General features: G+C 71.0%; 45 protein-coding genes, 2 tRNA genes and 1 pseudogene (2 of these 48 cut by a window edge). 26 read left to right on the top strand and 22 right to left on the bottom strand.

What is annotated here, in order from left to right; all coding sequences use genetic code 11:
* Nucleotides 1–673, bottom strand: partial view of a replicative DNA helicase gene (gene dnaB, locus OYE22_RS16155; RefSeq protein ID WP_277324159.1) — the 5' end (the start) only. The gene continues 806 nt to the left of window position 1, outside the view; the window shows 673 of its 1479 coding nt (coding positions 1–673); its start codon is at nt 671–673; the stop codon falls past the left edge of the window.
* Nucleotides 674–1138: 465 nt separating this feature from the next.
* On the opposite strand from dnaB, the gene OYE22_RS16150 reads away from it, so the two are divergent.
* A complete protein-coding gene (locus OYE22_RS16150; RefSeq protein WP_277321063.1) occupies nt 1139–2476 on the top strand; it encodes an MATE family efflux transporter in 1338 nt (445 codons plus the stop codon).
* A 358-nt stretch (nt 2477–2834) separates the two neighbouring features.
* Here the strand turns inward: OYE22_RS16150 and rplI are convergent, their stop codons facing one another.
* From rplI to rpsF, 4 genes are all read right to left on the bottom strand, one after another.
* Nucleotides 2835–3281 carry a 50S ribosomal protein L9 gene (gene rplI, locus OYE22_RS16145; protein WP_277321062.1) on the bottom strand — a complete coding sequence of 149 codons (447 nt, stop codon included), beginning with the start codon at nt 3279–3281 and terminating at the stop codon, nt 2835–2837.
* Between the two features lie 19 nt (nt 3282–3300).
* Nucleotides 3301–3537 carry a 30S ribosomal protein S18 gene (gene rpsR / locus OYE22_RS16140; protein WP_004950692.1) on the bottom strand — a complete coding sequence of 79 codons (237 nt, stop codon included), beginning with the start codon at nt 3535–3537 and terminating at the stop codon, nt 3301–3303.
* A 54-nt stretch (nt 3538–3591) separates the two neighbouring features.
* Nucleotides 3592–4188, bottom strand: a complete 597-nt coding sequence (locus tag OYE22_RS16135) for a single-stranded DNA-binding protein (protein ID WP_277321061.1) — start codon at nt 4186–4188, stop codon at nt 3592–3594.
* 82 nt (nt 4189–4270) lie between these two features.
* The gene (gene rpsF, locus OYE22_RS16130) at nt 4271–4561 is read right to left on the bottom strand and encodes a 30S ribosomal protein S6 (protein WP_006604399.1); all 291 of its coding nucleotides are present in this window, start codon (nt 4559–4561) and stop codon (nt 4271–4273) included.
* Nucleotides 4562–4810: 249 nt separating this feature from the next.
* Between rpsF and OYE22_RS16125 the strand changes: the two genes are divergently transcribed.
* The 3 genes from OYE22_RS16125 (at nt 4811) to OYE22_RS16115 (ending at nt 7684) form a co-directional block, all read left to right on the top strand.
* Nucleotides 4811–5128 (top strand): hypothetical protein, encoded by a 318-nt coding sequence (locus tag OYE22_RS16125; RefSeq protein WP_176162896.1) that lies wholly within the window; start codon nt 4811–4813, stop codon nt 5126–5128.
* Between the two features lie 275 nt (nt 5129–5403).
* Entirely contained in the window at nt 5404–6522 is a 1119-nt protein-coding gene (locus OYE22_RS16120; RefSeq protein WP_176162897.1) for a peptidoglycan bridge formation glycyltransferase FemA/FemB family protein, read from the top strand.
* A 130-nt stretch (nt 6523–6652) separates the two neighbouring features.
* The gene (locus OYE22_RS16115; RefSeq protein ID WP_277321060.1) at nt 6653–7684 is read left to right on the top strand and encodes an alanine racemase; all 1032 of its coding nucleotides are present in this window, start codon (nt 6653–6655) and stop codon (nt 7682–7684) included.
* 125 nt (nt 7685–7809) lie between these two features.
* Here the strand turns inward: OYE22_RS16115 and OYE22_RS16110 are convergent, their stop codons facing one another.
* Together OYE22_RS16110 and OYE22_RS16105 are read right to left on the bottom strand one after the other, a co-directional pair.
* Complete coding sequence (locus tag OYE22_RS16110) at nt 7810–9342, bottom strand: glycosyltransferase 87 family protein (RefSeq protein WP_277321059.1); 1533 nt, start codon at nt 9340–9342, stop codon at nt 7810–7812.
* A 279-nt stretch (nt 9343–9621) separates the two neighbouring features.
* Complete coding sequence (locus tag OYE22_RS16105; RefSeq protein WP_277321058.1) at nt 9622–12426, bottom strand: transglycosylase domain-containing protein; 2805 nt, start codon at nt 12424–12426, stop codon at nt 9622–9624.
* Nucleotides 12427–12807: 381 nt separating this feature from the next.
* Between OYE22_RS16105 and OYE22_RS16100 the strand changes: the two genes are divergently transcribed.
* The 3 genes from OYE22_RS16100 to OYE22_RS16090 all read left to right on the top strand — a co-directional run bounded on the left by OYE22_RS16100 (nt 12808) and on the right by OYE22_RS16090 (nt 16035).
* On the top strand, nt 12808–13500 hold the full coding sequence (locus OYE22_RS16100; protein WP_277321057.1) for a helix-turn-helix transcriptional regulator: 693 nt from the start codon (nt 12808–12810) through the stop codon (nt 13498–13500).
* A 53-nt stretch (nt 13501–13553) separates the two neighbouring features.
* The gene (locus OYE22_RS16095; RefSeq protein ID WP_277321056.1) at nt 13554–14636 is read left to right on the top strand and encodes an inositol-3-phosphate synthase; all 1083 of its coding nucleotides are present in this window, start codon (nt 13554–13556) and stop codon (nt 14634–14636) included.
* 82 nt (nt 14637–14718) lie between these two features.
* Nucleotides 14719–16035 carry an MFS transporter gene (locus OYE22_RS16090; protein ID WP_277321055.1) on the top strand — a complete coding sequence of 439 codons (1317 nt, stop codon included), beginning with the start codon at nt 14719–14721 and terminating at the stop codon, nt 16033–16035.
* 77 nt (nt 16036–16112) lie between these two features.
* Here OYE22_RS16090 and OYE22_RS16085 read toward each other — a convergent pair whose 3' ends face one another.
* Nucleotides 16113–17603, bottom strand: coding sequence for a CCA tRNA nucleotidyltransferase (locus tag OYE22_RS16085; protein WP_277321054.1), 1491 nt, complete (start codon nt 17601–17603; stop codon nt 16113–16115).
* 188 nt (nt 17604–17791) lie between these two features.
* Between OYE22_RS16085 and OYE22_RS16080 the strand changes: the two genes are divergently transcribed.
* The 7 genes from OYE22_RS16080 (at nt 17792) to trxA (ending at nt 28074) form a co-directional block, all read left to right on the top strand.
* Nucleotides 17792–20149, top strand: coding sequence for a DUF6049 family protein (locus OYE22_RS16080; RefSeq protein ID WP_277321053.1), 2358 nt, complete (start codon nt 17792–17794; stop codon nt 20147–20149).
* 45 nt (nt 20150–20194) lie between these two features.
* Nucleotides 20195–22969, top strand: a complete 2775-nt coding sequence (murJ, locus tag OYE22_RS16075; protein WP_277321052.1) for a murein biosynthesis integral membrane protein MurJ — start codon at nt 20195–20197, stop codon at nt 22967–22969.
* A 110-nt stretch (nt 22970–23079) separates the two neighbouring features.
* Complete coding sequence (locus OYE22_RS16070; protein WP_277324158.1) at nt 23080–24807, top strand: protein kinase family protein; 1728 nt, start codon at nt 23080–23082, stop codon at nt 24805–24807.
* Between the two features lie 37 nt (nt 24808–24844).
* Complete coding sequence (gene sigM, locus OYE22_RS16065) at nt 24845–25534, top strand: RNA polymerase sigma factor SigM (RefSeq protein ID WP_277321051.1); 690 nt, start codon at nt 24845–24847, stop codon at nt 25532–25534.
* Nucleotides 25531–26568, top strand: a complete 1038-nt coding sequence (locus OYE22_RS16060) for a zf-HC2 domain-containing protein (RefSeq protein WP_277321050.1) — start codon at nt 25531–25533, stop codon at nt 26566–26568. The genes sigM and OYE22_RS16060 overlap by 4 nt, the downstream gene beginning before the upstream one ends.
* A 169-nt stretch (nt 26569–26737) precedes the next feature.
* On the top strand, nt 26738–27697 hold the full coding sequence (gene trxB / locus OYE22_RS16055) for a thioredoxin-disulfide reductase (protein ID WP_176162910.1): 960 nt from the start codon (nt 26738–26740) through the stop codon (nt 27695–27697).
* Between the two features lie 47 nt (nt 27698–27744).
* Entirely contained in the window at nt 27745–28074 is a 330-nt protein-coding gene (gene trxA / locus OYE22_RS16050; protein ID WP_277321049.1) for a thioredoxin, read from the top strand.
* 77 nt (nt 28075–28151) lie between these two features.
* Here trxA and OYE22_RS16045 read toward each other — a convergent pair whose 3' ends face one another.
* From OYE22_RS16045 to rpmH, 9 genes are all read right to left on the bottom strand, one after another.
* Nucleotides 28152–28769 (bottom strand): GNAT family N-acetyltransferase, encoded by a 618-nt coding sequence (locus OYE22_RS16045; protein WP_277321048.1) that lies wholly within the window; start codon nt 28767–28769, stop codon nt 28152–28154.
* Nucleotides 28770–29030: 261 nt separating this feature from the next.
* Complete coding sequence (locus tag OYE22_RS16040; protein WP_277321047.1) at nt 29031–30197, bottom strand: ParB/RepB/Spo0J family partition protein; 1167 nt, start codon at nt 30195–30197, stop codon at nt 29031–29033.
* Nucleotides 30194–31345: a ParA family protein gene (locus OYE22_RS16035; RefSeq protein ID WP_277321046.1), complete on the bottom strand. Its 1152-nt coding sequence runs from the start codon at nt 31343–31345 to the stop codon at nt 30194–30196. Before OYE22_RS16035 ends, OYE22_RS16040 begins: the two co-directional genes overlap by 4 nt.
* Nucleotides 31346–31642: 297 nt before the next feature.
* Entirely contained in the window at nt 31643–32383 is a 741-nt protein-coding gene (gene rsmG / locus OYE22_RS16030; protein ID WP_277321045.1) for a 16S rRNA (guanine(527)-N(7))-methyltransferase RsmG, read from the bottom strand.
* Between the two features lie 103 nt (nt 32384–32486).
* The gene (locus tag OYE22_RS16025; RefSeq protein ID WP_176162916.1) at nt 32487–32993 is read right to left on the bottom strand and encodes a R3H domain-containing nucleic acid-binding protein; all 507 of its coding nucleotides are present in this window, start codon (nt 32991–32993) and stop codon (nt 32487–32489) included.
* Between the two features lie 14 nt (nt 32994–33007).
* On the bottom strand, nt 33008–34237 hold the full coding sequence (gene yidC / locus OYE22_RS16020) for a membrane protein insertase YidC (RefSeq protein WP_277321044.1): 1230 nt from the start codon (nt 34235–34237) through the stop codon (nt 33008–33010).
* Between the two features lie 3 nt (nt 34238–34240).
* Complete coding sequence (yidD, locus tag OYE22_RS16015; protein WP_277321043.1) at nt 34241–34558, bottom strand: membrane protein insertion efficiency factor YidD; 318 nt, start codon at nt 34556–34558, stop codon at nt 34241–34243.
* On the bottom strand, nt 34555–34977 hold the full coding sequence (gene rnpA / locus OYE22_RS16010; RefSeq protein WP_176162919.1) for a ribonuclease P protein component: 423 nt from the start codon (nt 34975–34977) through the stop codon (nt 34555–34557). The genes yidD and rnpA overlap by 4 nt, the downstream gene beginning before the upstream one ends.
* 17 nt (nt 34978–34994) lie before the next feature.
* Nucleotides 34995–35132, bottom strand: coding sequence for a 50S ribosomal protein L34 (gene rpmH / locus OYE22_RS16005; RefSeq protein ID WP_003949374.1), 138 nt, complete (start codon nt 35130–35132; stop codon nt 34995–34997).
* A gap of 420 nt (nt 35133–35552) precedes the next feature.
* Here rpmH and dnaA point away from each other — a divergent pair, with 420 nt between their 5' ends.
* From dnaA to OYE22_RS15950, 11 genes are all read left to right on the top strand, one after another.
* Nucleotides 35553–37655 (top strand): chromosomal replication initiator protein DnaA, encoded by a 2103-nt coding sequence (dnaA, locus tag OYE22_RS16000; protein WP_277321042.1) that lies wholly within the window; start codon nt 35553–35555, stop codon nt 37653–37655.
* Between the two features lie 1221 nt (nt 37656–38876).
* On the top strand, nt 38877–40007 hold the full coding sequence (gene dnaN / locus OYE22_RS15995; RefSeq protein ID WP_176162921.1) for a DNA polymerase III subunit beta: 1131 nt from the start codon (nt 38877–38879) through the stop codon (nt 40005–40007).
* Nucleotides 40008–40236: 229 nt separating this feature from the next.
* A complete protein-coding gene (gene gnd / locus OYE22_RS15990) occupies nt 40237–41121 on the top strand; it encodes a phosphogluconate dehydrogenase (NAD(+)-dependent, decarboxylating) (RefSeq protein WP_277321041.1) in 885 nt (294 codons plus the stop codon).
* Between the two features lie 70 nt (nt 41122–41191).
* Complete coding sequence (recF, locus tag OYE22_RS15985) at nt 41192–42337, top strand: DNA replication/repair protein RecF (protein ID WP_277321040.1); 1146 nt, start codon at nt 41192–41194, stop codon at nt 42335–42337.
* Nucleotides 42334–42945 carry a DciA family protein gene (locus OYE22_RS15980; RefSeq protein ID WP_277321039.1) on the top strand — a complete coding sequence of 204 codons (612 nt, stop codon included), beginning with the start codon at nt 42334–42336 and terminating at the stop codon, nt 42943–42945. Before recF ends, OYE22_RS15980 begins: the two co-directional genes overlap by 4 nt.
* Before the next feature lie 709 nt (nt 42946–43654).
* Nucleotides 43655–45715 (top strand): DNA topoisomerase (ATP-hydrolyzing) subunit B, encoded by a 2061-nt coding sequence (gyrB, locus tag OYE22_RS15975; protein WP_277324157.1) that lies wholly within the window; start codon nt 43655–43657, stop codon nt 45713–45715.
* Between the two features lie 64 nt (nt 45716–45779).
* Complete coding sequence (gene gyrA, locus OYE22_RS15970; protein WP_277321038.1) at nt 45780–48389, top strand: DNA gyrase subunit A; 2610 nt, start codon at nt 45780–45782, stop codon at nt 48387–48389.
* Nucleotides 48390–48524: 135 nt separating this feature from the next.
* A complete protein-coding gene (locus OYE22_RS15965) occupies nt 48525–49118 on the top strand; it encodes a DUF3566 domain-containing protein (protein WP_277321037.1) in 594 nt (197 codons plus the stop codon).
* 367 nt (nt 49119–49485) lie between these two features.
* Nucleotides 49486–49559: transfer RNA gene (locus OYE22_RS15960), tRNA-Ile, on the top strand.
* A gap of 157 nt (nt 49560–49716) precedes the next feature.
* Complete coding sequence (locus tag OYE22_RS15955; RefSeq protein ID WP_208809277.1) at nt 49717–49851, top strand: DLW-39 family protein; 135 nt, start codon at nt 49717–49719, stop codon at nt 49849–49851.
* Between the two features lie 220 nt (nt 49852–50071).
* On the top strand, nt 50072–51445 hold the full coding sequence (locus tag OYE22_RS15950; RefSeq protein WP_277321036.1) for a hypothetical protein: 1374 nt from the start codon (nt 50072–50074) through the stop codon (nt 51443–51445).
* A gap of 1903 nt (nt 51446–53348) precedes the next feature.
* On the opposite strand, the pseudogene OYE22_RS15945 reads toward OYE22_RS15950, so the two are convergent.
* A pseudogene (locus OYE22_RS15945) lies at nt 53349–54224 on the bottom strand (serine/threonine-protein kinase); the annotation flags it as partial.
* Between the two features lie 74 nt (nt 54225–54298).
* Nucleotides 54299–54847 (bottom strand): DNA-binding protein, encoded by a 549-nt coding sequence (locus tag OYE22_RS15940; RefSeq protein ID WP_176162927.1) that lies wholly within the window; start codon nt 54845–54847, stop codon nt 54299–54301.
* 113 nt (nt 54848–54960) lie between these two features.
* Here OYE22_RS15940 and OYE22_RS15935 point away from each other — a divergent pair.
* A tRNA-Ala gene (locus OYE22_RS15935) sits at nt 54961–55033 on the top strand.
* Nucleotides 55034–55309: 276 nt separating this feature from the next.
* On the opposite strand, the gene OYE22_RS15930 is transcribed toward OYE22_RS15935, so the two are convergent.
* From OYE22_RS15930 to OYE22_RS15920, 3 genes are all read right to left on the bottom strand, one after another.
* Entirely contained in the window at nt 55310–55858 is a 549-nt protein-coding gene (locus OYE22_RS15930; RefSeq protein ID WP_277324156.1) for a Uma2 family endonuclease, read from the bottom strand.
* Nucleotides 55859–56084: 226 nt separating this feature from the next.
* Complete coding sequence (locus tag OYE22_RS15925) at nt 56085–57179, bottom strand: HAMP domain-containing sensor histidine kinase (RefSeq protein WP_277321035.1); 1095 nt, start codon at nt 57177–57179, stop codon at nt 56085–56087.
* A protein-coding gene (locus OYE22_RS15920) for a response regulator transcription factor (RefSeq protein ID WP_277321034.1) crosses the window boundary here: on the bottom strand, nt 57172–57671 show its 3' portion. It continues 196 nt past the right edge of the window; the window shows 500 of its 696 coding nt (coding positions 197–696); its start codon lies beyond the right edge, outside the window; its stop codon occupies nt 57172–57174. Before OYE22_RS15920 ends, OYE22_RS15925 begins: the two co-directional genes overlap by 8 nt.

Here is a 57671-nt window from a genome sequence, read left to right as displayed (position 1 = left end):
AGCCGATCGCCTCGATCTCGTCGAGCGCGCCCTCCATGATGTCGCCGAGCGGGAGGTAGTCCTCACTGGTGCGCTGCTCGGTGACGGCGTAGATCTCGGCCTGGGCGTTGTTGACGATCTCGTCGACGTCGCCGTCCGCCGCGTATCCCATCTGCGTGATGCGCGTGCCCGCCTCCACCAGCCGGCGCAGCACCGCCCGCTCGTGGACGATCTCCGCGTAGTACTCCGCGTTGGCGGCGGTGGGCACCGACTGGACGAGGGTGTGCAGATACGAGGCGCCGCCGACCTTGGTGATCTCACCGCGCTTGGTGAGCTCGGCGGCCACCGTGATCGGGTCGGCGGGCTCGCCCTTGGCGTAGAGGTCGAGGATGGCCTGGTAGATGGTCTCGTGCGCGGGCCGGTAGAAGTCCTGCCCCTTGAGGACCTCCACCACGTCGGCGATGGCGTCCTTGGAGAGCAACATGCCGCCGAGCACGGACTGCTCCGCGTCCAGGTCCTGCGGCGGTACGCGCTCGAAGCCCGAGCCGTCCCAGCCACCGCCCTCGCGCCCCCGGTCGTGCTGGTCGTCGCGGCGGCCCTGGCCACGGCCTTCGCCCCGGCGGGGGCGCGGCGTCGTGGGCAGTCGATCACCGGGGCCAGCGTCGGGCCAGGGGTCGTCCATGGGCTCGGGCATGCTCACCCCGCCACCTCCTCCCGTCCGCGACGCGGACCCTCGCCGTGCTCTTCTTTCTTACGGCACGGCTCTGACAAACAGGACGCTCGACTCCGCTTACGGCGCGTCGAGTTCGACGCTCCTCACGCCAGAAAAAGGGTGCGCGCGCCGGACCACGGTAGGCCCGCGAAAGCCGTCCGCCAATCTGGTTATCCACAGGCCATGTGGATGATCGAAGCCATCCTGTGGAGAACCCCGGAAAAGCTGTGTACGGGGCGGGGGACGGCGCTGTGGACAAGCTGCGCTCCGCCCTTCACTCACCCTTGTGAGCTGGGCTTTTCTTATCCCAGGGCTGTGCAGAAGAAAAACTTGCCCAGTCGGCCGAAGATCGCGACAAACGGCACAGAGAGCACCACGGAGAGCGACCCCAAGTAAGGACTCCTCAACGATTGCATCTCTTACCTGTGGACGATTACATTGGGCCGCATGATCCAGGCTCCCGCGAAGGACCGGCGTGCGCGCGGCCGGCACGATCGAGAGATCATTGCGCTCGCCGTTCCCGCCTTCGGCGCCCTCATCGCGGAGCCCCTCTTCGTGATGGTCGACAGTGCCATCGTCGGTCATCTGGGTACGCCCCAACTCGCCGGGCTCGGCATCGCGGCGGCCCTGCTGCTCACCGGCGTCAACATCTTCGTCTTCCTCGCCTACGCCACCACGGCCGCCGTCGCCCGCCGGGTCGGCGCGGGCGATCTGCCCGGCGCCATCCGGCAGGGGATGGACGGCATCTGGCTCGCCCTGCTCATCGGCGCCGCCGTGGTCGCGGTGGTGCTACCCACGGCGCCCGGCCTGGTCGACCTCTTCGGCGCCTCCAGCACCGCCGCGCCCCACGCCATCACCTACCTCCGCATCAGCGCCCTCGGCATCCCCGCCATGCTCGTCGTCCTCGCCGCCACCGGCGTGCTCCGCGGCCTCCAGGACACCCGCACCCCGCTCTACGTCGCCATCGGAGGCTTCGCCGCCAACGCCGCGCTCAACGCCGCACTCGTCTACGGCGCCGGCCTCGGCATCGCCGGCTCCGCCTGGGGAACCGTCATCGCGCAGTGGGCCATGGCCGCCGCCTACCTCACCGTGGTCGTACGCGGCGCCCGTCGACACGGCGCATCGCTACGCCCGGACGCGGCCGGCATACGCGCCTGCGCCCAGGCCGGGGTGCCGCTCCTGGTGCGCACCCTCTCGCTGCGTACGGTCACCCTGATCGCCACCGGCGTCGCGGCCAACCTCGGCGACACCGAGGTAGCGGCACACCAGATCATCCTCACCCTGTGGAGCCTGCTGGCCTTCGCGCTGGACGCCATCGCCATAGCGGGCCAGGCGATTATCGGCCGCTACCTCGGAGCCGGCGACAAGGAGGGGGCCCGCGCCGCCTGCCGCCGCATGGTCGAGTGGGGGATAGCCTCCGGCGTGGTGCTCGGCGTGCTCGTCATCCTCGCCCGTCCGCTGTTCATCCCGCTGTTCACGTCCGACCAGGTCGTACAGGACGCGCTGCTCCCCGCGCTGCTGGTCGTCGCCGTCTCCCAGCCCATCTCCGGTGTGGTGTACATCCTCGATGGCGTACTGATGGGCGCGGGCGACGGGCCCTACCTCGCCGTGGCGATGATCATCACCCTGGCCGTCTTCGCCCCGGTCGCCCTCCTCGTCCCCACCCTCGGAGGCGGACTCACCGCCCTGTGGTGGACGATGGTGCTCATGATGACCATGCGGATGCTGACCCTGTGGGTACGCACCCGCTCGGGCCGCTGGCTGGTCACGGGCGCGACCCGCTAGCCCCGCGCCACCGCCCGGCTCCGGCTCCCGGCTCCGGCTTCCGGCTTCCGGCCCACCGAGCCGCCGGGGCCACCGCCGTTTCACGTGAAACAGCCCGCACCGACCACGTTTCACGTGAAACCGTCGCGCCCAACGACCGCCGGCACCACGTACCGCCACACCGCTCCCCGCCGGACGAGGACCCACACGTTTCACGTGAAACAGCGGCGACGAGCGAACACGGAAGCCTCCATAGCGCGTCAGCCTCCATAGCGCGTCGCCCACGCCCACGCAGACAACGCGAAGGGGCCGCACCCCCACGGGTGCGGCCCCTTCCACCGTCGTGCTGTGCGAACACAGCTCATCGGCGTGCGTACGGTCAGGCCGCGACGACCTCGACGCCGACCTTGGCCGAGACCTCGGGGTGCAGGCGCACGGACACCTGGTGCGCGCCCAGGGTCTTGACCGGCGTACCGAGCTCGATGCGGCGCTTGTCCACGTCCGGGCCACCGGCGGACTTGATCGCCGAGGCGATGTCAGCCGGGGTCACCGAGCCGAAGAGGCGGCCGGCCTCGCCGGCACGGGTCGCGAGCTGGACCCGCAGGCCCTCGAGCTTGGCCTTGATCTCGTTGGCCTGCTCGATCGTGGCGATCTCACGGATGCGACGACCGCGACGGATCTGCTCGACGTCCTTCTCGCCACCCTTGGTCCAGCGGATCGCGAGACCGCGCGGGACCAGGTAGTTGCGAGCGTAGCCGTCCTTGACGTCGACGACGTCGCCCGCGGTGCCGAGGCCGGTGACCTCGTGGGTGAGGATGATCTTCATCTGTCAGTCACCCTTCCCTTTATCGCGCGGACGAGGTGTAGGGCAGCAGCGCCATCTCACGGCTGTTCTTCACAGCCGTGGCGACGTCACGCTGGTGCTGCGTGCAGTTGCCGGTCACGCGGCGGGCACGGATCTTGCCACGGTCGGAAATGAACTTCCGCAGCATGTTCGTGTCCTTGTAGTCCACGTACGCGGTCTTGTCCTTGCAGAACGCGCAGACCTTCTTCTTCGGCTTGCGCGGAGGCGGCTTCGCCATGGTGTTTCTCCTGTGTGATCAAGAAGGGTGTGATCGCCCCTCAGAGCTCGCGCTCTAGAAGGGCGGCTCGTCCGAGTAGCCGCCGCCCTGCTGGCCGCCGCCGGAGCCGCCGCCCCAGCCGCCGCCACCTTGCTGGCCGCCGCCGGCCGGCGCGCTGGTCGCCCAGGGGTCGTCGGCGGGAGCGCCGCCGCCCTGCTGGCCGCCGGAGCCGCCGCCCCAGCCGCCGCCACCCTGGCCGCCGCCCTGGCCACCGCCAAAGCCGCCGCCACCGCCCTGACCGCCGCGACCGGAGGTCTTGGTGACCTTGGCCGTGGCGTTCCGCAGGCTGGCGCCGACCTCGTCGACGTCCAGCTCGTAGACCGTGCGCTTGACGCCCTCGCGGTCCTCGTAGGACCGCTGCTTCAGCCGGCCCTGCACGATGACGCGCATGCCGCGCTGGAGCGACTCGGCGACGTTCTCCGCTGCCTGGCGCCAGACCGAGCAGGTCAGGAAGAGGCTTTCGCCGTCCTTCCACTCGTTGGTCTGACGATCGAAGGTGCGGGGAGTGGACGCGACACGGAACTTCGCGACCGCCGCGCCGGACGGGGTGAAGCGCAGCTCGGGGTCGTCGACAAGATTGCCGACGACCGTGATGACGGTCTCGCCTGCCATTGGATGAACCTCTCGGCGGGTGTGCTGCTGGCTGCTGTGCTACTCAGGACGCGTCCCGAGCACCGCTGAACCGCTTACGCGGTCAGTGGGTCTCGGGGCGCAGGACCTTGGTCCGGAGGACCGACTCGTTCAGGTTCATCTGGCGGTCGAGCTCCTTCACGACCGCAGGCTCGGCCTGCAGGTCGATGACCGAGTAGATGCCCTCGGGCTTCTTCTTGATCTCGTACGAGAGACGCCGACGGCCCCAGGTGTCGACCTTTTCCACCTTGCCGTTGCCCTCACGGACGACGGAGAGGAAGTTCTCGATCAGGGGAGAGACTGCGCGCTCCTCCAGATCGGGGTCGAGGATGACCATCACCTCGTAGTGACGCATGTGGAACCCACCTCCTTTGGACTCAGCGGCCACGGTCGTTCCGTGGCAGGAGGGTCGTGATGCGTAGCGCCTGGTGCGGACCGGGTACCCCTGGGGGCTCTGGGCAGACACCGGCGCAGACCGTACACACTACCCGGGACGGTGCTTCCGGTTGAAATCCCGCCGCGTCTGCCCGCAACCTTGAGGCATCGAGTGTGAGCGGCGTTACTCCTCGCCGCCCCGCGTCCCTCGCAGGACCCGGAGGTTCCCATGGCCCAGGCAGCGCGTTCCCAGCACGGTCTTCTCTCCTTCCTCGACACCGACGGCAAGCCGCATCCGGTGGAGAACACCTTCGCCGCGGCGACCATCGTGCTCGGCGTGGTGGCTTTCGTCACAGCGATGTTCCACGACCTGCACCTGATCAGCTCCTGGACGGGGCTGGTCGGCATCGTGACCGGTGCCTGGGGGCAGTTCATCTCGGCGACCACGGCCGAGCGGTTCGTCTTGATCATCGGTTTGGGCGCCGCCGCCATGGGCTTCTTCCTCGGCATGGCGCACGGCGGCCTCTTCGGCGGTGTGCTGGGCTGACGCCCGCCGCGCGCCACGTGCCCCGAACGGCCCCCCGGCCCGCACCGCGCCGTCGCCGTCCCCGGCGCTCCCCGCCCCGTCGTACCGCCCGCCCCCGACCCGTTCCGCGCGGGCCGGGGGCGGGCGGCGCCCTGCCCGCGCTCCCCGCCGCCACGGGAAACCGCACCACGCTCTTCGCCGTAGGCCCGGCCGGTGACGTGCCCTCCCACAGTAGGCTTCGCCGCGAGAGCCGGAGCCCCGACACTGGGGACACACCTGCCGAGGAGCGCCCCGCAATGAGCCTGACCCTGAGGACCATCAGCCGCGAGCAACATCTGGCGTACATCCAGAGTCTGCCGGCGGCGAGCCACATGCAGGTTCCGGCGTGGGCGGACGTCAAGACCGAGTGGCGCTCGGAGAGCCTGGGCTGGTTCGACAGCACGGGCCAGGTCGTCGGCGCCGGCCTGGTGCTCTACCGGCAGCTCCCCAAGATCAAGCGGTACCTGGCCTACCTACCCGAGGGCCCGGTGCTGAACTGGTACGCGCCGAACCTGGAGGACTGGCTGCGGCCGATGCTCGCGCACCTCAAACGGCAGGGCGCGTTCTCGGTGAAGATGGGTCCGCCCGTGATCATCCGGCGCTGGGACGCCGCCGCGATCAAGGCCGGCATCCAGAACCCGGACGTCAAGCGGTTGCGCGACGTGGAGGCCACGCACATCGAGCCGCGCGCCTTCGAGGTCGCCGAGCGGCTGCGGAAGATGGGCTGGCAGCAGGGCGAGGACGGCGGCGCCGGCTTCGGTGACGTCCAGCCGCGCTACGTCTTCCAGGTGCCGCTGGAGAACCGCTCGCTGGAATCCGTCCACAAGGGCTTCAACCAGTTGTGGCGACGCAACATCAAGAAGGCCGAGAAGGCGGGCGTCGAGGTCGTCCAGGGCGGCTACGAGCACCTGGGCGAATGGCAGCGGCTGTACGAGATCACCGCCGAGCGCGACCACTTCCGCCCGCGTCCGCTCAGCTACTTCCAGCGCATGTGGACGGCGCTCAACAGCGAAGACCCCAACCGGATGCGGCTCTACTTCGCCATGCACGAGGGCGAGGCGGTGGCCGCCGCCACGATGCTGATCGTGGGCGGGCACGTCTGGTACTCCTACGGCGCCTCCGCCAACCACAAGCGCGAGGTGCGCCCGTCGAACGCGATGCAGTGGCGCATGCTGCGCGACGCGTACGCGCTCGGCGCCAGCGTCTACGACCTGCGCGGCATCAGCGACTCGCTCGACGAGACCGACCACCTCTTCGGCCTGATCCAGTTCAAGGTCGGCACCGGGGGGCAGGCGGCCGAGTACCTGGGCGAGTGGGACTTCCCGCTGAACAAGCTGCTCCACAAGGCGCTCGACATGTATATGTCGCGCCGCTAGGGCCCGCGGCGGGACCTCGTACGAACGAGCGCCCACCGCCCGCTCGCCCGACCACGCCGGGAGCGACCGGCACCCGCACCGACCACGATGAACCCCCGAGCCGACTGACGAGAAAGGTCTCCCACCAGCCATGGCGCTCACCCTGTACGTCGACACCGCGCGGTGGCGGGCCCACCAGCAGAGCGTCCTCCAGCAGTTCCCTGGCATGGTCCCGGTCTGCAAGGGCAACGGCTACGGCTTCGGCCACGAGCGGCTGGCCGAGGAGACCACCCGTATCGGCTCCGACATCCTGGCGGTCGGCACCACCTACGAGGCCGCGCGCATGAAGGACACCTTCAGCGGCGACCTGCTCGTGCTCACGCCCTTCCGCCGCGGCGAGGAGCCGGTGCCGCTGCCCGACCGGGTCATCCGCTCGGTCTCCTCGGTCGACGGCGTGTACGGCCTGGTCAACGCCCGCGTCATGATCGAGGTCATGAGCAGCATGAAGCGGCACGGGGTGACCGAGGAGGACCTGCCGAAGCTGCACGCGGCGATCGAGAACGTGCGGCTCGAGGGCTTCGCCATACACCTCCCGCTGGACCGCACCGACGGCTCCGACGCGGTGGAGGAGGTCATCGGCTGGATGGACCGGCTGCGCGCGGCGCGGCTGCCGCTGCACACCATGTTCGTCAGTCACCTCAAGGCCGAGGAACTGGCCCGGCTCCAGCAGCAGTTCCCGCAGACCCGCTTCCGCGCCCGGATCGGCACCCGGCTGTGGTTGGGGGACCACGACGCGACCGAGTACCGCGGCTCGGTGCTCGACGTCACCCGGGTCTCCAAGGGCGACCGCTTCGGCTACCGGCAGCAGAAGACCGCGGGGGACGGCTACCTCGTCGTCGTCGCCGGCGGCACCTCGCACGGCGTGGGCCTGGAGGCCCCCAAGGCTCTGCACGGCATGATGCCGCGCGCCAAGGGCGTGGCCCGGGCGGGACTCGCGACCGTGAACCGCAACCTGTCGCCGTTCACCTGGGCCGGAAAGCAGCGCTGGTTCGCCGAGCCGCCGCACATGCAGGTCTCCATCCTCTTCGTCCCGGGCGACGTACCGGCCCCCCAGGTCGGCGACGAACTGGTGGCCAGCCTGCGCCACACCACCACCCAGTACGACCGGATACTGGACCGCTGACCCGGCGCCGGAACCTCGGGGCTCCCGCCCCCAGCGCCTCCGACGGGCCCCGCGCTCACGTGCGGGGCCCGCGGCGTCTCCGGCGCCCCACCGCCCCGGGCGGGCGGGCACGCCGGGCCCGTGCGCTACTCCAGGTACGTGCCGCCGTGCGAGCCACGGCCGGCCCGGCCCCCGTGCGGGTACGCGTCGTCCAGGTCGAGCTTGCCCGCCGGCCGGCGCAGCGTGAACGCGTCCGGAGCCCCGTCGAACACGCCCCCCGACGGATCGTCGGAGCCGTCCCGGCGCACGGGGTCGTACTCGGGCAGCAGCACGTCCCGGACGACCACCGCGCACAGGTAGAGCGTGCCGAGCAGGTGCAGCACGATGGCCAGTTGGTAGCCCTCGGTGGGCAGCCCGTGGTGCTTGTCGCCGCTGTTGGTGTACGCCAGGTACATCCACACGCCGAGGAAGTACAGCAGTTCGCCGGCCTGCCAGATGAGGAAGTCGCGCCAGCGGGGCCGGGCCAGCACCGCCAGCGGGACCAGCCACAGAACGTACTGCGGCGAGTAGACCTTGTTGGTCACGACGAAGGCGGCGACCACCAGGAAGGCGAGCTGCGCCAGGCGCGGGCGGCGGGGGGCGAACAGCGCGAGGGCCCCGATGCCGATGCAGGCCAGCAGCATCAGGAGGGTGGCGTAGGTGTTGACATCGTCCATCGGGTTGCCGGAGCGCTGGGAGATGATCAGCCAGACGGAGCCGAAGTCGACGGGCCGCTCCTGGCTGAAGGTGTAGAACTTCGTCCAGCCCTCCCTGATCGTCAGGTCGCCCTGCTGGTCCTGGGTGAGCATGACGGGCAGGTTGACCACGAGCCAGGCCGCCGCGGCGCCCGCGATGGCCGACCACCAGGCGCGCCAGCGCCGCGCGCGCAGGCACAGCAGCAGCAGCGGGCCGAGCAGCAGCACGGGGTAGAGCTTGGCGGCGGTGGCGAGCCCGAGGAGCACGCCGGCGGCCAGCGGGCGACTGCGGGACCACATGAGCAGGGCACCGGAGGTGAGCGCGACCGCGAACAGGTCCCAGTTGACGGTGGCGGTCAGCGCGAAGGCCGGGGCCAGCGCCACCAGCAGCCCGTCCCAGGGCCGCCGCCGGTGGGTGCGGGAGACGCAGACGGCGATGGCCACGGCGCACACCATCAGCATCCCGGAGTTCACCAGCCAGTAGATCTGGGCCCGGTGCTGGTCGCTGCCGTCGTGCGGCGTGAGCCAGGAGGCGACCTCCATGAACAGCCCGGTCAGAACGGGGTATTCGAGGTACTCCATGCCGCCGGCGACGTCCTGCGGGATGCGGTCGAAGTACGGGACGAGGTCGATGGAGAAGCCACGGCCGGCGTACAGGTGGGGGATGTCCGAGTAGCAGGCGCGCGTGTACTGGGTGGTGGTGCCGAAGAACCAGCCGCCGTCGTAGCAGGGCACCTTCTGCGCCATGCCGAGGGCGAACATGCCGATCGCGACGAGCGCGATGATCCGCACCGGCGTCCACCAGCTCACGCCGGACAGCGCCCGGCGCCCGACGGGCCCGCCGATCAGCTCACTGCCGGCGGCCGCCACCTCGTCCTCGGCGGTGGGCCGTACGGGGTTCCGGGCGGCGGTGGCACGCGGGTGGGGGCCGTGGACGCTCGTCATGCGCACATCCTGCCGTACGAGGGCCACGGGGGCGGTGTGGCCCGTCGCCGGGGCCCGCGACACGGGCACCTACTCGGCACGCGACGGACACACGGCCACCGCAACCGCCCGCCGCACACGACCAGCACCCGGCCACCGCCCCCCGGGGGGCGCGGGATCGGCCCGCCGGCACCGGCAACGCCACAGGGCGGGCCCGCGAACGGGCCCGCCCTGTGGGTCTTCCCTCACCTCGTGTTCCGCGACCCCCGGCCGTGGCCGGGGGCCGGCGGGCGAGAACGGCTAGAGCCAGCCGTGCTCGTTGTCGTCCTCCGTGGGCGTCGTGCTGGGTGAACCACCACCCGGCCCGCCCGGACCGCCCGGGCCACCGGGGTCACCACCGCCCGGCCCGCCCGGATCGCCACCACCCGGTCCGCCGTCGTCACCGCAGGTCGGGTCGAGGGGACCGCAGGTGTCGGTCGGCGTCGTCGGCGGCGTCGTCGGCGGCGTCGTGGTGGGCGTCTCGGTCGGGGTCGTCGGCGGCGTCGTGGTGGGCGTCTCCGTCGGCTCCTCGGTCGGCGGCGCCGTCGTCGGCGGCGGCGCCTGCGTGGGCGGCGGGCTGGCGCCGTCCCCGTAGATCTTGTCGCCGATCGGGGAGGGCTTGGGGAAGGTCAGCTTCTTCTCGTTCTTGAGCGCTTCCTTCATGTATCCGGCCCAGATCTTGGCCGGGTACGAGGCACCGTGGATGCTCTCGGAACCGGTGTCGGAGCCCACGCCGTACATCGGCAGGAACTTCTGGTTCTTGGCCTGGTCGTCGACCCTCCACATGCCGATCGCGGTGGAGAGCTGCGGGGTGTACCCGGCGAACCAGGCCGACTTGTTGTCGTCGGTGGTACCGGTCTTGCCCGCGGCCTCGCGCCCGATCTGCGCGGAGGTGCCGGTGCCGTCCTCGACCACGGTCTTGAGCACGTCGGTGACGTTGTCCGCCACGTTCGGCTCAAACGCCTGCTCGATCTTCTCCTCGTGCACGTACTCCTCGGCCCCGTCCCGCTCGACCTTGGTCACGGAGTACGGGTCGGCCTGCTTGCCGCTGGCCGCGAACGTGGCGTACGAGCCGGCGAGCCGGATCGCGCTCGGCGACGACGTGCCGAGCGAGAACGTCGGTGTGATGGAGGCGAGTTGGTTCTTGCTGAGCCCGGCGGCGAGCGCCGCGTCGCGCACCTTGTCGGTGCCGACGTCCATGCCGAGCTGGATGAACGGCGTGTTCACCGAGTACTGCATGGCGGTGCGCAGGTCGATCTTGCCTCTGCTCTCGTCACCGTCGTTGCGCTGGTGCCACTCCTTGCCGTCCTTGTCCAGCCACACATCGCCCTTGTAGTCCCGCAACTTCACCTTGTTGTCGCCGTTGTAGATGCTCTTGGGCGAGACCAGGGTGCGTTGCTCTCTGGACTGTTCGGGGGGCAGGTTGGGATCGCGCTTGCCGTCCGTCATGGCCGCCGCCAGCACGAACGGCTTGAACGTGGAGCCGACCTGGACACCGGTGTCGTCCGCGTTGTTGGTGTAGTGCTCCAGCGCGTTCTTGCCGCCGTAGATGGCGACGATCTTGCCGGTCCCCGGCTCCACGGACGCCCCGCCGAACTGGACGTGTTTGTCCTGGGGGCGCTTGTCGGGCCTGATGTTCTCCTTGGAGACCTTGTTGACCGTCTTCTCCAGCGCCTTCATCTTCTCGCGGTCGAAGGTGGTGTGGATCTGGTAGCCACCGCGGTCCAACTCGGCCTTCGAGATGTCGGAGTTGGCGATGATGTAGTTGTCGGCGAGGTCGGTCAGGTAGCCGATCTGACCGGCCTTGTTCGTCGCCAACTTGGGCTTCTGCGGCTCGGGGAACTTGGTGATCTTCTCCCGCTCCGCGCTGTCGAGCCGGCCCACCTTGACCTCACGGTCCAGCGTCCACGCCCAACGCTCCTCGGCCCGCTTGCGGTTCTTCTCCTTGGTCGCCGCCAGGCCCTGGCCGCCGGCCGGGTCGTAGAGGTTCGGACCGTTGAGCGTCGCCGCGAGGAACGCGCTCTCGCTCGTGGTCAGGTCCTCGCAGTCCTTGTCGTAGAACGCGCGGGCCGCCGCCTGGATGCCGTAGGCACCGCGCCCGTAGTAGGCGGTGTTCAGGTAGCCCTCGAGGATGTCGTCCTTGTCCTTGGTGGCGCCCACCTTGATGGAGATGAACAGCTCGGTGACCTTGCGCTTGAGCGTCTGCTCCTGGCCCAGGTAGGTGTTCTTCACGAACTGCTGGGTGATGGTCGAACCACTCTGCGTCTGGCCGCCCTTGGCCATGTTGACCACCGCGCGCGCCACACCCATCGGGTCGACGCCGGCGTCGTCGTAGAACGAGGCGTTCTCGGCCGCGATCACCGCGTTCCGCATCGACTTCGGGATCTTGGACAGCGGCACGATCTGCCGGTTCAGGTCGCCTCCACCGGAGACGACCATCTGCTTGCCGTCCGCCCAGTAGTAGACGTTCTTCTGCGTCTTGGACGCGGCCTGCGCCGTGGGGACCTCCACCAGCATCAGCGCGATGCCCACCGCGCCGACCAGCAGCGCGAAGAAGACCAGGCAGGTGCCGGTGACCAGCTTCCAGGAGGGCATCCAGCGCTTGAAGCCGCGCTTGCCCGCCCGCGGGTAGTCGATGAACCGCTTCTTGGTACGGCCCGCCGCGCCCGCCCCACGACCACGTCCGCGCCCGCCTCCGGCACCGGCCGCGCCCGCGGCCCGGCGTCCTCCTCCAGGCCCACCGGCGCCCCCGCTGCCGGGCGCGCCGGGCCCACCGGCGCCGGCCGCCCCGTGGGCCGCGCTCGCCCCGGCCCCGGCCCCGGCGCCGGCGCCGGCTCCAGCGGCTCCGGCTCTCCGGCGACCCCCGCCCCCGCGGGCCGCACGGCGGGACTCGGCCCGACCGCCGCGGGGCAGCCCCGCGTCGGGTGACTCATACGCATCGGAGCCCGGCCCCGTACTGCTCGGTGGTGGCGCTGCGCGGCGGCCTGGCGGCTGCTGCGCCGCGCGCCGGGCCGCTGCTCGTCCGCCGCCCTGGGGCTGCGGCGGCTTGCGACGGTGCTCGCTCATGGAACGACTACTCCTCGGGCAGGCGCGATCGCCTGGAAGCGGCAAGTGGCTTGCGGTCCCCCCAACGTGCGCGCCAGCGCCGAAGGGCGGCCGGACGCACGGCATCCAGGACGAAGACGCCTCGCGGCGCCCCACGGTTCCCGGTGGTCTGCATGGCGAACAGAGTACGCACGGTCAAAACCTGCCCACTCATCATCTTCATTCCAAATCAGGCACGTTGGGTCGCACGAAACGGTGATGTGACCTCGTTCACCGTGCCCGCTCTTGTCCCGGGGGGTGTGCCGTTCTATCGTCTGGATGTATCGAGTCGATACATCAGCTCGGCATAAGTACACGCAACGCGCCATCGGCAGGCCATCGGCAGTAGGGGAAGGGCGGGGGATGAGCAGGCGTTCCGGCGTTCTGGAGTTCGCCGTCCTCGGTCTGCTGCGCGAGTCCCCCATGCACGGGTACGAGCTGCGAAAGCGGCTGAACACCTCGCTCGGGGTGTTCCGCGCCTTCAGCTACGGGAGCCTCTATCCCTGCCTGAAGACGCTGGTCACCAACGGCTGGTTGATCGAGGAGTCGACCGGGACCGCCGAGGAGGCCACCGGGCCCGCCGGCCGCGTGGTGCCCTCCGGTGCGGCGCTCGGCGGACGGCGAGCGAAGATCGTCTACCGGCTGACGCCCGAGGGCAAGGAGCGCTTCGAGGAGCTGCTCTCCCACACCGGGCCGGACGCCTGGGAGGACGAGCACTTCGGAGTCCGCTTCGCCTTCTTCGGTCAGACCTCGCGGGATGTGCGGATGCGCGTCCTTGAGGGGCGGCGCAGCCGCCTGGAGGAGCGCCTGGAGAAGATGCGGGCCTCCCTCGCGCGCACCCGCGAACGGCTCGACGACTACACGCTGGAGCTCCAGCGGCATGGCATGGAGTCAGTGGAACGCGAAGTCCGCTGGCTCAACGAGCTGATTGAGAGCGAGCGGGCGGGGCGCGAGCAGCGCCGGCCCGCCGAACAGGACACATCGCACGACACGGGCGGCCTGCCCCGGCATCGGGGTAGTACCCGGCCGGACCCGTCCGACGATACCGCCAAGTGAGGCCCCGCACTCCGCAGGGCCTCGTCGAAGAACACACACAGGGAGCAACCGGAATGGGTTCGGTTCGCGTAGCCATCGTTGGCGTGGGCAACTGCGCCGCCTCGCTGGTCCAGGGCGTCGAGTACTACAAGGACGCCGACCCGGACAGCCGCGTCCCGGGTCTGATGCACGTGCAGTTCGGTGACTACCACGTGCGGGACATCGAGTTCGTGGCTGCCTTCGACGTGGACGCCAAGAAGGTCGGTCTCGACCTCGCGGACGCGATCGGCGCCAGCGAGAACAACACCATCAAGATCTGCGACGTCCCGCAGAGCGGCGTGACCGTCCAGCGCGGCCACACCTACGACGGTCTCGGCAAGTACTACCGCGAGACCATCGACGAGTCGCCCGAGGCGCCCGTCGACGTCGTCCAGATCCTCAAGGACCGCCAGGTCGACGTCCTCGTCTGCTACCTGCCGGTGGGTTCCGAGGACGCGGCGAAGTACTACGCCCAGTGCGCCATCGACGCCAAGGTCGGCTTCGTCAACGCGCTGCCGGTCTTCATCGCGGGCACCAAGGAGTGGGCCGACAAGTTCACCGAGGCCGGCGTGCCGATCGTCGGCGACGACATCAAGTCGCAGGTCGGCGCGACCATCACGCACCGCGTGATGGCCAAGCTGTTCGAGGACCGCGGCGTCATCCTGGACCGCACGATGCAGCTCAACGTCGGCGGCAACATGGACTTCAAGAACATGCTGGAGCGCGAGCGCCTGGAGTCCAAGAAGATCTCCAAGACGCAGGCCGTCACCTCGCAGATCCCCGACCGCGACATGGGCGCCAAGAACGTCCACATCGGCCCGTCGGACTACGTGGCCTGGCTGGACGACCGCAAGTGGGCCTACGTCCGCCTGGAGGGTCGCGCGTTCGGTGACGTCCCGCTGAACCTGGAGTACAAGCTGGAGGTCTGGGACTCCCCCAACTCCGCCGGCGTGATCATCGACGCGCTGCGTGCCGCGAAGATCGCCAAGGACCGGGGCATCGGCGGCCCGATCCTGTCGGCCTCCTCGTACTTCATGAAGTCCCCCCCGGTGCAGTACTTCGATGACCAGGCCCGGGAGAACGTCGAGAAGTTCATCAAGGGCGAGGTCGAGCGCTAAGCGCTCCACCACGACACCCTCAGCGCGTGGCCCCCGGGGACGAATTCCCCGGGGGCCCGCGCGCTGTGTGAAGCTGTGCGCCATGCCCGTTGTGCGAGGTCTGCGCGTGCTCCTGCGGATCGGCGACTTCCGCCGTCTGCTCACGGTCCGGCTGCTCTCCCAGGCGGCCGACGGCGTCTACCAGGTGGCGCTCGCCTCCTACGTCGTCTTCTCCCCCGAGAAGCAGACCTCGGCCGCCGCCATCGCCTCCGCCATGGCCGTGCTCCTGCTGCCGTACTCGCTCCTCGGCCCGTTCGCCGGCGTGCTCCTCGACCGCTGGCGCCGCCGCCAGGTCCTGCTGTACGGGAACCTGGCCCGGGTCGTGCTGGCCGCGGGGACGGCCGCGCTCATCGTGGCCGAGGTCCCCGACGGGCTCTTCTACGCCTCCGCCCTCACCGTCACGGCCGTCAACCGCTTCGTGCTGGCCGGGCTCTCGGCGGCGCTGCCGCGCGTGGTCGCCACCGACGAGCAGCTCGTCCTCGGCAACTCGCTCTCCCCGACGGCCGGCACGCTCGCCGCCACGGCGGCCGGCGGCCTGGCCCTGGTCGTGCGCCTGGCCGTGCCCGACGGGGCCGCGTCCGACGCGCTCGTCATCCTGCTCGGCTCGGCGCTCTACCTGTGCGCGGCCCTCGCGGCCCTACGCATGCCGCGCGACCTCCTCGGCCCCGACCCGTACCAGCTCCAGCCCAGGCCCACCACGGCCCTGTTGAGCACCGCCCGCGGGCTCCTCGCCGGCCTGCGCCACCTCACGCGCCGCCCCGCGGCGGCCCGGGCCCTGTACGCGATGACGCTCATGCGGTTCTGCTACGGCGCCCTCACGGTGATGGTCCTCATGCTGTGCCGCCACGCCTGGGGCGACGGCGACTCCGAGGGCCTGGCGCTGCTCGGCCTGGCCGTAGGGATCTCCGGGGTGGGCTTCTTCGTGGCCGCCGTGTGTACGCCCTGGGCCGTGGCCCGCTTCGGTCCGCTGGGCTGGGTGGCGGCGTGCGGGGCGACGGCGGCGGTGCTGGAGCCGGTGCTGGGCCTGCCCTTCGCGCCGGCTCCGATGATGGTCGCCGCGTTCGTCCTCGGGCTCACCACCCAGGGCGCGAAGATCGCCACGGACACCGTCGTGCAGGCCTCCGTCGAGGACGCCTACCGGGGCCGGGTCTTCTCGCTGTACGACGTGCTCTTCAACGTGGCCTTCGTGGGCGCCGCCGGGGTGGCCGCCCTCATACTGCCGCCCGACGGGGCGTCGGTGTCCCTCGTGCTTATCGTGGCCGCGCTGTACCTGGTCGCCGTGGTCCTGGTCGTGTTTCACGTGAAACACGACCGACCACGCCCCGACGTTTCACGTGAAACCGAGCACCGTTTCACGTGAAACACCCGCCCGGCGACACGAGTGCGGGCCCCGGCGCCAGCGCGCGAGGACCCGCACTCCGTCTCTTCGTCTGCCCGTTACGCCGGGGCCTGGGCGGCCCACCACTCCTTGAGCGCCTCGATCGCGGCCTCGCGCCCCAGCGGGCCCCTCTCCATCCGCAGCTCCAGCAGGTGCTTGTACGCCTTGCCCACCTGCGGCCCCGGGGACAGCTCCAGGATCTGCATGATGTCGTTGCCGTCCAGGTCGGGCCGGATGGAGTCAAGCTCCTCTTCCTTCCGCAGCCGCTCGATCCGCCGCTCCAGACCGTCGTACGCCTGGGAGAGCGTGGCGGCCTTGCGCTTGTTGCGGGTGGTGCAGTCGGAGCGGGTCAGCTTGTGCAGCCGGTCGAGCAGCGGGCCCGCGTCGCGCACGTACCGGCGCACCGCCGAGTCCGTCCACTCGCCCGTCCCGTAACCGTGGAAGCGCAGGTGCAGCTCGACCAGCCGGGAGACGTCCTTGATCATCTCGTTGGAGTACTTGAGCTTGGCCATCCGGGACTTGGTCATCTTGGCGCCGACCACCTCGTGGTGGTGGAAGGAGACGCGGCCGTCGGACTCGAAACGACGCGTCTTCGGCTTCCCGATGTCGTGCAGCAGCGCGGCGAGCCGCAGCACCAGGTCGGGCCCGTCCTCCTCCAGGGCCATCGCCTGCTCCAGCACGATGAGCGTGTGCTCGTACACGTCCTTGTGCCGGTGGTGCTCGTCCCGCTCCAGGCGCAGCGCGGGAAGCTCGGGCAGCACGCGCTCGGCGAGCCCGGAGTCCACGAGCAGCTTGAGCCCCTTGCGGGGGTGGGGGGCCAGGATGAGCTTGTTCAGCTCGTCGCGGACCCGCTCGGCCGAGACGATGTCGATGCGGTCGGCCATGGCCGTCATGGCCGCGACGACCTCGGGGGCTACCTGGAAGTCGAGCTGGGCCGCGAAGCGCGCGGCGCGCAGCATCCGCAGCGGATCGTCGGAGAAGGACTCCTGCGGCGTCCCGGGGGTGCGCAGCACCCGGGCGGCGAGGTCCTCCAGACCGTGGTGCGGGTCGATGAACTCCTTCTGCGGGAGCGCGACGGCCATCGCGTTGACGGTGAAATCTCGCCGGACGAGATCTTCCTCAATGGAGTCCCCGTAGGAAACGTCAGGCTTCCGCGAGGTCCGGTCGTACGCTTCCGACCGGTATGTGGTGACCTCGATCTGAAAGCTCTGGTTCGCCCCGTCCTGACCCGGTCCCTGCTTCTGGCAGCCGACCGTACCGAAGGCGATCCCGACCTCCCAGACCGCGTCCGCCCAGGGCCGGACGATCTTCAGCACCTCTTCGGGCCTGGCGTCCGTCGTGAAGTCCAGGTCGTTGCCGAGGCGGCCGAGCAACGCGTCCCGTACCGAGCCGCCGACCAGGGCGAGAGAGTGCCCGGCCTGCTGGAAGCGGGTGGCGAGATCATCGGCTACGGGGGAGACCCGCAACAGCTCGCTCACCGCGCGGCGCTGCACCTGGCTCAGCTCGTAGGTCGGCTGCGAGGTCTGGGTGTCATGGTTGGCGTTCGGCACAACAGAAAAGGGTACGTTGCCCGGGGGCCACCGGCCTCCTCGATATGCGCGGGCCCGCCGGCCCCGCGCCGCCCCGCCCTGTGACGATCATGTGGAGCACTCCCCAGCACTTCGCCACACCGGATCTCGTTACCATGCGTGGACGCACAACCGACGACCACTGACGACGACGAGGGACGGGCGAGCGCGTGGCCGAGGCGGCAGAGCTCCAGGGGACGACTTCTGCTCCCGCCCGACGATGGCTGCGGCGCGCCGGGGCGCTACTGGCTGCCGTCCCCCTGCTCGCGGGGCTGATCCAGGTCACGGGGCCGAGCGAGGCCGCCGCCGCCCCCAAGCCCACCGGCTCGCGCTCGGTGGACGTGGCGATCGACTCGCTGACCCCCGCGACCCCCACCGCCGACGACACCCTGACCATCAAGGGCACGGTCACCAACAAGAGCGCCACGGCCATCGACAGCGCGCACGTCGGGTTGCGGCTCGGCCAGGTGATGAGGGGCCGCAGCGCCATCGACACGGCCGCCACGCGGACCGGCTACTTCCCGGACTCCGACGGTGTGGAGATCGACAGCAAGTACGCGGAGAAGGTCGGCAAGCTGCCCGTCGGCGGCAGCCAGGACTTCAGCCTCGCCATCCCCCTCAAGGACCTCTCGCTGAGCCAGGACGGCGTCTACCAGATCGCCGTGTCGCTCGTCGGCGAGACGGCCGACCAGCCCTCCTACCTACGGGTCCTCGGCATCCAGCGGACGTTCCTGCCCTGGCAGACCACGCCGCCCGGCAAGAAGACCAAGCTCAGCTTCCTCTGGCCGATCATCTCCACCCCACGGGTCACCGCGCGCACCGCCACCGACGAGCAGCAGACGCCCATCTTCCGCGACGACGACCTGGTCAAGGAGCTGGCGCCGGGCGGGCGGCTCCAGCAGCTCGTCGCCCTCGGCAAAGACCTGCCCGTCACCTGGGTGCTCGACCCCGACCTGCTCGCCACGGTGGACGCGATGACGCGCAAGTACGACGTGCGGGACGGGGACGAGACCACGCCCGGCCGTGGCCAGGCCGTCGCCCGGCAGTGGATGGCCGCCCTGGACAAGGCGGTCGAGGGGCACAAGGTGGTGGCCCTGCCGTTCGCCGACCCCGACCTCGCGTCGCTGGCCCACCGCGGCAAGGTCGTCTCCGGCACGCTGAGCCACCTCCAGTCGGCCACCGTGCTCGCCAAGACCACCGTGGAGTCCACTCTCCAGGTGACGCCCCGGACCGACTTCGCCTGGCCCGTGGACGGCGCCATCGACTCCTCGATCGTCGACGTCGCCACCTCGGCCGGCGCCCACCACGTCATCACCCGCGGCGACAGCCTCCAAGAGAGCGACAGCCTCACCTACACGCCCACCGCCGCCCGCCCCATCGGCGGCGGCACCACCGCGATCTCCGCCGACGCCCGCCTCTCGACCGTCTTCGACGGCGACATGTCGCGCGCCGAGAACTCCACCCTGGCCATCCAGGAGTTCCTCGCCCAGACCCTGATGATCACGCAGCAGACGCCGGAGCGGCAGCGCAGCATCGTCGTCGCCCCGCCGCGCATGCCCACCGCGAACCAGGCCCAGGCCATGGCCACCGCGCTCGGCGGCCTTGAGCCACGGCGCTGGAGCGAGCCGCAGGAGCTGAGCGACGCCGCCAAGGCCAAGCCCGACCCGGCCGCCAACCGGCAGGTGCCCAGCCGCGGCGACTACCCGAAGGCGCTACGCAAGCAGGAGCTGCCCACCACCGCGTTCTCGCAGATACAGCAGACACAGCGCACCCTCGACCGCTTCCGCAAGGCGCTCACGATCGAGGAGCGGGTGGTCCCCCCGTTCGGCACCGCGATCATGCGGGACATGTCGACCTCCTGGCGCCGCGACCGCGGTGGGTCGGCCTACCGCGACGACGTGAGCGGGCACCTGCGAAGCCTCACCGAGCAGGTCGGCATCATCCAGAAGTCGCCGGCCACCCTCTCCGGCCGCAGCGCCACCATCCCCGTCACCGTCAAGAACGACCTCGTGCAGGGAGTCGACGGGCTCCGCCTGGTCCTCACCTCGAACCAGCCGCTGCGCCTGAAGGTCAGCGACCCCCAGGACATCAAGATCGACGGCGGGCACAGCCAGTCGGTGAAGTTCGAGGCGTCCGCCCGCGCCAACGGCCGCACGACGATCGTCGCCCAGCTCTTCACGGAGGACGGCCAGCCCTACGGCGAGCCGATGATCTTCGAGGTGAACGTCACGTCGATCACCTCGACTGTGATACTGGTCATCGCGGTCGGCGTACTGCTGCTCGTCCTCGCGGGCATCCGGATCTACGTCAAGCGCAGGCGGGCCGGCTCGGGTCCCGCGGACCCGGGCGACAAGCCCGGTGACCTGGACCCGGATTCGGCCCCGGACCCGGGCTCCGACCCGCGAACCGGCCCCGAGGCGCCCGTCGAGAACGGCCCCCAGGACCCCGCGCAGCCGAGTGACCCGTCTTCGGACACCGGATCGCAAAGCAATGGCCCATCCGGCTCAGGTGAGAAAGTGGACCGTTGAGGAATGGTGGGGCCAGACGGCCGCGGACGATGAGGTGGGGTAGCGATGAACGCGCCGTACAACGGTGACCGCGACCGTGACGCGGGCGCGGACCCCGCGGGTCAGGGGTCTCCGTACCAGTCCGGCGCCTCCGCCCACGACCCCTCGTACGCGCCCACCTACCAGCAGCCCTCCTACCCGCAGGACCCGTACATCCCCGACCCGTACGCGCAGGACGCCTACACCCAGGCGTTCTACCAGCAGCCGTACGTCACGGGCTCCTTCCCGGTCTACACCGACGAGGCGTACCAGCAGTACGCGCCCTACAGCGAGCCCGCCTACCCGCAGGACCCGTACGCCCACGGCGGCTACCCGCAGGACGGGTACGCCCAGGACGGCTACGCGCAGGGCGGGTACCCCCAGGACGGGTACGCGCAGGACGGCTACGCGCAGTACCCGTACCCGCAGCACGACCCGCGGGCCCAGGGCGGCGACGCCCTCTACGACCAGCAGGCGCATCCGCCGCCCGGGTCGGCCGACCCCACGCAGCACCTCTACCACCAGGCGCCGCCCGGACAGCACCCGCCGGACCCGCGGGTGTGGGCCCCCACGCCCGCCCCCGAGCCCGACGGCGCCTCGCGCTACCTGCCCTACGGCGACAACGGCGCCGACACCCAGTACGTGGGCGTCGACGACCTGATCAGCCAGGGCTCGGACGAGCGCCCGGAGCCGGACGCCTTCGCGCACCTCTTCCGCGACCAGCAGCCGTACGAGCCGCCGCGCCCCCCGCGACAGGACCAGCACGGCTACGACCAGTACGGCCAGCAGCAGGCCCAGGCCGACTACGGGCAGGGCCAGCAGTACCCACAGCAGGGCGGCCACTACCCGCAGCAGGCCGGTCACGCACAGTACTCCCAGCAGGCCGACTACGACCAGCAGGCGCAGCAGCCGCAGTACTACCAGCAGGACCAGCAAGGCCAGCACGGCCAGGGGGGCCCGGGCGGCCAGCAGAGCCAGTACCAGCAGCAGCGCCCCGACCCCCGTGGCGGCCCGGGGCCGCGCGCCCCGCACGGCCGCCACCACCGGCCGGTGGCGCCCGGCGGTCCGGGCGGCCCCGCCCCGAGCCCGGGGACGGACGCCACCGTGATGCTGGGTTCCCCGGCGGCGGCCAAGGCGGCGGCGCAGGGCGCCGCGAAGCGCGGCGGCAAGGCGTCCAGCCTGCTCAAGTCCAGCGCCCTGATGGCCGCCGGCACCATGGTCTCCCGGCTGACCGGCTTCGTCCGGCAGGTGATGATCGTCGCGGCGCTCGGCGCCGCCACGCTCGGCGACACCTACACCGTCGCCATGACCCTGCCCACGATGATCTTCTTCCTCACCGTCGGCGGCGGCCTCAACTCCGTCTTCGTGCCGCAGCTCGTACGGGCCATGAAGGAGGACGCGGACGGCGGCGTGGCCTTCGCCAACCGACTGCTGACCATCGTCATCGTCATCCTGATCGGCCTCACCGCCGTCTCGGTCTTCGCGGCGCCCCTGTTCATCCACATGATGTCCCCCGAGATCGCCGGCGACCCGGCGGCCAACGAGGTCGCGGTCACCTTCGCCCGCTACTGCCTGCCCACCATCTTCTTCATGGGCGTGCACGTGGTCATGGGCCAGATCCTCAACGCCCGCGGCAAGTTCGGCGCGATGATGTGGACCCCGGTCCTCAACAACATCGTCATCATCGCCACGTTCGGCATGTTCATCTACGTCTACGGGTCGGCCAGCAAGTCCGAGTTCGGCGTCACGACGATCCCCGAGGAGGGCATCCGCCTGCTCGGCGTCGGCACCCTCCTCGGCCTCACCGTCCAGTCCCTGGCGATGATCCCGTACCTGCGGGAGGCGGGCTTCCGGTACCGGCCGCGCTTCGACTGGCGCGGTCACGGCCTCGGCAAATCCGCCAAGCTGGCCAAGTGGACCGTGCTGTTCGTCCTCGCCAACCAGGCCGGCGTCATCGTCGTCACCCAGCTCGCCACCGGCGCCGGCTCCGCGGCGGCCGACGAGGGCTACCCCGGCACCGGCATCCTCGGCTACTCCAGCGCCCAGCTCATCTGGGGCATGCCGCAGGCCATCATCACCGTCTCGGTCATGGCCGCGCTGCTGCCCCGGCTCTCCCGGGCCGCCCACGACGGCGACGTGGGCGCCGTCCGCGGCGACATCTCGCAGGGCCTGCGCACCTCCGCCGTGGCCATCGTGCCCATCGCCTTCGGCTTCGTGGCGCTCGGCATTCCGATGTGCACCCTGCTCTTCGGCTCCTCGGGCATCGAGGCCGCCCGCGCGATGGGCTACATCCTGATGGCCTTCGGCCTGGGCCTGATCCCGTTCTCCGTGCAGTACGTCGTCCTGCGCGGCTTCTACGCCTACGAGGACACCCGCACGCCGTTCTACAACACGGTCATCGTCGCGGCCATCAACGCCGCCGCCTCCGGGCTGTGTTACGTGCTGCTGCCCGCGCGCTGGGCCGTGGTCGGCATGGCCGCCTCCTACGGTCTCGCGTACGCGGTCGGCGTGGGCATCGCCTGGCGGCGCCTGCGCGACCGGCTGGGCGGCGACCTCGACGGCCGCCACGTGATGCGCACCTACTCACGACTCTTCGGCGCCTGCGTCCCCGCCGCCATCCTCTCCGGACTGACGGCGTACGCCATCACCGACGCGCTCGGCAGCGGAATCGCCGGCTCGGTCGCCTCCCTGATCGGTGGCGGAATCGTGCTCATCGGAATCTTCTACATCGCGGCGAAGCGCATGCGCATTCAGGAGCTGACCGCAATGGTCGGAATGGTCCGGGGTCGTCTCGGCCGCTGACCGCAGCACAACCATCGTCCACCACCGCGTGTCGTGCAGGGTGGCGGACTGTGGGCACAATTGTCGTGGCCGTGGAACAGGCGCAACGTATGGGGAGGCAGGGAACGACGGTGGCGGACCGGAGTACGGCTGCCGTCGACGTGGCCGATAACAGCGGCGGAAAGCCGCTGACCGCCAAGGCGGACAAGGCCACGACCGACGAGGCTAAGGCCGAGCAGAAGGCCAGCAACAACACAGAGACCGCGCGCCCTGTCGAGACGGACAAGAGCGCATCGGCCGATACAAGCCCCCCCGAACTGCACAGTGGTCACAAACTCGCCAGACGCTACCGCTTGGAGGAGTGCGTCACTCGTCTGGACGGATTCAGCAGTTGGCGTGCCGTGGACGAGAAACTGCGGCGCGCCGTCGGGGTGCACGTCCTCCCCGCCGACCACCCCCGCGCCCGCCCCGTCCTGGCCGCCGCCCGTTCCGCCGCGCTCCTCGGCGACCCCCGCTTCGTCCAGGTGCTGGACGCCGTCGAGGACAACGACCTCGTCTACGTCGTCCACGAGTGGATCTCCGACGCCACCGAGCTGACCACGGTGCTCGCCACCGGCGCGCTGGAGCCGCACGACGCCTACCAACTCGTCAGCCAGGTCTCCCAGGCCATGGCGTCGGCCCACCGCGAGGGACTGTCCCACCTGCGCCTGACGCCCAGCTGCGTGCTGCGCACCGAGTCGGGCCAGTACCGCATCCGCGGGTTGGCCGTCATGGCCGCCCTGCGCGGCATCACCGCCCCGCAGCCCCAGCGCACGGACACCGAGGCCATCGGAGCCCTGCTCTACGCCGCCCTCACCCAGCGCTGGCCGTACGAGAGCGACGCGCACGGCCTGGCCGGACTCCCCAAGGGCGTCGGCCTCATCGCGCCCGACCAGGTGCGCGCGGGGGTGCACCGCGGCCTGTCCGAGCTGGCCATGCGCGCGCTGGTCAACGACGGCGCCACCGCCTCCCGGCAGGAGTTGCCCTGCACCACTCCGCAGGAGTTGGCCGCGGCCGTCGCCGAGATGCCACGGGTGCGCCCGCCGGAGCCTTCGTTCACCGCGACCCCGGCCTACCAGCGCACCACGTACCAACAGGGCGCCTACGCCCAGCCGCCGGCCCGGGGCGGGAACGGCGTCGGTCGGTTGGCCCCGGCGCCACCGCCGCCCCCGCCGCCGCTCCAGAGCCGGGCCGGCCGCGCGCTCAAGTGGGCCGTCTCCAGCCTGCTGATCGCGGCCATCGGTCTCGGTAGTTGGCAGCTCGCCGACATCCTGATCAAGGAGGAGAACAAGCCGGGGGACTCGGGCCACCACCAGGGTGGGAAGGACGACGACCGCCCCAGGAAGCCGGCCCACAAGCCGCTGAAGTTGGCCGACGCCACCGAGTTCTCGCCGCTGGACGCCCCGTTGGCGGCCGAGAAGGTCTCCGCGGCCATCGACCAGCAGCCCGGCACCGCCTGGGTCACCAAGCGCTACGAGGGCTACGCCAACTTCGGCAACCTCAAGAACCGGTCGGACGGCAGCGGCATCGTCGTCGACCTCGGCAGCGCCAAGAACGTCGCCGGCGTGCAGGTCGACTTCTACGCCCCCGGGCAGAAGGTCGAGGTCCTCGCCGCCGACCCCGCGGCGACGTCCCCCGCCACCCTGTCGGACTTCCCGCAGGAGCTGACCAAGCTCAGGACGGCGGACAGCAAACTCGACACCACTCTCGACAAGCCGGTCCGAACGCGATACGTACTGATCCACATCACCGAACTGCCCAGCGACGGCTCCGCCGACGGTTACCGAGGGGGCATCTCGGAGATCAAGATCACGGGTTGACCCACGACAAGCGGCCGGCACGAGAGGGGGGCTCCCGTTGCACGACGCCGTGCACGGCGACGCGAACGACCGCGAGCTCCTGGCTCGCCACGTGGCGGGCGACCCCGACGCGTTCAGCGAGATCGTCCGGCGCCACCGCGACCGCCTCTGGGCCGTGGCGCTCCGCACCCTCGGCGACCGCGAGGAGGCCGCGGACGCCGTTCAGGACGCCCTGGTCTCCGCCTACCGGGCCGCGCACACCTTTCGCGGCCAGTCGGCCGTCACCACCTGGCTGCACCGGATCACGGTGAACGCCTGCCTGGACCGGGCCCGCAAGGCCGCCACCCGCAAGACCTCGCCCACCGACGACACCGAGCGCCTTGAGCAGCTCCTCGAACCGCAGGAGTCCGCAGCGGGCCCGGCGGAGCGCCAGGACCTTCACCGCGAGCTGCTGCGGGCACTGCGCACGCTCCCGCCCGACCAGCGCGCGGTCCTCATCCTCGTGGACATGCAGGGGTACCCCGTGGCGGAGGCGGCGAAGGTGCTGGGCGTACCCACCGGCACCATCAAGAGCCGCTGCGCCCGGGGCCGCGCTCGTCTGCTGCCCCTGCTGTCCCATCTCCACCCGAAGGAGCGGGATAGCTCCGAACACGACGGGGGAAGGAACCGGGCGCAGGGGACATCCGTCTCACCGCCGGCAGGGCCGAATGACACAGATCCCGTGAAGGGCGGAGGTGGGCGAGCGTGACGTCGACGACCGACACGGACGAGCACCCTGAGGTCGCGGAAATCTCCGCGCTCACCGAGGGAGTCCTGCCGCCCGACCGCGCGCGTTCCGTGCGCGAGCACCTCGCGGGCTGCACACTGTGCGCGGACGTCCGCACCTCGCTTGAGGAGATCCGCAGCGCGCTGGGCACGCTGCCCGGCCCGGCGCGGATGCCCGCCGACATCGCCGGCCGGATCGACGCGGCCCTGGCCGCCGAGGCCCTGCTCGACGCCACGACCGGCGACCACGAGCCGGCCGACACCACGAGCGTGAGCGGGACCGCCGGGGTACGTGAGACCGCCAGCGCGCGTGAGACTGACGGCGTACGCGAGAGCGACGGCGACGCAGGCGCCGGGTCCGAGGCCGGTCCTGAGATCAAGGCGGGCGATGTTTCACGTGAAACGGCCGCCGAGCCGATCGGTGTTTCACGTGAAACGACGCCCGGCGGTCCCAATCGCCCGCCGGGCCGCGCCCGCTCCACCACGGGACCGGGCCGGCAGGCCCCTGGCTCCCGGCCCGGGCGGGGTCGGCGCTGGCGCACCGCCCTGCTCGGTACGGCATGCGCGGCCGCCGTGCTCGGCGTGGGCACCTTCCTCGTGCAGAACGGCGCCGACGACGGGTCGCCACAGCGCCCCGCGGAGGGCGAGACCCGCGCCACGACGTTGACCGCCGCCAGCCTGGAGAACGAGGCGCGAGCCCTGCTCGCCTCGGAGGGAAAGACCCGCAAGCCGCGGAATCCGTCAGGCGAGGTCGGTGCGAACACCACTCCTCGCACACCGCTCGACGGAAGTAGCGCGACCGTGCCCTCGTGCGTCCAGCAGGCCACCAAGCGTCCCGAGACGCCCCTCGCGGCGAGGGAGGACTCCTTCAACGGCACCCCCGCCTACCTGGTGCTGCTGCCACACCCGGGCGACGACTCACGCGTCGACGCGTTCGTCGTGGACGCCGCCTGCGTGCGACAGTCCCCCTCGCCGCCCGGCACCGTCCTGATGCAGCGCAGCTTCGCCCGCGACTGAGCGTCCTCATCGCCGCGCTGTCCGTCACACGAACACGGCCGGAAGCCCGGGCGTCCCGGGAATGCCGGGCCCGTAGTATCCGTTGGGTGAGATGGCAGCAGTTTTCCGGGAACGATCGCCGGTCGGTTGCCCCCCAATCCGTCGTCGGCAGAGACAAGGAAGACATCCCGTGAGCGACGTCCGCAACGTGATCATCATCGGTTCCGGGCCCGCCGGCTACACGGCCGCGCTCTACACGGCCCGAGCCGCGCTGAAGCCCCTGGTCTTCGAGGGTTCCGTGACCGCCGGGGGTGCGCTGATGAACACCACCGACGTGGAGAACTTCCCCGGCTACCGTGACGGCATCATGGGCCCGGACCTCATGGACAACATGCGCGCCCAGGCCGAGCGCTTCGGCGCCGAGCTGATCCCGGACGACGTCATCGCGGTGGACCTCACCGAGGACATCAAGACGGTCACCGACTCCGCCGGCACCGTGCACCGGGCCAAGACCGTGATCGTGACCACCGGCTCGCAGCACCGCAAGCTCGGCCTGCCGCGTGAGGACGAGCTGTCCGGGCGGGGTGTCTCGTGGTGTGCGACGTGTGACGGGTTCTTCTTCCGGGACCAGGACATCGCCGTGATCGGTGGCGGTGACACCGCCATGGAGGAGGCCACCTTCCTCTCCCGGTTCGCCAAGTCCGTGACGATCGTGCACCGCCGGGACACCCTGCGCGCCTCCAAGGCCATGCAGGACCGAGCCTTCGCCGACCCGAAGATCTCCTTCATCTGGGACAGCGAGGTCGCCGAGATCCACGGCGACAGCAAGCTCTCCAGCCTGACGCTGCGGAACCGCAACACGGGCGAGCTCTCCGAGCTCCCGGCGACCGGCCTGTTCATCGCGGTCGGCCACGACCCGCGCACCGACCTGTTCAAGGGCCAGCTCGACCTGGACGACGAGGGCTACCTGCAGGTCGAGGCCCCCAGCACGCGCACCAACCTGCCGGGCGTCTTCGCCGCCGGTGACGTCGTGGACCACACCTACCGTCAGGCGATCACCGCCGCCGGCACGGGCTGCTCCGCGGCCCTGGACGCCGAGCGGTACCTGGCCGGCCTCGCGGACAACGAGCCGCCGGCCGCCGCCGTCTGACCCCTCCATCCCTCCCGCCCCCGCACCATCGAAACGAGGAAATCGCCGTGGCTGGCACTCTGAAGCATGTGACCGACGCCTCCTTCGAAGAGGACGTCATCAAGAACGAGAAGCCCGTGCTGGTGGACTTCTGGGCCGAGTGGTGTGGCCCGTGCCGCCAGATCGCCCCGTCTCTCGAGGCGATCGCGGCGCAGCACGGCGACAAGATCGAGATCGTCAAGCTGAACATCGACGAGAACCCGGCCGTGGCCGCCAAGTACGGCGTCATGTCCATCCCGACCATGAACGTCTACCAGGGCGGCGAGGTCGTGAAGACCATCGTCGGCGCCAAGCCGAAGGCGGCCCTTGAGCGCGACCTGTCCGACTTCCTCGGCTAGTCGACCGCGCGACCGCCCTGTGCTTCGTGGGCCCGCTCCCCTCGGGGGCGGGCCCACGCGCATGCGGGTGCGGCCCGTTACAGCGGGCGCAGCACCGGCTCCTTCTGAACGGCGCCCAGCAGCCGGTCCAGTGCCAGCTCCACGTCTTCCTTCCAGGAGATCGTGGCCCGCAACTCAAGGCGCAGCCGCGGATAACGCGGGTGCGGGCGCACGGTCTTGAAACCCACCGCCAGCAGGTGGTCGGCCGGCAACACGCAGGCGGGCCCCTCCCACCGCGCGTCCCCGAACGCCTCGACGGCCTTCACCCCGCGCCGCATGAGGTCCTTGGCCACGGCCTGCACCATGACCCGGCCAAGCCCCTGCCCCTGGAAACCGGGCATGAGCCACGCCGTCATCAGTTGTACGGCGTCGGCGCCCACCGGGCTGGTGGGAAAGGCCATGGAGCGGGGAACGTACGCCGGCGGCGCGTAGAGCACGAAGCCCACCGGCAGTTCGTCCACGTAGACCACGCGGCCGCAGGAGCCCCACTCCAGCAGCACGGCCGAGATCCAGGCTTCCTTCTCCACCTCCGGGCGCCCGGCCCTGACCGCCGCCTCGCCGCTGACGGGATCGAGTTCCCAGAACACGCAGGCGCGACAGCGCTGGGGGAGGTCCGTGAGGTTGTCCAGTGTGAGCGGTACGAGCCGACGCCCCATGTAGCCAGTTCCTCGCTTCCTCATCGGCCGCGGTTCCTGCGGCCGACCCGTGCGCCACGCCCCGGCCGGGCGTCCCCCGAAGCCGACGGCAGCCTCCTACGGGACCCGCCCCGCACCGTCAGCCACCGCCATGGGCGGGATGCCCGCTCGTCGCCGCGCCGCTCGTACGCATCGTAGCCACGAGCACATTCCCCCGGTACCGCCCGCCACGCACGGAGCGGGCCGCGCCCCGGGCGGGGCACGGCCCGCTCCGGCGGGGTGCTACTGAGCGGAGGTATCGTCCTCCGCCGCCTGCTCAGTGGCCCGCTCCGGGCCGGAGTGCTGCTCCAGCACGCGGCCCTCGCCCGGTGCCAGGGTGCCGAGGATGCGCTCCAGATCGTCCATCGAGGCGAACTCGACCACGATCTTCCCCTTCTTCTGGCCCAGGTCGACCTTCACCCGGGTCTCGAAGCGATCGGACAGTCGCGAGGCCAGGTCCGTCAGCGCCGGGGACACCCTGGCGCCGGCCCGGGGCCGCTTGGCCTTCTGCGTGCTGCTCGGCTGCGAACCCATCAGGGTGACGATCTCTTCGACCGCGCGGACCGACAGCCCCTCCGCCACGATGCGGTGCGCCAGCCGGTCCTGTTCCTCGGAGTCCTCCACCGAGAGCAGCGCCCGCGCGTGCCCCGCCGAGAGCACGCCGGCCGCCACGCGCCGCTGCACCGACGGCGAAAGACGCAGCAAGCGCAGGGTGTTGGTGACCTGCGGGCGGGAGCGCCCGATGCGCTCGGCCAACTCGTCGTGCGTGCAGTTGAAGTCCTGGAGCAACTGGTCGTAGGCCGCGGCCTCTTCCAGCGGGTTGAGCTGAGCGCGGTGCAGGTTCTCCAGCAGCGCGTCCAGCAGCATCTTCTCGTCGTCGGTCGCCCGGACGATCGCTGGGATCTTCGTCAGCCCCGCCTCACGGCAGGCGCGCCAGCGCCGCTCGCCCATGATGAGCTCGTAGCGCTCCGGGCCGACCTGGCGGACCACGATCGGCTGGAGGAGACCGACCTCCTGGATCGAGGTGACCAGCTCGGCGAGGGCGTCCTCGTCGAACTCGGTGCGCGGCTGCCGGGAGTTGGCGGTGATGGAGTCCAGCGGCAACTCAGCGAAGTGCGCGCCCAGGCCGTCGTCCACGGCCTGCAGGGACGTGGGCTCCGCGGCGGGCGCGTCCTCGGTTTCACGTGAAACGCCGTGCGCGGGGGCGCTCTCGTCCTCGGGCTGGCCACCGGCCGGCAACGTCGTCACCTTGGCCGCTGCCACGCCCCGCTCCGGCGACAACACCGGAACCGCCGTCGGTGAGGCCGCGCCGGCGCCCACCGCGGGCAGCGGCGGGCCGTCCGCTCCCTTGGGGGCGGCGGGAATCAGCGCACCGAGTCCGCGGCCCAACCCTCTCCGTCGCTCAGTCACTGCATCCCCTCCGACATGGTGTGCTGGTCAAGCTGTGGGTTCGCACGCGGCGTCGCGTGCGCATGCTGCCCGTCGTAGTAGACACCAGCCCCGCGCAGCGCGATCTCCCGGGCCGCCTCCAGGTAGGAGAGCGCACCGCTCGAACCAGGATCGTAGGTGAGAACCGTCTGCCCGTAGCTCGGGGCCTCGGAGATCCGCACGGAGCGCGGGATGCTCGTGCGCAGCACCTCGTTGCCGAAGTGGCTACGGACCTCGTCGGCCACCTGAGAGGCCAGTCGCGTCCGGCCGTCGTACATGGTCAGCAGGATCGTCGAGACGTGGAGCTTGGGGTTCAGGTGCCCGCGCACCAGCTCGACGTTGCGCAGGAGCTGGCCCAGACCCTCCAGCGCGTAGTACTCGCACTGGATCGGGATCAGCACCTCGGCGCCCGCCACCAGGGCGTTGACCGTCAGCAGGCCGAGCGAGGGCGGGCAGTCGATGAGGATGTAGTCCAGCGGCTGGTCGTACGCCTGGATGGCACGCTCCAGCCGACTCTCCCGGGCCACCAGCGAGACGAGCTCGATCTCCGCGCCGGCCAGGTCGATGGTCGCCGGGGCGCAGAACAGCCCCTCCACATCGGGGACGGGCTGCACGACGTCGGACAGCGGCTTGCTGTCGACCAGCACGTCGTAGATGGAGGGAACCTCGGCGTGGTGGTCGATACCGAGGGCCGTGGAGGCGTTGCCCTGCGGGTCCAGGTCCACGACCAGCACACGGGCGCCGTGCAGCGCGAGGGAGGCCGCCAGGTTCACGGTCGTCGTGGTCTTGCCGACGCCGCCCTTCTGGTTGGCGACCACCATCACCCGGGTCTGCTCCGGGCGGGGGAGCCCCTCGCCCGCGCGCCCCAGCGCCGCTACGGCGAGCTGCGCCGCGCGGCCGACAGGGGCGGCGGAGGCTTCTCCCTCGTACGCGGACGAGGCATCCATCGGGGGCGGCGTTTCACGTGAAACATCCTCCCCGGGAGCTGAGGGCCCCACGGGCGCGCCCGGGGAGGGCTCAGCGGTACGGGGACCGGGGACCGGTTCGGTCATCGGTCCCGCGATGTTGGCGTCGGACCGCAAGGATTCACCCTCCTCGACATCAGGCTCGCAATGAACAGAGCCTGCCATGCTTTCGGGGTTGGGAACCAGCGAGGCCCGTTCTCCTGTGGATGAATCGGCTCTGGTGCGGGGTTGAGGGTCGCGCGGCGCGGCAGCCGCACGACCGCGACTGATGATTCCATGCAGCAGGGAACGACGTTTCACGTGAAACACGATGCATGGGCGTGCCGATCACAACGGTCCGACACTCCGGTCTGCGTACTCTTGGCAGCTTGTATGGAGCATTGCCCGAAGTGCGCACCCCGCTCCACTCGGCACCTCTCTGTCACGGGAACATGCCGGTGAGCCGACCGGCCCCGCCCCCGCTCACCGACGGCGGCGAGGCCCCTTGCGAGCCGCCTTGGCCCGCTTCGCGGCGAACCGCACCCCGCCCGGGCTCTCGCCCACCTCGACCCGCACCACGGTGGACGGCGGATCGACGATGCCCTCCCCCACCTGCAACACCGAGGTCTCCACCACGCCGAGCTTGCTCAGCGCGGCCCGGGCGCTCCTGAGCTCCTCCTCAGCGGTGTCACCCTTCAGCGCCAGCATCTCGCCGTACGGCCGCAGCAGCGGCACGCCCCAGCCGGCCAGCCGGTCCAGGGGAGCCACGGCGCGGGCGGTCACCACGTGCACCGGCTGGAGCTTGCCCAGCACCTCCTCGGCCCGCCCGCGGACCACCGTGACGTGGTCGAGGCCGAGGAGCTCCACGACCTCCTGCAGGAAGTTGGTCCGTCGCAGCAGCGGCTCCAGCAGGGTGATCTGCAGATCCGGTCGGGTGAGCGCGAGGGGGATGCCCGGCAGCCCGGCCCCCGAGCCCACGTCGCACACCGTGACGCCCTCGGCCACCGCCTCCGAGAGCACCGCGCAGTTCAGCAGGTGTCGCTCCCACAGCCGCGGCACCTCACGGGGCCCGATCAGGCCGCGCGTGACGCCCACGTCGGCCAACAGCTCGGCGTACCGCACGACCTCCGGAAAGCGGTCGCCGAACACCTCCCGCGCCGCCTCCGGCGCTGGGGGAAGTTCCTCCGCTGCCTCCGCCACGAGGACCGTCCTTCCTCTCGACATGCCGTTGCCCTTGCTGACAAGCACCGGCCCCGTCTGCGCACAGACGGGGCCGGACGTACGGGTTGTTCCTCCCGGGCCCTCGGCCGGGAAGGGAGTCACCGGATCACGCGGGAAGCACGACCACCCGGCGCTCGGGCTCCTCGCCCTCAGACTCGCTCCGCAGGCCCGCCGCCGCCACCGCGTCGTGCACCACCTTGCGCTCGAAAGGCGTCATGGGGTCCAGCTTCACGGGCTGTCCGCTGCCCTTGGCCTCTTCCGCGGCCTTGGCGCCCAGCTCCGACAGCTCGGTGCGCTTGCGCGCCCGGAACCCCGCGATGTCCAGCATCAGCCTGCTGCGGTCGCCGGTCTCCCGGTGCACCGCGAGCCGGGTCAGCTCCTGCAGGGCCTCCAGCACCTCGCCGTCGCGGCCGACCAGCTTCTGCAGGTCGCGGCTGGTCGATTCGCTGATGATCGACACCGCGGCGCGGTCCGCCTCGACATCCATGTCGATGTCGCCGTCGAGGTCCGCGATGTCCAGCAGACCCTCAAGGTAGTCAGCCGCGATCTCGCCCTCCTGCTCCAGGCGAGTCAGAGTGTCGACACCCTCGGCCGGGGTGGTGCCTTCCGTCACGGATGGACTCCTTCTTACTTCTTGGATGGGTGCTTCGGGCCGCGCTGGCCCTTGCGCTGCCCGGACTTGGCGTTACGCGAGGATCCGGAGGCGGAGCTGCCGCTCGACTTGCCGGACTGCGCCCCCTTCTTCCCCTTCTCCAGCGAGGTCTTCTCGGCGCCCGCTCCGGACGTCCCGGCGCCCTTCGCGCCACCGGTCTGCGCCGTGGCCCTGGCCCGGCCCTGCCCGCGTCCGCTCTTCGCCCCGCCCGCCGAGGGCGTCGCGTCCGGCTTGGGCTTGGCTCCCGGCGCCTTCGCGCCACCGGCCTGCGCCGCGGCGGACTGGCGCTGGGCCTTGGTCTGCTTCTTGGGCTGCTGCCGGTTGGCCCGGGCGGTCTCGACGGCCTGTCGCGCCTCGACGACCTCCGGGTCCTCCTTGAGCTTGCCCTTGGCCCGCAGCCGCTCCTGGCGGTGGGCGTAGGCGACGCTGCCGGGGGTGGGGTTGCGGCGGATGATGAACATCTGCTGCCCCATGGTCCACACGTTGGTGGTCAGCCAGTAGACGAGCACACCGACCGGGAAGTTGATGCCGAAGACGGCGAACATGATCGGGAAGATGTACATCAACATCTTCTGCTGCTGCATGAACGGCGTCTTCACGGTCAGGTCGACGTTCTTCGTCATGAGCTGACGCTGGGTGAAGAACTGCGACGCCGACATCAGGATGATCATCGTGACCGTGACGACGCGGACGTCGGTGAGCGAGGCGCCGAGCCCCTCGACCTTGGACGCGCTGCTCATGAACTTCACGGACAGCGGAGCACCGAAGATGTGCGCCTCACGGGCGCTGTCCACCAGGTCCTGGTTGATGAAGCCGACCGGGTGGTTGTTCGCGATCTTGTTGAGCACCTGGTAGAGCGCGATGAAGAACGGCGACTGCGCGAGGATCGGCAGGCAGCTGGAGAGCGGGTTGGTGCCCGTCTCCTTGTAGAGCTTCATCATCTCTTCGGACTGACGCTGCTTGTCGCTCTTGTAGCGCTCCTGGATCGCCTTCATCCGGGGCTGGAGCGCCTGCATGTTCCGCGTGGCCTTGATCTGCTTCACGAAGAGCGGGATCAGGCAGATGCGGATGAGCACCACCAGCGAGACGATCGACAGGCCCCAAGCCCAGCCGCTGTTCTTGTCGAAGACGAGGCTGTACAGCGAGTGGAACTGGACGATGATCCAGGAAACTACGTCATAGAGAGGACCGAGGATCGTGTCCACGAATCAGGCTCCTTGGGCGTTGGGCTGAGACTCAGGCTGCGCGGCGGGCTTGGCGGTGGAGTGCCCACGCAGACGACTCCGCAGCCACTGGTGCCACACCGGACGCTTCCGGGCGGGTACGTGGTCGACACCTCCGTGCGACCACGGATTGCAGCGCAGAATGCGCCAGGCCGTCAGCGCCGTGCCCTTCACCGCACCGTGCACGTTGATGGCCGTGTAGCCATAGTGCGAGCACGACGGGTAGTACTTGCAGACCGGCCCCAGCATGGGGCTGATGGTCCACTGGTAGAGCTTGATCAACCACAGCAGCGGGTACTTCATCGCGGCACCCTCCCCTTGGTCTGACCCCCGAGGTTCACCGAGGGAGTCTCCGGGGAGGCCCCGCCCAGCAGCCGCCGTAGCGCGGTGTCGAGATCGCGGGCCAGTTGCTCGTGGCCTGCCTCGCCCGCGCCGGGCAGCGCCCGTACGACTACCAGGCTACCGGGGGGGAAGCGGTCGAGTCGGTCGCGCACCAGGTGGCGCAACCGCCGCTTCACCAGGTTTCGGGTGACGGCGTTGCCGACCGCTTTGCTGACGACGAAACCCGCACGCACCTGGGGAGCTGTCTCCCCAGGTGGGTGCGGGTCCGATGTACCGCTTCGCAGATGCACGACAAGGAGCGGGCGCCCGGCCCTGCGTCCTCGGCGTACCGCGGTCGCAAAGTCCTCGCGCCGCCTCAGCCGATGCTCGGTAGGCAGCACGTCATGACCTGTGCTGGTCAGGCGGACAGACGGGCGCGACCCTTGCCACGGCGGGACGCGAGGATCGCGCGGCCGGCACGGGTGCGCATACGCAGCCGGAAGCCGTGGGTCTTCGCGCGGCGGCGGTTGTTCGGCTGGAAGGTGCGCTTGCTCACTCGGGGGCTCCAGAAATGAATGTGTAGTGGCGGGACATCGCCTGGCTGTCACCGTGCGCCCACGAGAAGCTCGTATACGCCCGATTGCACCGCTTTCTCACCACGGATCGTGGATGTATGCCCATCGGAGGCAGGCGGCAGCAGCCATCGACAACTCGACCTGGTTACGGTACGCGCGGCTACGCCATTCGGTCAAACCAACGTGGGCGCAGCGCTCCACCACCACCGTATACCGGGGCGCCAGAGCACGAGGCGACGCCGCATGGCACATTTGTACACACCCTGTGGACAACGACTTGAACCACGCGCGTCGGCCTGACTACCGTGGCGGAACTCTGAATCCTTCCCGCCCGTCCCAAGAACCACGCATTCGTGGGAACTGTCGGCGTCCCCCTCTGAGTGAGTGAGTGAGCGTGCCCTGTGGCTGACGTACCTGCCGATCTTGCCGCAGTGTGGCCACGCGTACTGGAGCAGCTCCGCGGCGAGGGCAGAGGGCAGGGCGTCGAGGCCAAGGACGAGCACTGGATCAACCGCTGCCAGCCACTGGCGCTGGTAGCGGACACGGCGCTGCTCGCGGTGCCCAACGAGTTCGCCAAGGGCGTGCTTGAGGGCCGGCTCGCGCCCCTGATCAGCGACGCGCTCAGCCGCGAGTGCGGCCGTCCGATCCGCATCGCGATCACGGTGGACGACTCCAAGAACGAGCCCGCCGCACCGCAGCCCCAGGGCCCCGCCCCGCACCACCCGTCCGCCCCGCACCAGGGCCACGGCGGCCAGCAGTCCCGTTACGGCGACGCCCCACGGGACAGCTTCGACACGCGTGACGGCTATGACGCGCGTGACGGCAGGGACGGTCGGGACACCCGCCCCGGGCGCGACGCGCGTGACGGATACGACGGCGGCCGCGAGGGCTACGAGTCCCGCGACGCCTACGAGCCGTACGACGGCCGGGACGCCTACGACAAGCGGGACCCCTACGACGCGCCCGCCGCCCGCGAGGCGTACGAGGGTCGCGAGGGCTACGACGGGCGCGAGGCGCGGGACGCGTACGACACGCGCGACGGCCGCGAGGCGCGGGACGGCTACGACGGGCGCGAGAGCTACGGCCGCCCCGGCGACGAGTTGCCCAGCGCCCGCCCCGCCTACCCCGACTACCCGCAGCAGCGGCCCGACCCCGGGGCCTGGCCGCGCTCCGGTGGCGCCCCGCTGCCCGAATCGCGCGGCGACTACAACACCTGGCAGCAGCCCCGGCTCGGCGGCTTCCCGGACGCGGACCCGTACGCCCAGCGTGGCCAGCACCCGCAGCACGGGCCGCCCGCGCACGGGGGCTCGCCCTACGAGACGCAGCGTCGCGACCCCGCCGACCCCTCCTCCGTGCTGCCCCGCTCCGGGCCCGGCGGTCAGGGCCCCGGACACGGCGGCCCGCCCGCGCCGACGGGCGCGCCCGGACCACTCGCCGCGCAACCCGCGCCGGCGCCGGGCCCCGGTGAGCCCACCGCGCGGCTGAACCCGAAGTACCTCTTCGACACCTTCGTCATCGGCGCCTCCAACCGCTTCGCGCACGCGGCGGCGGTGGCCGTGGCGGAGGCGCCGGCCAAGGCGTACAACCCGCTGTTCATCTACGGGGAGTCGGGGCTCGGCAAGACGCACCTGCTGCACGCGATCGGGCACTACGCGCGCAGCCTCTACCCGGGGACGCGGGTGCGGTACGTCAGCTCGGAGGAGTTCACGAACGAGTTCATCAACTCCATCCGCGACGGCAAGGCGGACGCGTTCCGCAAGCGGTACCGCGACATGGACATCCTGCTCGTGGACGACATCCAGTTCCTCGCGAGCAAGGAGTCGACGCAGGAGGAGTTCTTCCACACCTTCAACACGCTGCACAACGCCAACAAGCAGATCGTGCTGTCGTCGGACCGGCCGCCGAAGCAGTTGGTGACGCTGGAGGACCGGCTGCGCAACCGCTTCGAGTGGGGCCTGATCACCGATGTGCAGCCGCCCGAGCTGGAGACGCGGATCGCGATCCTCCGGAAGAAGGCGGTGCAGGAACAGCTCAACGCGCCCCCGGAGGTGCTGGAGTTCATCGCCTCCCGCATCTCGCGCAACATCCGGGAGCTTGAGGGCGCGCTGATCCGGGTGACGGCGTTCGCCAGCCTCAACCGGCAGCCGGTCGACCTGGGGCTGACCGAGATCGTGCTCAAGGACCTGATCCCGGGTGGCGAGGACGCGGCCCCGGAGATCACGGCTACCGCGATCATGGCCGCGACGGCGGACTACTTCGGGCACACCGTCGACGACCTGTGCGGCGCCTCCCGCAGCCGGGTCCTGGTGACCGCCCGGCAGATCGCGATGTACCTGTGCCGCGAGCTGACGGACCTGTCGCTGCCGAAGATCGGCGCGCAGTTCGGCGGCCGTGACCACACGACGGTGATGCACGCGGACCGCAAGATCCGGGCCCTGATGGCCGAGCGGCGGTCCATCTACAACCAGGTGACCGAGCTGACCAACCGCATCAAGAACGGCTGACGCTCACACCTCGCCGCGTCCCCTCCGCCATGGGGCCCGTCCTCCGGGGCCCCGCTTTCGCGTGCCCGCGCCGGCCCCGCGCGCGGCGGTTGATCCCCATGCTGTGGATGGTCTTCGCCGCGCGCTCGCGTGCCGCCGCGCCTGCGCGGCCCGGCGGCACGGGCGGCCCGGCACCGTACGCGACCTGCCGTCCCGGACCCCGCCGTTCCTGGCGCGTCCTGCCGTTCCGGGCCGTTCCCTGACGCGCCCCGACGCGGGCGCGGCGCCCTCCCCGTCACGGCTCTCCGACGGCTACCCGCGCGTCCCGACGCGCGCCGAGCGCACCCGCCGTGCGACCGCTTCGCTTCGTCAGGACGCTCCCTCCGGCGCTCCCGGCATCGCTCCGGGAGCGTCGTTTGGCGTTCATCGACCGGTCTGGAAGCCGTCGTGGAGCGGATACGGGGCGGCCACGGCGGGGACACCCGCGGGGGAAGGTGTTCGATTACGGAGGTGGACACGGGTCTTCTCCACAGATGTGCGGACTATTTCGCGTCCACAGGCTGGGGACTGCTGGACTGTCCCAAACGTGTCCACAGGCCGCCCTGGTGAGAGAGGATCTTCCGAGGTCAGACGCGTGTGGATTTGTGGCAAACCGTCATCCACAGGCTGTGGACAAGATTTCGTCCACAGGGCGTCCCGACCGGTTGTCCACTGCCTACCCACAGCTCAGCCGCCCTTGTGCACAGCTTCGGCCGCCTTCTCCACACCGTTGTCCACTGTTCGGCAACGCGACACCCCCTCTCACCGGAGCGAGTGAAAGGCGTCACACCAAGGCGCCGGGTTGGGCTGTGGGGAACGTGGGTAAAACTGGGGACGCGGCTGGGGAGAAGTAGGGCTTCCCTGTGTATCGGGTGTGCAGAACTTTCGGCGGTCCACAGAGACCTCGGGTTATCCACCACCGCCGCCCACAGGGTCAGTGGACAAAAAATGCGCCGTGACCTGCCCAAAGGCAGTTATCCACGGTTTCCACAGGCCCTACTACTACGACCACACATTGAGAGCGAGAAGTTCGTTTCGAAGTGGGGCCTGTGCACAACTCGGGTCCGGGTCGCTCCCACGCCCTCGCACCGACTTGACCCCGACGCGCACTCGCTGTCGGTGGCGTGCGTCAGACTGGTCTCCGGCAGTCAGCCGACGACGAAGGCCAGCAAGGCGAGTCAGAAACAGCAGGAGGCGGTTCCGGTGAAGATCCGGGTGGAGCGCGATGTACTCGCGGAGGCAGTGGCCTGGGCAGCCCGCAGCCTCCCGGCCCGTCCGCCCGTCCCCGTCCTCGCGGGCCTGCTGCTGAAGGCGGAGGAGGGCTCGCTGAGCCTCTCCGGCTTCGACTACGAGGTCTCCGCCCGGGTCTCCGTCGAGGCCGACGTCGAGGAGGACGGCACGGTCCTGGTCTCCGGCCGGCTGCTGGCCGACATCTGCCGTGCGCTGCCGAACCGCCCGGTGGAGATCTCCACCGACGGTGTACGCGTGACCGTCGTGTGCGGTTCCTCGCGATTCACACTCCACACCCTGCCTGTGGAGGAGTACCCGGCGCTGCCGCAGATGCCCAGCGTCACCGGCACCGTGCCCGGCGAGGTCTTCGCCGCCGCCGCCGCGCAGGTGGCCATCGCCGCCGGCCGCGACGACACGCTCCCGGTCCTCACCGGTGTGCGCATCGAGATCGAGGGCGACCACGTCACCCTGGCCTCCACCGACCGCTACCGCTTCGCGGTCCGCGAGTTCCTGTGGAAGCCGGAGGCGGCCGACCTGTCCGCCGTCGCGCTGGTGCCCGCCAAGACGCTCCTCGACACGGCCAAGTCGCTGACCAGCGGCGACACCGTGAGCATCGCGCTCGCGGGCTCCGGCGCCGGCGAGGGCCTGATCGGCTTCGAGGGCGCCGGCCGGCGTACCACGACCCGCCTGCTCGAAGGCGACCTGCCGAAGTACCGCACGCTGTTCCCGACCGAGTTCAACTCGGTCGCGGTGATCGAGACCGCGCCGTTCGTCGAGGCGGTCAAGCGCGTGGCGCTGGTGGCCGAGCGCAACACTCCGGTGCGGCTCAGCTTCGAGCAGGGCGTGCTGATCCTGGAGGCCGGTTCCAGCGACGACGCACAGGCTGTGGAGCGCGTGGACGCGCAGCTTGAGGGCGACGACATCTCGATCGCCTTCAACCCGACCTTCCTGCTGGACGGGCTCAGCGCGATCGACTCCCCGGTGGCCCAGCTCTCCTTCACCACCTCGACCAAGCCCGCCCTGCTGAGCGGCCGGCCGGCCGTGGACGCGGAGGCCGACGAGGCGTACAAGTACCTGATCATGCCGGTGCGTCTGTCCGGCTGAGGCCGGTGACGGCCGGGCCATGGGACGCTTCCCGTGGCCCGGCGGGCGCGGCGCCGCCTCGTGGTCCACAGTGAGTGGCGTAGGCGGGTACTCGACGCGTCGGGTGGCCCCTCCAGGACGCGCGGCGGGCGCCCCGTATGAGCGGCGGAGCCCACAGTCGTGCAGGCGGGGCCGGGCGTAGGCTCGACCGCGTTACCCAACGCACTCACTCCGGCAAGAAGGATTAGTGATGGAGCTCGGTCTCGTCGGTCTCGGCAAGATGGGCGGCAACATGCGCGAGCGCATCCGCCGCGCAGGCCACACCGTCATCGGATACGACCGCAACCCGGACCTCGCCGACGTGGCGAGCCTGGAGGAGCTGGTCGGCCAGCTCCAGGGGCCGCGCGTGGTGTGGGTGATGGTCCCCGCCGGGGCGGCCACCCAGTCCACGATCGACGAGCTCGGGGCGCTGCTGTCCCCCGGCGACGTCGTCGTGGACGGCGGCAACTCGCGGTGGACGGACGACGAGAAGCACGCCGCGGAGCTGGCCGAGAAGGGCATCGGCTTCGTGGACTGCGGCGTCTCGGGCGGCGTCTGGGGCCTGGAGAACGGCTACGCGCTGATGTACGGCGGCGACGAGGAGCACGTCGCCAAGGTGCAGCCGATCTTCGACGCGCTGAAGCCCGAGGGCGAGTTCGGCTCGGTGCACGCGGGCAAGGTCGGCGCCGGCCACTTCGCCAAGATGGTGCACAACGGCATCGAGTACGCCATGATGCAGGCCTTCGCCGAGGGCTGGGAGCTGCTGGAGGCGGTGGACTCGGTCACCGACGTCCGCGAGGTCTTCCGTAGCTGGCAGGAGGGCACGGTCATCCGGTCCTGGTTGCTCGACCTGGCCGTTCGCGCGCTGGACGACGACGAGCACCTGTCGAAGCTGCGGGGTTACGCGCAGGACTCCGGCGAGGGCCGGTGGACCGTGGAGGCGGCCATCGACCACGCGGTGCCGCTGCCGGCGATCACCGCGTCGCTGTTCGCCCGCTTCGCCTCGCGGCAGGACGACTCGCCGTCGATGAAGATGATCGCCGCGCTGCGCAACCAGTTCGGTGGCCACGCGGTGACGAGCAACACGGACAAGTAACAGCAGGTCAGCGCGTGTCGTAGGAGGCGCGCTCGGACGTTGGTCGACGGGGGAGGTCGGTACGGAAACCATGCACGTCTCGCATTTGTCACTCGCCGACTTCCGCTCGTACGCCCGGGTCGAGGTTCCCCTTGACCCGGGCGTCTCCGCGTTCGTCGGCCCCAACGGGCAGGGCAAGACCAACCTGGTCGAGGCCGTCGGCTACCTGGCGACGCTGGCCAGCCACCGGGTCTCGTCCGACGCGCCGCTGGTGCGGATGGGCGCCGAGCGGGCGATCGTGCGGGCCGCGGTCGTGCAGGGCGACCGGCAGCAGCTCATCGAGCTGGAACTCAACCCGGGCCGGGCCAACCGGGCCAGGATCAACCGGTCTTCGCAGGTCAGGCCGCGCGACGTGCTCGGCATCGTGCGTACGGTGCTGTTCGCGCCGGAGGACCTGGCGCTGGTCAAGGGCGACCCGGGTGAGAGGCGGCGGTTCCTCGACGAGCTGATCACGGCCAGGTCGCCGCGGATGGCCGGGGTGCGCTCGGACTACGACCGGGTGCTGAAGCAGCGCAACACGCTGCTCAAGACGGCGGCCATGGCGCGCCGGCACGGCGGCCGGCAGCTCGACCTGTCCACGCTGGACGTCTGGGACCAGCATCTGGCCCAGGTGGGCGCGGAGTTGCTGGCCCAGCGGCTCGACCTGGTGGCCACGCTGCGGCCCCTCGCCGACAAGGCGTACGAGCAACTGGCCCCCGGCGGTGGGCCGGTGGTGCTGGAGTACCGGAGTTCCGTCAGCGAGGCGGCGGGTGGCGCGCCGCTCGGCGCGGAGACGGGCCGGCCGGAGCTGTACGAGCTGCTGCGGGCGGCGCTGGGCGAGGCGCGCAAGCGGGAGATCGAGCGGGGCGTGACGCTGGTCGGCCCGCACCGGGACGATCTGCTGCTGAAACTGGGCGAGTTGCCCGCGAAGGGGTACGCGAGCCACGGCGAGTCCTGGTCGTACGCGCTGGCGCTGCGGCTCGCCTCGTACGACCTGCTGCGGTCCGAGGGCAACGAGCCGGTGTTGGTGCTGGACGACGTCTTCGCCGAGCTGGACGTGCGCCGCCGGGAGCGGCTCGCGGAGCTGGTGGCCCCGGGCGAGCAGGTGTTGGTGACGGCCGCGGTGGACGACGACGTGCCGGGGGTGCTGACGGGCGTGCGGTACGCGGTCTCGGAAGGTGTGGTGGAGCGCATATGACGTGGCCTGTGTCGGGCGGATCGGGCCGGGAGCGGGACGCGGCCCGGGGGCCGCGGGCCGGCGCGGACCGCGACGACGGCCCGGGCGCGGCCCCGGCCGGTGCGGCGGTCGAGCCCACGGGCGTGGACCTGGCGCGGGTGGCGTTGCGGGCGGCGAAGGAGCGCGCCCGCGCGCACGGCGCGGCCGCGCAACAGAAGAAGCAGGCCAGGCGCGGTGGGTTGCGCTCCGGGGCGCGGGCGGACGGGCGCGATCCGCTGCCGTTGGGCGCGGCCATCAACCGGCTGATCACCGAACGCGGTTGGGAGGCGCCCGCGGCGGTCGGCGGTGTGATGGGCCGCTGGCCCCAGCTCGTCGGGCCCGAGGTCGCGCAGCACTGCGAGCCGCAGCGGTACGACGAGGACGCGCGGGTGCTGACGGTGTGTTGCGACTCCACGGCCTGGGCCACCCAGCTCCGGTTGCTGGCGCCGCAGCTCGTGGCGCGGCTCAACGCGGACCTGGGCCACGGCACGGTGCGCACGCTCAAGGTGCTCGGCCCCGGTGGTCCCGCGCGCCGGTACGGACCGCTGCGGGCGCCCGGCAGCCGTGGCCCGGGCGACACCTACGGCTGACCCGACGGGCCCGCGTCGGCCTGGCCCCGGCCTGCCGCGAGGGGGGCCGCACCGGCCGTCCTCGCTCCGCCGTCGCACGGGGCTCGTGTCGCTGTCGTAGGGCTTTCGCTCCGCGCGTCTCGTGCCTCGCGGGCACAACGGCGGCAGAAATCAGCCGTGGGCCGCGCGGGGGCGTGCGTCGGTGGCGGAGGCGGGCGCGGCGGCGCGAGGCAGCCGGGCCGTGCTGGCCCGCGCCCGCGTGATGTGTTGGTGGCATATTTCCCGCGACCTGCGGCGATGCGCCGGCGGGCGGAGCCGGCGCCTCCCCGGGCGCGCGCTGCGGGCGACGCGCAGCGTGCGGGGGGCGGTGGCACGGTGGCGCGCGCTGCCGACGTGGGCGCGGCGGGTGGTGCCACGGGCACGGGGCCGCGGCGGGCGGACCGGGTGTGGGACGGACGGGAACATTGAGACGCCGGTCACATCGCCGGTCGTTGATGGGTCGAAGCGCTGAGTGCCTGTGTGAGCCTCCTGGAAGCCCAGACCAGATATGGGGAGTAGGAAGGCGCCGGTTCAGGGCGGCAGTCGCCGACTCAGGCACCCGCAAGCCCCAATTCTGTCGGCGGTTACCGGTAGACTGGAGTACACCGTCGCCGCTTGCGCACACGGTGGCTCACCGTGCGTGCGGGGCATTCGAAAGACAAGGCCGGTCCTCCGTACCAGGGGTTCGGCTCTGCTGTGCCAGAAAGGGCGCTTCGTGGCCGATTCCGGCAACCCCAACGAGAAGATCACCGCTTCCCCGACCGAGGCGAACACCGCCGCGGTGGGTACGGACGTCAACGGGGCACCTCCTCCCTCGTACGACGCCAGCGCGATCACGGTCCTGGAGGGCCTGGACGCGGTCCGTAAGCGACCCGGCATGTACATCGGGTCGACCGGTGAGCGCGGTCTGCACCACCTGGTCCAAGAGGTGGTGGACAACTGCGTTGACGAGGCGCTGGCCGGACACGCCGACCGGATCGACGTGACGATCCTGGCCGACGGTGGCGTGCGCGTCATCGACAACGGGCGCGGCATCCCCGTCGACATGCACCCGGTGGAGAAGAAGCCGGCCGTCGAGGTCGTGCTGACCGTGCTGCACGCGGGCGGCAAGTTCGGCGGTGGCGGCTACGCCGTCTCCGGTGGTCTGCACGGCGTGGGCGTCTCGGTCGTCAACGCGCTGTCCACGAAGCTGGCCGTGGACGTGAAGCGGGATGGTTTCCGCTGGACACAGGATTACAAGCAGGGCGTACCGACGGCCCCGCTCGCCAAGAACGAAGCGGTGACGGAGACCGGCACGACGGTGACGTTCTGGGCCGACCCGGACGTCTTCGAAACGACGGAGTACTCGTTCGAGACGCTCGCCCGCCGGTTCCAGGAGATGGCGTTCCTCAACAAGGGACTGACCATCTCCCTCGTGGACGAGCGCGAGGCGCACGTGGACGAGGAGGGCAAGCCGCTCTCGGCGACGTACTACTACGAGGGCGGCATCGTCGACTTCGTGAAGTACCTGAACTCGCGCAAGGGCGAGCTGGTGCACCCCACGGTGATCGACATCGAGGCCGAGGACAAGGAGCGGCTGCTCTCCCTCGAGGTCGCGATGCAGTGGAACACCCAGTACACCGAGGGTGTCTACAGCTTCGCCAACACGATCCACACCCACGAGGGCGGCACCCACGAGGAGGGCTTCCGCGCGGCGTTGACGTACTTGATCAACAAGTACGCGCGGGAGAAGAAGCTGCTGCGGGAGAAGGACGACAACCTCACCGGCGAGGACATCCGCGAGGGCCTGACCGCGATCATCTCGGTCAAGCTGGGCGAGCCGCAGTTCGAGGGCCAGACCAAGACGAAGCTGGGCAACACCGAGGCCAAGACCTTCGTCCAGAAGATCGTCAACGAGCACCTGGCGGACTGGCTCGACCGCAACCCCAACGAGGCCGCGGACATCATCCGCAAGTCGATCCAGGCGGCCACCGCCCGGGTCGCGGCCCGCAAGGCGCGCGATCTGACCCGCCGCAAGGGTCTGCTCGAGACGGCGTCGCTGCCGGGCAAGCTCAGCGACTGCCAGTCCAACGACCCGACGAAGTGCGAGATCTTCATCGTCGAGGGTGACTCCGCCGGTGGCTCGGCCAAGTCCGGCCGCAACCCGCAGTACCAGGCGATCCTGCCCATCCGCGGCAAGATCCTCAACGTCGAGAAGGCGCGGATCGACAAGATCCTCCAGAACACCGAGGTGCAGGCGCTGATCTCGGCGTTCGGCACCGGGGTGCACGAGGACTTCGACATCGAGAAGCTCCGCTACCACAAGATCATCTTGATGGCGGACGCCGACGTCGACGGTCAGCACATCAACACCCTGCTGCTCACCTTCCTCTTCCGCTTCATGCGACCGCTGGTGGAAGCCGGGCACGTCTTCCTGTCCCGCCCCCCGCTCTACAAGATCAAGTGGGGTCGGGACGACTTCGAGTACGCGTACTCCGACCGCGAGCGCGACGCGCTGATCGCGGCCGGGCGCGAGCAGGGCAAGCGCATCCGGGACGACTCCGTGCAGCGCTTCAAGGGCCTTGGCGAGATGAACGCCGAGGAGCTGCGTGTGACGACGATGGACGTCGACCACCGCGTACTCGGCCAGGTCACGCTGGACGACGCGGCCCAGGCCGACGACCTGTTCTCGGTGCTGATGGGCGAGGACGTCGAGGCCCGCCGCTCGTTCATCCAGCGAAACGCCAAGGACGTCCGCTTCCTCGACATCTGAGTCGGCCCCTCCCCGGCCGCGCAGCCGGGCTCCCCGCCGCCGCCTGAAAGGATCTTGACCAGCAATGGCCGACGAGAACCCCCCCACCACCGAGAATCCCGAGCTGACCCCGCAGGCCGAGGGCGCCGGGATGCGCGTCGAGCCGGTCGGGCTCGAAACCGAGATGCAGCGCTCGTACCTCGACTACGCGATGAGCGTGATCGTCTCGCGCGCGCTGCCCGACGTGCGGGACGGCCTCAAGCCGGTGCACCGGCGCGTGCTGTACGCGATGTACGACGGCGGGTACCGGCCCGAGAAGGGCTTCTACAAGTGCGCCCGCGTCGTCGGCGACGTCATGGGTACGTACCACCCGCACGGTGACGCCTCGATCTACGACGCGCTGGTGCGGCTCGCGCAGCACTGGTCGATGCGGCTGCCGCTGGTGGACTCCAACGGCAACTTCGGCTCGCCCGGCAACGACCCGGCCGCCGCCATGCGGTACACCGAGTGCAAGATGGCCCCGCTGGCCATGGAGATGCTCCGGGACATCGACGAGGAGACCGTCGACTTCCAGGACAACTACGACGGCCGTAACCAGGAGCCGACGGTCCTGCCGGCGCGGCTCCCGAACCTGCTGGTCAACGGCTCGGCCGGGATCGCGGTCGGCATGGCGACCAACATCCCGCCGCACAACCTGCGCGAGGTCGCCGAGGGCGCCCAGTGGTGCCTGGCCAACCCGGAGGCGTCCGCCGAGGAGCTGCTGGACGCGCTCATCGAGCGGATCAAGGGGCCCGACTTCCCGACCGGCGCCCTGGTGGTGGGCCGCAAGGGCATCGAGGAGGCGTACCGCACCGGGCGCGGTTCGATCACGATGCGCGCGGTGGTCGAGGTCGAGGAGATCCAGAACCGCCAGTGCCTGGTCGTCACCGAGCTGCCGTACCAGGTCAACCCGGACAACCTGGCCCAGAAGATCGCCGACCTGGTGAAGGACGGCAAGATCGGCGGCATCGCCGACGTGCGGGACGAGACGTCCTCGCGCACCGGCCAGCGGCTGGTCATCGTGCTCAAGCGGGACGCGGTCGCCAAGGTCGTCCTCAACAACCTGTACAAGCACACCGACCTGCAGACCAACTTCGGCGCCAACATGCTGGCCCTGGTCGACGGCGTGCCGCGCACCCTGTCGCTGGACGCCTTCATCCGGCACTGGGTCGCCCACCAGGTCGAGGTCATCGTCCGGCGCACCCGCTACCGGCTGCGCAAGGCCGAGGAGCGGGCGCACATCCTGCGCGGTCTGCTCAAGGCGCTGGACGCGATCGACGAGGTCATCGCGCTGATCCGGCGCAGCGACACCGTCGACATCGCGCGTGAGGGCCTGATGGGGCTGCTCACCATCGACGAGATCCAGGCCAACGCGATCCTGGAGATGCAGCTCCGCCGGCTGGCCGCGCTGGAGCGGCAGAAGATCGTCGCCGAGCACGACGAGCTCCAGGCCAAGATCGACGAGTACAACGCGATCCTGGCCTCGCCCGAGCGGCAGCGGCAGATCATCAGCGAGGAACTGACCGCGCTGGTGGAGAAGTTCGGCGACGACCGGCGCAGCAAGCTGGTGCCCTTCGACGGCGACATGTCCATCGAGGACCTGATCGCCGAGGAGGACATCGTCGTCACGATCACCCGTGGCGGCTACGTCAAGCGCACCAAGACCGAGGACTACCGCTCGCAGAAGCGCGGCGGCAAGGGCGTGCGGGGCACGAAGCTCAAGCAGGACGACATCGTCTCCCACTTCTTCGTCTCCACCACCCACCACTGGCTGCTGTTCTTCACCAACAAGGGCCGGGTCTACCGGGCCAAGGCGTACGAGCTGCCCGACGCCGGGCGCGAGGCGCGCGGTCAGCACGTCGCCAACCTGCTGGCCTTCCAGCCGGACGAGCAGATCGCCCGCATCCTGGCCATCCGGGACTACGAGGCGGCGCCGTACCTGGTCCTGGCCACCAAGGCCGGCCTGGTGAAGAAGACGGTGCTCAAGGACTACGACTCGCCGCGTTCCGGCGGCGTCATCGCCATCAACCTGCGGGAGACCGAGGAGGGCGGCGAGGACGAGCTGATCGGCGCCGAACTCGTCTCCGCCGAGGACGACCTGCTGCTGGTGAGCCGCAAGGCGCAGTCCATCCGGTTCACCGCGACGGACGAGGCGCTGCGCCCGATGGGGCGCGCCACCTCGGGCGTGAAGGGCATGAGCTTCCGCGAGGGTGACGAGCTGCTCTCGATGAATGTCGTCCGGGCCGGTACGTTCGTCTTCACCGCCACCGACGGCGGGTACGCCAAGCGGACGGATGTGGATGAGTACCGCGTGCAGGGGCGTGGTGGCCTCGGTATCAAGGCCGCCAAGATCGTGGAGGATCGCGGTTCGCTCGTCGGCGCGCTGGTCGTCGAGGAGAGTGACGAGATCCTGGCGATCACCCTCAGCGGCGGTGTGATCCGTACGCGGGTCAACGAGGTCAGGGAGACGGGCCGTGACACCATGGGCGTTCAACTGATCAATCTGGGCAAGCGGGATGCCGTGGTGGGCATCGCGCGCAACGCCGAAGCGGGACGCGAGGCCGAAGAGGTCGAGGACCTGGTCGAAGCGACCGGCGAGGCGGGCCCGGAATCAGCCGAGGGCGAGGCGCCCCCGGCCGGGAGCGATGAGGAGTAAGTCGTGACTGGAGCCACGGGCGCCGGGGGAACCGAGGGCCAGCGGCCCGTGGGACCCGCGACCGCGTCGAGCGGCGGCGCCCGTGGCTCGGCTGCTGACTCCCGCAGGGGAGCGGCTGACTCCCAGAGGGGAACCGTGACGGACACCCGAGGTGCCAAGCAGGGCTACGAGTCGTTCTCGGCGAGCCCACTGCCCAATGAGCGGCCGGCTACGCAGCAGTCCCAGCCCTACCACCCGCCGCACGCCTACGCGCCCCCCGCGGGCGCGCAGGGCGCCGCGCCGGAGGGTGGGCAGGGGTCGGCGCCCCAGCAGGCGGTGCGCCGACCGCGTACGCCCGCGGGCGCGCGTACCGTGCCGCGCACCCGCAAGGCGCGACTGCGGGTGGCGAAGGTCGATCCCTGGTCCGTGATGAAGGTGAGTTTCCTGCTCTCCATCGCGCTGGGGATCTGCACGATCATCGCGGCCTCCGTGCTGTGGATGACGATGGACGCGATGGGCGTCTTCTCCACCGTGGGCGGCACGATCAGTGACGCCACGGAATCCAACGAGGGTGGCGGCTTTGACCTGGAATCCTTCCTGTCGTTGCCTCGCGTGCTGGTCTTCACGTCGGTCATCGCGGTCATCGACGTGGTCCTGGCGACCGCCCTGGCCACGCTGGGGGCGTTCATCTACAACCTGTCGGCGGGCTTCGTCGGCGGCGTTGAGCTGACGTTGGCGGAGGACGAGTAGGACGGCGGCGCGGTAGCGCCACACCCTTACGGCGTCGCGGCCCGGACTCGGGCGGCGGCGCCGTTCGGGTGTGGGGGCGCGGTTCGGGTGCGTGGATGCCGGTCGGGTGTGTGGGGGCCGGTGGCGCGGGGTGCGCGTGGTCCGGGGCCGGTGGGCTGGCGGCCGGTCGGGTTGCTTGTCGGCCCGGTCGGAGCGGGGTTCGCGTGGGGCACGGCCCGGTCGGGGCGGGGTTCGCGCGGGGTGGGACGGGCGTGGCGAGCGGGCGGGAATTCCGTGGGGAGCCGGGGCCGCGGGCGGGCGCCGGGGGCCCCGGCGGATACCGATTTTGGGACAGGGCTGGTGGTGCGCTAATCTTTCGGTGCAGCGCGGGGCTATAGCTCAGACGGTTAGAGCGCTTCCCTGATAAGGAAGAGGCCACAGGTTCAAGTCCTGTTAGCCCCACCGATGCGAACGGCCCGGATGGCGAATAGCCAGCCGGGCCGATTCTTTTGTCCACCCACTGAGTTGGGCCAGGGCCTAGGTCACTGATCGGTATCGGTTGGTGTGTATAGTCGAGCGCCAGAAGGTCTCCTACGTCAAGGAAAGACGAGGTCGCGCGGTGAAGAAGCTTCTCCTGGTCGCACTGGCCGCAATCGGCGGGCTCCTCGTGTACCGCCAGATCCAGGCGGATCGCGCCGAGCAGGATCTGTGGACGGAGGCGACCGACTCCGTGCCCTCAGGTTCGGGTGTGTGAGTCGCACTAGTCGTTATTGCGGGGCCTTGATCGCGTGGCGCGGTCGGGGTCCCGTAGTGCGTCGTGGGCGCGCGGGACGTCGCGGATGAGCCGGGCGTCGCGGGCGCGCGGCTGGCGGGCCGGCGCGTGACGTCCACCCCTTGAGTTCACGTAAGCAAAGAATTAGCTTGCACGAGCAAAACGTGGTGCCGGGAACCGCTACGCCAAGGAGTGACGCCCGATGGACGACCGCCGCCGCAGGCACCCCTCCCGCCTGGTCGCCCTGGCGGCCCTGTGCGCGGCGGGCGCGGTCGGCGGGCTGATACCCGGCCCCGCACACGCCGTCCCGGGCGCCGACGCACCCACCTACCGCACCGCGGGCACGCCCATCCGTGGCAGCCTGACCAGCGACGACGCCCCGTCGTTGGCGGTGGGCGGGCCGCGTGTCGACAGCATCGGCGCGGGCGAGAGCCGGTTCTACGCGGTCGACCTCGACGATCGGTCCACCGCCTACGTGTCGGCCGTCGCCGTGCCGCCCCCGGGCGCGCACATCGACGCGTACCGGGACGAGATACGCCTGACGCTGTCCCGGCTGGACGGCGGGCGGTGTGACACCGCGATCGCCGGGGCCGACGCGGACGACGTGGCCCACCCGTTCGGCACCGCCGTGGTGCGCCAGCCCGGTACGGGCACGGCGGCGCGGTGCGGCGCTGCGGGCCGGCACCTGGTCAAGGTCGAGCGGCCCGACTCGACGGCCGGCCGCGACGAGCGGTGGACGCTGGAGCTGCGCTCCATGCGCGAGCCGGGGATCGAGGGTGAGCCGAGCGGGCAGCCGGCGCAGGACAGCGAGAGCGCCGACGCGCCCCTCCCGCGCTCCGGCAGCCCCCGACAGCGCGCGGGCGGCACCGGGTTCAACGACGCCACCCCGCTCTCCCCGGGCGCCTGGCGGGACACCGTCGCGCCCGGCCAGACCCGCTTCTTCAAGGTCCCCGTCGACTGGGGGCAACAGCTCCTGACCAGCGTCGAAGTCCCGGCCCCCGAGGGCTCGTCGGGCAAGCCGACGGGCAGCGCGGGCTTCCTGCGGGACGCGCTCGGCACGGCCGTCTACAACCCGGCGCGCGCCCTGCTCGCGACCAACCACTTCGTGCCGTACAAGGGCAACCCGAGCACCTCCCGGATCGGCACCGCGCCGCTGGCCTACGTCAACCGCACGGAGCGCTCCCGGGCGGCCGTGCGGGCCGCGAGCGTCGCCGGCTGGTACTACGTCGCCGTCACCGTGAGCCCGCGGATGAAGCGCTACTTCGAGGACGGCGTACCGGTCACCGTGCGCGTTCACCTGAAGGGCGACGCCGAGCCGGGCCCCCGCTACGACGGCAGCGCCACGGCCGGCGGCTTCGGCATCGGCGCGGACCAGGGGCGGATCGGCCAACCGGGGCCGGGCTCCGCCGACGCGGCCGACGACGACCGGCTGCGGGCCGTCGCGTACGGCGGGTTCGGGCTCGGCACGGCGCTGCTGGCCGGCCTGGGCGTGTGGAAACTGAGCGCGCGCCGGCGCACCGCCGTCCCCTTGGCGGGCGCGGGCCCGCACGGCGGGGGCGACAACTCCGCACGGTAGATCGGGGGTTGTGGACGGCGTCGCGCGCCGTCGTGGTCGGGCCGGGCTAGCTGGCCAGCAGCGCCCAGGTGCCGACGGCGAAGCAGAGGGCCGCGGCGACCAGGATGGCGAGCGTCACGGCGCGCGAGGGGCCCGGGGGGCGCGGGGCCGCGTGCGTGGCCGCCGGCGGCGCCACGGCGTGCGTTGCTGGGGTCGTCGCGCTCGCCTGGCCTGGCAGGCCGGGCTGGCCGGGTAGGTCGAACGCGTCGCCCGCCGAGCCGGGAGCTACCGGGCCAGAGGGCGCGACGGGCTGCGCGGTCGGGCCGGCCCGCGCCGGTAGTGGCGTGGTCGCGGTCGGGTCCGGGGGTGGGGCGGTGACCGGCGTGCCCGGGGCGGCGGCCGGCCTGACGACCGCGGTCGAGTCCGTGTCGGCGTGCGCCGCCCTGATGGCCGACGAGGGGTACGCCGGGGGCGGCGTCGGCGTGTGCGGGCCGTGCGGCGGGGGCGGCGAGCCCTGCGGGTACGCCGTCGCGTGCCCGGCGCCCTGCGGGCCGGGCGACCGCACGGCGGGGTACGGGAGGGTCGGCGGCGTGGGCGTCGGCGTCGGAGCGGTGTGCGGGCCCGGCGGGTAGCCGTACGTGAGCTGGTACGGCGGCTGTTGGGCCGCCGGGAGGTGCGAGGCGGCCTGCGCGGGAGGGCCGCCCGACGCGGCGGGCGGTCGCGTGCCGGCGTACGCGCCCGGCGCGTCCGCTGGTGGCGTGGCGGCGTACGGGGGTGCGAGCGGGGTGGGGGTCGGCGTGGGCTCCGAGGACAGCGGGGGCAGCGCCGTGGGCGCCAGCGGAGTGGGGGTCGGCGTGGCGTCGGGCGGCCAGGGCGGCGTCGGGTGCGGCGGCGCGGGCGGTGTCGGGCCGGCGTGGGTGGCCGCCGGCGGCAGCGGGGCGTGCGACGGCGTGCTGGGGGTGGTGTTCCGCGGCCCGGGCGTGGGGTCGGCCGTGGCTTGCGCCTGGTCGAGGCCGAGGGCGGGCCCGCGCCCGGGGCCGGGGACGGGGTCGGCTGGTCCGGACGGCGCCGGTGGCTCCGGTGCGGGCTGCGGCGGGGCGAGTGGGAAGCTGCCGGTCTGCGACATGGCGGACTCGACCCCGGTGGCCGTCGGCGGCCCCGGCAGGGAGCCGGTGTCCACGTCGGGCCCGTCGGCCGCGCGGTCCCGCCCGGCGCCGTTCGCCTGGCCCTGGCCCTGGCCCTGGCCCTGAGACTGCCCCTGCCCGGGGTGCGCGGGTTCGCGCGGCGTGCTGACTGGTGGGGCGTCGCGGCGTGGGCCGGGCGCGGAGGGGGTCGCGGGGCCCTGCCAGGAGCCCTGCGGCAGCCCGAACCAGGAGTCGGTCGTCGTGTGCGTGCCCGTGGGCTCCGCGCCGGTGGCGTACGGGCCGGACGGGTACGGGCCCGGGGCGTGCGCGCCCGGCGCGGTGGACGGGGTGCGGTCAGCGCCGGGCTCCACCGGCGCGCGCCCGGCCCGCGCACCGGCGCCCTCAACGGACCGGCCCCCTGCCCGGCCGCCCGCAGTCGAGCCCAACTCGCCGTCCCCGGTGGGCTCGTCGTCCCGGGGCTCGTTCGTCGCCGAAGCGCTCGCGGGGGCCCCGCCCACCGGGCTCCCGGCCGCCGCGGAATCGCTCGCCACGGGCCCGTTCACCACGGGCTCATCCGCCATAGGCCCGGCGCCCGGCGCCGGCCCGCCCCGCCGCTCCGTGCCCGGGTAGCTGCCGGCCGGGTAGGGGCCCGTCGCGTAGGGCCCGGTGGCGTAGGTCTCGGTCGCGTCGGGCTGCGCCGGACGGTCGTACGCCCCGTACGCGTCGTACGCCTCCGCCAGCGCGTGCGGGTCCGTGTGCTGGACGAGGCGGGCCGCGCGCGGGATCGGGGTCGGGGCGGTCGGGCCGTCGGGGCCGAAGCCCGGCGGTAGGGGGCCGAGGTGGTCGAAGACCTCGACGGCCTCGTCGTCGAAGTCGGGCTCCGGCAGCAACTCCATCGCGGAAAGGAGCGCTTTGCGGGCGCCGTTCGCGGTACGGAAACGGGCCTCGGGGTCGGGCAACAGGAGGTTCGCTATCACCTGCCACAGCGGTTCCGGAATACCGTCGGGCGCATTCGGCACACCGTGTTCCGTAAATCGCTCAATGAGCGCTTCCGCGTCCGGCTTGCGCCCGCTGAGGAGATACAACGCCACCAGCCCGACCGTGAACAGGTCGGCCGGAAAGTCCGGCTCGGCACCGAGAATCTGCTCGGGTGCGAAATAACCGGGCGTGCCCACCACGAAGTTGGTATCCGTGAGCCGGGGTTCACCCTTGGTCATGGCGATTCCGAAATCCGAGAGCCGCACGTGGGGGCGGCCCGTTCCGGTGGCTTCCAGGAGCACGTTGGCGGGCTTGATGTCCCGGTGGATCACGCCTTCCTTGTGCACCGCCTCGACGCCGGAGAGCAACTGGTCGAGCAGCGTGCAGACGTAGGAGGGCGGCAGCGGCCCGTAGTCGCCGATCAGGTGCGCCAGCGAGCCGCCGCGCACCAGGTCCATGGTGAACAGCACCTTGTCGTCGTCCGCGGCCCAGCTCGCCGGGGCCAGCACGTGCGGATGGTCGATCCGCAGCGCCTGCTCCCGTACGAACCTCAACAACGTGTGGGCGTCGCTCTGTTGGAGCACCTTGGCGGCGACGTAACGCGCTCTGCGATGGTCCCAGGAGCGCCAGACCGCGCCCACCCCGCCGCGGCCGATCGGATCGACCAGCTCGTACCGACCAGCGAAGATCTCACCCATCGCGCCCCGACCGTCCACTCGCCCATCGACTCGACCCGGCCCGACTCAGTGCCACTGGCCGGCCGGCGCGGACCTCAACCCTGGTGTGACTCGTAGTGGGCCACCGCGTCCGCGGTGCGGCCCGCGCCGTACACGCGGAGAAACTCTGCCAGTTCGGGGTGGGTGGGGGTGAGGGAGTCGGCGGCATCGATGATGTCCCCGGCGGCGGCCACCGACCGCAGCAGCGACTGGATCTCGCGCACCACACGGCGCACGGTGGGAGCGCCACTGCTGGCCGTGGTCTGCGAGGTGTTGTTCAGTACGGACCCGCCGGCCGACTTCTTGACCTCCTCCATCCGCTCGGCGGCCTCGGCCGCGCTGACCCGCCCGTCCGCGACCTGGCTGGACAGCTCCTGTAGCGCCTGCACCCGCTGCACCACGGCCGGGTTGCCGATCTTCGCCCGCTGGCCGCTCATGAGCTGCGACAACATCGGCGCCGAGAGCCCGAGCACCGAGGCGAGGCGGGCCTGGTTCAGCCCGAGATCGTCGATCAGACGGCGGAAGAGAGCGCCCAGCGGTTCCCCGTACCAATTGCGTTGCAGGTCTCGTGCGCGGGCGGTGGCGTCCTGCTGTGCTGCGTCCATCTCGCTCTCCCCTTCGCTGCCGCGAATCTTGCGTGGCATCCTACGGAGAGCGGTACGTACGAGCGATACCCGGTCGGGAAAGCTATCGGGTAACGGGTATCCTGATCCGCGAAGGGGCCTTAGCTCAGTTGGTAGAGCGCCGTCTTTGCATGGCGGATGTCAGGAGTTCGACTCTCCTAGGCTCCACTTCTTGAAACCTCCCTGACCTGCGGAAACGCGGTAAGGGAGGTCTTTTTTTCGGGTGTTTTCCGCGAGGTGGTCGTAGCGCGGTGGGCTCCCTCGCGATGACGCCGTCGCGATATCGGCGGGCGGGGCCGTGGCGGGGCTTCGGCGGGCGTTTGTGGAGACCTTGTGAGAACCGCTGGCGGCGCCTGGGAAACGACCTACTGGTTGGTTGTTTCCGAAGCTGGTGAACGCCGCCGTACCGGCCGCCGCCCCCGGCACCGGACCTGGCCGGCTCTGTCAGGGCACGAGGTCGGTGAGGCCGATGTCGAGGTCGAACGGCACGGTCGTCCTCAGGCGGTTTCGGTGGATGCCGGTGGGCACGTAGGCGTGGGTCATGAGGTCGAGTTCGTAGGTGTGGACGGCGGGGGCGCCGGCTTCGTCCTCGACGCGCCAGAAGTGGGCGATCCCGGCCTGGGCGTACTTGAAGGGCTTGAGGGAGCGGTCGCGGTCAGCCGACTCCTCCGAGACCACCTCGATGACGAGAGCGACGTCGGCGGGTGCGTACCAGGTGCGGTCGGGGCGGTATGCGGCGGTGGTCGCCAGGATGTCGGGTTCGGGGCGGCTCTTGTTGTCGAGACGGACGGTCATCTCCCGCTCGACCTCGTACCCGGCGGGGGCTGCCTGGCGCAGGGCGAACGTCATGTTCTCCACCAGTCGGGAGTGCCAGGACCGCTGTGGCGACATCATGAAGATGAGGGCTCCGTCGATCAGCTCGGTGTGCCGCGGTGCTTGCGGAAGGTGGTCCAGGTCGTCGGCCTCCCAGCCACTGGGCCGGGGAGGGATCATCCAGTCGGGGAGTCCGGCGGTCACGGCTTCCTCCAAGCGCTGCGTATGAAGCGATCACGGGGCTGGTCGCGAAGGTACGGGCCAGGTACCTGGTCTCAGCGTAGTTGTCGCCCCTTCCCGGCGGGCGGAACCCGGCGCTCTCAGGCCCCCGGAGCAAGCGCGCCTGCGACGACCTGACGCGGCCGTGCGGAGCCCGGCGGCGTGGGCCGTCGCCTCCCCCGCCCCCTCACCCGCCGCCCGACGTGGGTGTCGCCGGGAACTCCACCCTCACCCGTAGTCCGCCGGCGGGGCGGGGGGTGAGGGTGAGGGTGCCGTCGTGGGCCTGGGTGATGGTCTTGGCGATGGCCAGGCCCAGGCCGACGCCCGCCTGGTCGGTGTGGATGCGGTCGGTGCCGCGTCGGAAGGGCTCGGCGAGGGTGGCGACCAGTTGCGGGGCGAGCTGCTCGCCGGTGTTCTCGACGGTGAGCGCAACGGAGCGGGGACCGACCTCGGTGTGCACCCACACGCTGCCGTCGGTGGGCAGGTTGTGCACGATGGCGTTCTGCACGAGGTTGGTGACCAACTGGAGCAGGAGGGCGGGCGATCCGGCCGTGGGGGCGATGTCGCCGTGGGTCTCCAGGGTGACGCCGTGCTTCTCCGCGAGCGGGAGCAGCGTCTCGGTGGCCTCCTCCGCGGTGAGGGAGAGGTCGACGGGTTCCCGGGCGAAGGACCGTTGGCCCGCGCGGCTGAGGACGAGGAGCGCCTCGGTGAGGTCGATGGCCCGGGTGTTGACGGTGTGCAGGCGGTCGACGAGCGCGCCGGTGTCGTGGTGGGGGTCGGCGCGGGCGACGTCGATGAGGGTCTTCGAGATCGCCAGCGGGGTGCGCAGCTCGTGCGAGGCGTTGGCGGCGAACCTCCGCTGTTCCTCGACGTGCGCTTCGAGCTGCGCGAGCATCGTGTCGAAGGCGTCGGCGAGTTCGCGGAACTCGTCCTCGCGGCCCGGGAGGCAGATCCGGTGGGAGAGCGATCCGGCGGCGGCCGTACGGGTGGCGCGGGTGATGCGGTCCAGGGGGGCGAGCATGCGTCCGGCGAGCATCCATCCTCCCAGCAGGCCGAAGACCAGGAGGGCCACCATGACCAGGGCGGCCGTCGGGACGAAACCCCGCACGAAGAGGAGGCCCGGGGTCTCTCGTACCGCTCCCGACTCGTTGGTCTGTAGCCACCCCTCCCGGAGCATGTACACGCCCACCGCGACGAGCGACAGGACGCCCGCGACCATCAGGAACCCGGCGTAGCTGAGGGTGAGTTTGAGGCGGACGCTCAGGCCGGGACGCCTATCCACGACCGCCACCCGCGGACCCGCTGCCGGCGGTCGGGACGATGCGGTATCCGACGCCCGGGACGGTGGAGATGATCCCGGGTTCACCGAGGCGTTTGCGCAGCGCGGAGACGGTGATGCGCACCGCGTTGGTGAACGGGTCGGCGTTCTCGTCCCACGCCCGCTCCAAGAGTTCCTCGGCGCTGACCACACCGCCTTCGGCGGCGACGAGTACTTCGAGCACCGCGAACTGCTTGCGGGTGAGGGCGACGTAGCGGTCGTCGCGGTAGACCTCGCGGCGGAAGGGGTCCAGGCGCAGGCCCGCGATCTCTCGTACGGGCGGCCTGGAGTGGGCCCGCCTGCGGTCGAGCGCCCTGAGCCGGAGCACCAACTCCTGGAGCTCGAACGGCTTGGTGAGGTAGTCGTCGGCGCCGAGTCCGAACCCGGAGGCCTTGTCGTCGAGGCGGTCGGCGGCGGTGAGCATCAGGATCGGCATCCCGCTGCCGGAGGCGACGA

Source organism: Streptomyces sp. 71268, from assembly GCF_029392895.1.
Classification (GTDB): Bacteria; Actinomycetota; Actinomycetes; order Streptomycetales; family Streptomycetaceae; genus Streptomyces.
This window is presented reverse-complemented; position numbering and strand designations above follow the sequence as displayed.

Bases quoted from the DNA above. Each gene is read 5' to 3' on its own strand.
- OYE22_RS16135 (WP_277321061.1), bottom strand. From the start codon at position 4,188: ATGGCAGGCGAGACCGTCATCACGGTCGTCGGCAATCTTGTCGACGAC.
- OYE22_RS15930 (WP_277324156.1), bottom strand. From the start codon at position 55,858: ATGATCCCTCCCCGGCCCAGTGGCTGGGAGGCCGACGACCTGGACCAC.
- murJ (WP_277321052.1), top strand. From the start codon at position 20,195: ATGAACGCGCCGTACAACGGTGACCGCGACCGTGACGCGGGCGCGGAC.
- OYE22_RS16035 (WP_277321046.1), bottom strand. From the start codon at position 31,345: ATGGCAGGCTCTGTTCATTGCGAGCCTGATGTCGAGGAGGGTGAATCC.
- OYE22_RS16110 (WP_277321059.1), bottom strand. From the start codon at position 9,342: ATGACGAGCGTCCACGGCCCCCACCCGCGTGCCACCGCCGCCCGGAAC.
- OYE22_RS15940 (WP_176162927.1), bottom strand. From the start codon at position 54,847: ATGGACGCAGCACAGCAGGACGCCACCGCCCGCGCACGAGACCTGCAA.
- gyrA (WP_277321038.1), top strand. From the start codon at position 45,780: ATGGCCGACGAGAACCCCCCCACCACCGAGAATCCCGAGCTGACCCCG.
- OYE22_RS16095 (WP_277321056.1), top strand. From the start codon at position 13,554: ATGGGTTCGGTTCGCGTAGCCATCGTTGGCGTGGGCAACTGCGCCGCC.
- OYE22_RS16120 (WP_176162897.1), top strand. From the start codon at position 5,404: ATGAGCCTGACCCTGAGGACCATCAGCCGCGAGCAACATCTGGCGTAC.
- rplI (WP_277321062.1), bottom strand. From the start codon at position 3,281: ATGAAGATCATCCTCACCCACGAGGTCACCGGCCTCGGCACCGCGGGC.
- yidD (WP_277321043.1), bottom strand. From the start codon at position 34,558: ATGAAGTACCCGCTGCTGTGGTTGATCAAGCTCTACCAGTGGACCATC.
- gnd (WP_277321041.1), top strand. From the start codon at position 40,237: ATGGAGCTCGGTCTCGTCGGTCTCGGCAAGATGGGCGGCAACATGCGC.
- OYE22_RS15980 (WP_277321039.1), top strand. From the start codon at position 42,334: ATGACGTGGCCTGTGTCGGGCGGATCGGGCCGGGAGCGGGACGCGGCC.
- OYE22_RS16105 (WP_277321058.1), bottom strand. From the start codon at position 12,426: ATGAGCGAGCACCGTCGCAAGCCGCCGCAGCCCCAGGGCGGCGGACGA.
- OYE22_RS16115 (WP_277321060.1), top strand. From the start codon at position 6,653: ATGGCGCTCACCCTGTACGTCGACACCGCGCGGTGGCGGGCCCACCAG.
- OYE22_RS16100 (WP_277321057.1), top strand. From the start codon at position 12,808: ATGAGCAGGCGTTCCGGCGTTCTGGAGTTCGCCGTCCTCGGTCTGCTG.
- OYE22_RS16045 (WP_277321048.1), bottom strand. From the start codon at position 28,769: ATGGGGCGTCGGCTCGTACCGCTCACACTGGACAACCTCACGGACCTC.
- OYE22_RS16125 (WP_176162896.1), top strand. From the start codon at position 4,811: ATGGCCCAGGCAGCGCGTTCCCAGCACGGTCTTCTCTCCTTCCTCGAC.
- rpsF (WP_006604399.1), bottom strand. From the start codon at position 4,561: ATGCGTCACTACGAGGTGATGGTCATCCTCGACCCCGATCTGGAGGAG.
- rpsR (WP_004950692.1), bottom strand. From the start codon at position 3,537: ATGGCGAAGCCGCCTCCGCGCAAGCCGAAGAAGAAGGTCTGCGCGTTC.
- recF (WP_277321040.1), top strand. From the start codon at position 41,192: ATGCACGTCTCGCATTTGTCACTCGCCGACTTCCGCTCGTACGCCCGG.
- OYE22_RS16150 (WP_277321063.1), top strand. From the start codon at position 1,139: ATGATCCAGGCTCCCGCGAAGGACCGGCGTGCGCGCGGCCGGCACGAT.
- OYE22_RS16090 (WP_277321055.1), top strand. From the start codon at position 14,719: ATGCCCGTTGTGCGAGGTCTGCGCGTGCTCCTGCGGATCGGCGACTTC.
- rsmG (WP_277321045.1), bottom strand. From the start codon at position 32,383: ATGTCGAGAGGAAGGACGGTCCTCGTGGCGGAGGCAGCGGAGGAACTT.
- OYE22_RS15950 (WP_277321036.1), top strand. From the start codon at position 50,072: ATGGACGACCGCCGCCGCAGGCACCCCTCCCGCCTGGTCGCCCTGGCG.